This window comes from Methanobacteriaceae archaeon, from assembly GCA_029219465.1.
Taxonomy (GTDB): Archaea; Methanobacteriota; Methanobacteria; order Methanobacteriales; family Methanobacteriaceae; genus Methanocatella.
In genome coordinates, this window is record JAQXTL010000004.1 from 55470 (window position 1) to 113140 (window position 57671).

Genomic DNA, 57671 nt, shown 5'->3' on the forward strand with positions numbered 1-57671 from the left:
TACAAAAGAAGAATTAAGCGAATTATTCAAGAATGCTGATAGTGATGCTGTTAGAACTCTTGCAATGAATGGACTTGGAAGTTTATATGCTGAAGAAATTATTCAAAGAGCAAATAACACTGTTGAGATTGATAAAAATACACCTACTTCACAATTAAGCGATAAACAAATAGCTGAAATTCACAACAGCATGCAGGAGTTATTTGATAACTTAAAAGATGGTTCAATCAAACCTCAAATCGTTAAAAAAGATTCAAAAGAAGATGTTGTTCCATTGGATCTTATCAAATATGATGATTTTGAAAAAACTTTTTACAATGACTTTAACGAAGCATGTGATGAATTTTACTCCAAAAAGGTAAACAGTACCATAAAAAATGTAAAAGAAGCAGCATGGAATAAGAAGGTTAAGAAGTTTGAAAAAAGATTAAACTTACAGCAAGAAACACTGGATAACTTTGAAAAGACCATCAAAGAAAGTAAACATAAAGGAGAGGTTATCTATTCAAATTATCCGACCATTGAAAACATCATCAATGTTGTAAACAATGCATGGAGTAATGATTATTCCTTTAAGGAAATTGGAAAAATATTGAAAAAAGCTAAAAAAGATGGAATGGCTGAAGCTCAAATTTATGAATCAATTGATAAAATGGGAGTTTTAACACTTAACATATCAGATACTTCATTTAATATTAATCCAAAATTAACAATTCCTGAAAATGCTGAAATTTATTATGAAAAAGCTAAAAAGGCAAAAAGAAAAACAAAAGGTGCACTAATAGCTATTGAAAATACCAAAAAACAACTTGAAGACATTAAGTCCAAAAAAAACATAGCTATGGAAAATGTTTCAGTACCTAAAAAGAGAATCAAAAAGAATCTCAAATGGTATGAAAAACACAGATGGTTTATTAGCTCTGATAACACATTGGTTGTTGGTGGAAGAGATGCAAACAGTAATGAACTGATTGTTAAGAAATATTTGGACCCAAATGACATATATTTGCATGCAGATATACATGGTGCAAGTTCAGTTTCTATAAAATTAAATGGTGAAGAATTAAATGAAAATATCATTAAAGAATCTGGAGAGTTTGCAGCATCCTTTTCATCTGCTTGGTCAATGGGTTTCACAACACAGGACGTATACTGGGTCCATCCCGACCAAGTTACAAAAACACCTGAATCAGGTGAATTTTTGAAGAAAGGGTCATTTGTAATAAGAGGGCATAGAAATTACATAAGAAGTGCAAGAGTAAGACTTGGAATTGGAATTGTTGATTATGAAGGAAAAAGAATAATGGCAGGACCAGTTGATGCTCTTGAAGCACACTGTGATAATTTTGTTGTATTAAAACCAGGATTTACAAAAAAAGAAGCAATAGCTAAAAAAATATTGCACAAAATAAACGAAGATGACTTAATAACCCTTGACGATATTATAAGAGTATTGCCATCAGGAAAATGTGATATCGATGAGGAATATCATCTAAGAAAAAAATATGAAAAAAATTAATCCTGATAATCTTCAGGATTATATTCAAAGTATTCTTCAGGATTCATAACCACAACATCAATGTTAGGGTTAAACTGACTTACAAAATTAGCAAAAATTGCAGGATCTTGTTCAATTGGTGGGAATGTATTGTAATGCATTGGAATAACTACCTTTGGATTCATCCACATAGAAGCTAATGCTGCTTCAAAAGGACCCATAGTAAATTTATCACCAATTGGAACTAACACCACATCAGGTTTATAAATAGATCCAACAATATCTTTCATATCACCAAATAAACCAGTATCACCACAGTGATATATTGAAGTTCCATCTTCAAAGGTTATTAAAAATCCTGCTGCTTCTCCACCAGGAACAATTTCTTCAACCATATCAATAGCTGAAGAGTGTTTTGCTTCAAGCATAGTAAATTTAATATTGTGGTATACAAATGAACCACCAATATTAACTCCAATATTTCTAATTCCTTGTTTAGCTAAGAATAAGGAGATTTCGTGAATACATGCAATAGGTGCATTAGTACGATTAGAAATTTCTAAAGCATCACCAACATGATCAGAATGACCATGAGTGAGTAAAATAATATCCGGATTTATTTCTTCAACAGGAATTTGACATGCCGGATTATTACTAATAAACGGATCAATTAAAATTTTAACATCATCATCACTAATAATTTCAAAAGCTGAGTGACCTAACCATCTTATTTCCATTAAGCAGAACCCCCTGCATATTGTACTAAAATAGATTCATCTAAATTAGATGCAATACTCCAAGTTTTTTCGAAACTGGAGCGAATAGTTGAAATAGAATCTCTATCATCATATATAGCACCGTATTCGAAATCATTATTACCTGCAGAGATAATCATTGCATAAGAATCATCTGCAATCAAGTTAACTGTATGAACTTTAGGAACTGTTTTGATATGTACTCCCTGTTTTAATAAAGATGAAATCAAGAACATGTAAGACATATCAGACGGATCAAATTCATCAATAATAATTCTTGAATAGGATGAAGGCACATGAGATAAAAATCTATCAGATAAATTGTTTAAAGAAGGAATTTCTAACATGACTTCTTTGTTAATATGAACAGCCAATTTATCAAATGCTTCTTGTGAAGTTAAAACTTCTTCATCAGAAATGATATGACTATTAAGGGATTTAGGTACAGGCAATTTTTCAGGATCATTAATGTCAATCTTGATATCTCTAGGTTCAGTTACTTCAGATGCAACATATTTTGGGGAAGGGAGATCATCTTCAGTTGGTTCTTCTAATGCACGTTTGATTTCCTCAGATTTATCAGTTTCAATAACAATTGGTTCAACGCTTTCGCTACCTTGTTCAAAATAATCTGCTTGACGTTTTTTAGGAACTCTAGTTACTTTTAATGGTCTTCCATATTGAGGAGTGAAAACTAATGGTTTATCTAAATCCACTTCTTTTTCTTCTCTTGGAACTCCCCTCAATACTAATTTGGAATCATCTGAATTGCCATAGTACTCACCAGGAGTTGAATCTGAAAATTCTTCAACAACTAAATCATCATACCCTATTTCATCATAATCATCATATTCACGGCGAACTCTTAAAGGTCCCTGTGAAGTGTTTTGTCTGTTAAATCCAGAATTAACTTCTTTTGAATCTAAAAACTCTTTAATTTTATTAGCAGTTTTATCAACATTGGATTCAACGATATAACTAGCTATTAGAACCATTCCAATAACTATAATCAACAAACCAACTATTAATAAAATATCTACTAAATTATATGTATATGTCTCATAAGAAATGAGGACACCAATTACAAATAAAATAAAACCTGAAACTAATTTTATCGCATTTCCCACGTTTTCACCCTTATAAATTTTTAATCACTCTATTAAACTACTATATATTATCTAAATAACTATTTATAAACCTAATGGAAAAAAACGCCAAAATTTAAAAAGAACAAAACTACAATAAGTATTACTTTTTTATAAAATAGTAATATTAATATAGTAAAAAATCCAATTAAAAATTGGTGAAAAACATGCAAAATATCAACTCACTCATAAATGAAAATTCAGGTCAAGGCGCTGCAGAATATATTTTACTATTCGGAGGAGTGCTTGTAATAGCATTACTTGCCCTAACAATTTATAGATCATATATGGAAACAAGTGATGTTAGCCTCAAGGCAAAAGACGATATAATTGATGTAAGGAATACAATTCTTGACAACAGAACACATGTTTAGACAAAAAATAGACAATAAAGGACAGGGAAGTGCAGAACTAATTTTAATAATAGGAGGAATAATTGTTGTTGTACTCTTAATATCCACATATATTACGAATATAACAGAAAAAACACAAAAAAATATGGAAAATTTATTAAAAAAAGAAAGAGATTTTTTGATAAACAAAATATAAAATAGAGAGCTCATCTCTCTATTTTCCCATAAATGTTGAATTTAAAATTTCATCCCAAGATTCGGAATTGATATTTTCTAATTTGAAACTAGATCTAGTTAAGATTCTAATGTTTTGAGGACATGCTTTTACACAGGCACCACATAAATTACAAAATGTCAAATCAGTAACGGATTTTCCATCAACGATTGTAACAGCCCTACATGGACAAACATCAAGACATGCGTGGCAGGAATCACCTTTACAGATTTTTTCTTCCTCTTCAACTAACTCCAATTTACCTTCAAATGGTTTAATTATATCAACCGCATCAACTGGACAGACTTCACTACACCATGAGCAGTACACACATGAGTTTTCCAAGATGATAGTTTCTCCAGTGATTTTAGGAACTTTAATTTCATCTCCATACATACAGGTTGAACATATTTGTTTAATTGCATCTTCTGGACATACTCTTTTACAAACACCACAGAAAATACATTTTGAAGTATCAACTTCGATAGAATTGTTTAATTTATCAACAGATGATGTTGGAATATTTTTAATTGTAATTGCTCCAACAGGACACATATCGCTACAAAAAGAACAATATATACAATCATCCCCATTAATTTCGATTTCTCCCCTTACTAAATCAACAGCATTAGGAAGATTTCTTTTGAAAATAATGGAATCTCTTGGACATGCCCTATAACATTTTCCACAATACATACAATCTTCATCATCGATTTTAGAATCTTTGTTCCAGGAAGGATAAGAATCAACTTCTTTAATATTCTCCCCGTCAACAGTCAATGATAATGCATCAAAAGGACAAGCTATTGAACATAATCCACAAAATACACAGGAATCTTTGTTAACAGAAATTAAATCCATTTCTATTAATCCACGTGCAATAGGAACAATTGGCCCTAACCTTAAAGAGGAAGTAGGACAAACGTCAGCACAAATTCCACAGCCAACACAATTTTTATCATCATATGACAAATTACGGAATTCTTCACCGTTTCTTTTAATATCAAACATAAAATTCCTCATGCTTTAGAAATAGCTTGATTTGGACAGTTTTGTATGCATAAGTCACAATCATCACAGTTTTCAGGTACGATAAATACATCACCATCTTTTTCTATGATTGCTCCTTGCTCACAAAGTTTAATACATAATCCTTGTACTGGACAATCTTGGATGTGTCCGCATACATTAGCATCAATGTTTACTGGCATATTTTCACCCCATAAAATAATTAAGATTGTTATCGGTTAAAACCGATTTTTTAAACTATTTAATGACATTCCCGTTTTGATTAATCTCCCCACTTCTAATACGTGTGGAAGAAATTGGATTGCCATCATATGCTAGCACAAAACTTACTACAACAATATCAAGAGGCTTCATGCCTTTAGAAACTCTAATTTCATTAATTTTAACTGCAGTAGGCTCAGTTTCCTCACTAACAACAATTGCATCGAAATCTTCATCATGAATTGTAGTTCCATAAGGATCATTTAATGGAATCACAACAAAATTGGATTTATCAGAAAAAAATGCATTTAAATTACTCATCCTTGTTTTACAAGAATCAATGTCGCCTTTTAATCCTCCAAAAGCATCAGAGGTAACACCAATCTCAATTTGATTACCTAATTCAAAAGCAGTTGATAATAATTTTTTGTGACCATCATGAAATTTGTCAAAAGTTCCACCAACAGCTACTTTATTATATTTCTTAGAGTTCATAATATTGTCCTAATAATTTGCTATAATAACTATTTATCAAAACTATTATAAAAATTGTTAGATAAAAAAAGAAAAAATAAAAAATAGTTAAAATGGAAGGCTTGCATAATATCCATGTAATGAATAAGAGCCAGTATTCCAGTTAACTATTGTTCCTAAGGAGTTTCTAGAACTTGTAGCATCTGCAACAGTCCAAACACCATCAATTAAAACCTGATTCCAAACATGTCCATAAGTACTTCCACTGGAAAACGTACATGTTCCATGGACATATTTAGTTGCAAGTCCTGCTGTTCTAAACATTGCCGCAAGCAAGTGAGCATGATCAACACAGTTTCCATTTCCAGACTCTAAAGTACCAACAGCACCATATTTAGTGTCATAATAAAAACTATATGAGATATGATCTCTTACATAGTTAAATATTGCTTTTGCCTTAGATTTCTCACTAGTTAAGTCTTTAGTTAATTTATCAACTAATAGCTTAATTTTAGTACTGTTCACTTGACAGTTAGCAGTTGCTGCTAAATATGCCATTAAGCTGCTGTCCTTAGTAGGAAGCGGTTTAATTTCTACATATGCTGGCATTACATTTTCATCATCATAAAATGAAATTACACGTGAAAATGCATAAACAAGACTTTTATAACCTATAGATCCAACATCTGAACTTACAACATTCGGAACTTTACCCTCTGCATCAGCAGTCTTTATAAGATTTTTTGCAACACTAAGATAGTCTTTTAAGTTACCTGAAGAGTAAGTTGAAGACGGACTACTTGGACCTCCAACATGTTTAATTGAAATTGGTGATTTATTATTAGCTTTTAAATTTACAATAGATTTAGAAGCTAAATACAAATATTCATTGGTTGTGTAAGTTATACTTCCAATTTTGACTGTAGCTGGCAATTTATAATTCTTATTGATGTAAGATTTCACATTTTGAGATGCAGCAATAATCTGATTAATAGTTACTGAACTAACGACAGTTATTGTAGAAGATTCTGTATAAACACCCTGAGAGTATTTAATAACATGATTTCCACCGGATAAAACACCTAAACTCACTTTAGCTATACCATTTAAGTCAGATGTGGCTGAATATTTATTACCGTTAATGTTGAATGTAATTTTAACATTTTTAACAGGTTTTTTATTTGCATCAGTTACTTTAACAGAATATGAAACTTTACTTCCAATTGAAACATATATATTTTCACCAGTCATTTTGGTTCCTTTAACAATTATATGTTTCTTAACAGTGCTAGATTTATAATAGTCATTACTTACAACTGCACTAATCGGATAATCTCCAAATGTAAGGCCTATTTTTAACTTAGCTTCACCTTTTAAGTCAGTGTATTTTGTGTAGCTAACACCTTTAACTGTGAATTTAACTCCTATATTTTTGAGAGGAGTTCCAGATTTGGTTTTAACAACAACTTTGAAATAAGACCCATCCCTGTATTTCATCACTAAATCATTAGCAGATATTGTAACAGTTTGTTTTGCGATTATAACCTTATCTGAACCATAGCAGTAATCAGCATAACCATTTGTTAAATAATAAAATTTAATGGAAGATGTTCCGGGTTTTAAATCAGGAATCTTCAAATATGCATTACCATATGCTGTGGTTTTTACAGTGTATGTTTTTCCATTGAATACAAACTTAACATACTTATTAGCTAGTGCCTTACCATTTTTTGTAAGTTTAACTTTGAATTTTGGTCCATCTTTATAAACCATATTCAATGTTGAAGATGTAAATTTTGTAGTTGGAGTTCTAACAGTTATTTTCCCAGATCCTGAAGATGCACTAAAGTGTTTATCTCCAGCGAAGGTAAAATTAATCGAATATTTTCCAATATCCATTCCAGGAATAGTTAAAGTAGCAACCCCTTTAGAATCTGTGTTAACAGTATACTCTTTATCATTAATATTGAATACAACAGTCCTGTTGCTGAGTAAAAAACCATGATTAGATTTTAAAGTTACCTTATATGAGTATTTTTTATTAGGCTCAATGTAAGTAGTGGACAAACTAGGCTTTATAGTTGTATTATCCTTTAGAGAAATGTATTCAACATCTACAGTTTCACCAGAAGCTGGATTTGATATTGAAATAATATGTTTTCCAGGATATAAATTAATAGATAAATATACAATACCTTTTTCATCTGTTGTCTTGGTGTATGTTACACTACCAATTTTAATGGAAACTTTTGTTTTTGCTAAAACATTATTATTTTTCCAGAATTTTATAGTGTGTTTAGAAACATATCCATAGCATGAAGAAGTAATATTTGGGCTAATGGATGACAATACTTTAACTTTTTTAGTGGTTGTGAGACTATTATACTTTGAACTACCTGCATATTTAACATAAATGCTATATGAACCAACAGGTAACGCTGCAGTCTTAACTGTTGCTATACCGTTTATACTGGTAGTTGCTGTATAAGTAACACCATTAATTTTAAGAGAAACCTTTTGACTAGCTATTACTTTTCCATTAACATCCTTTAAAGTCACTCTGAAATATGTAGCAGATTTTGAGTAATGAGTATCACTCATAGTTACCTTAACAGATATTTTAGAAGAAGCACTAATCAAATTATCTGATAGAGAAACAGATAATAAATTAGATTTTTTTGAATTATCAATTTCTATAAAATCAGAAGCATGAATATCCTCATAATTATTCTCATAACTGCTTAAATTAGAATTATCAGAATAATTACTAAAATTCTCATGAGAATCAACCATATTATTTTGTGAGATAGAATCCCCCATAGGAACTTCTAAATTATCTCTGACAGATATTGAATCAACATCATCTGCCATTAAATTTAAATTTTCCGTATTTGAAACATTATTTAAATCAACTGCACTAGTTGCACCTACAATAAAAAAGAACAATAGCACAAATGATACAAATAATGATTTTGTTTTAATTGAAATTTTTCCACCTCGATTTCCCATTACGAAAATTTTATAAATATGATTGTACTAAAATTAATATTTCATAATGAGTATGATAAACATATAATTTCAATATTATATAAATGTTTAACTTTAAATGGCTAAAAACAGCCCTAAATTATGTAAATTATTAGAAATGGACATAAAATTAAAATAAAAGAACAAATAGATTAAAATAAGAAAATATAAGCCAACTACGTTAAATCTATTTTAAACTTTTAACAAATTATGAACAATTAAATTAGCATTTATACAAAAAACAAAAGTGAGAAACACTATTTATTAAAAATTAATAGATGATTTCATGTTATATGAAAAAAACATATTTCAAAAAAATATAAAAAATGTTGATATTCATATTGGACTTGCTTATCCAAATGTTTACAAAACCGCAATGTCATCATTAGGATATAATATTTTATACAATCAAATCAATGAGCTTGATGATACTTGGTGTGAACGTGTTATTTTTCCAGACACTAACTCATTAGAAGCAGGAACTCCTCTTAAATATTTTGATATTATTAGTTTTACAATCCAATTTGAAGAGGATTATTTTAATGTATTAAATATGCTAAATAGTGCAGGAATACCTCTTAAAAGAAAAGACAGAACAGAAAATGATCCTTTGATAATTGCAGGAGGACCTTGTGCAACAGCAAATCCTATGCCTTTAGATGATTATATTGACCTTTTTGTAATTGGGGAAGGTGAGATAGTCATTAATGACATAATAAACACGTATAAAAGTGATAAAAAGGATTTAGATAAATATTTAAAGTTGCCTGGAGTGTATATTCCTGAATTTAAAAATAAAACAAAAATAAATATCATACAAGATATGAATGATGCATATCATATCACACAACCCATTATAAGTAAAAGTGATGATGATGAGTATCAGACAATTTTTAATAATTCCATTATGTTAAATGTCTCAAGAGGTTGTACAAGAGGATGTAGATTCTGCATGTCAGGATATCTCTACAGACCAATGAGACAGACTGATTATAAAAAATTAATTGATATAGCTATTAAAACACACAAAAATACTCAATTAAATAAAATTACATTAATAGGTGCAGCAGTTTCAGATTATGCTGACTTAGAAAAGTTAATTACTGGTCTTGAAGATGAAGGATTTCAAATTTCAACACCTTCACTAAGAATTGAATCCATAACAAGAAACACGTTGGAATCTCTTAAAAGAAGTGGATTAAAAACAATTACTCTTGCACCGGAATCAATTGAGAAATTAAGAAAATCAATTAACAAAGACATCCCTGAAGAAAAAATACTTAATGTGATAAAAGATGCTGTTGAACTTGATTTTAAAATCAAATTGTATTTCTTAATTGGACTTCCAGATGAAACAATGGAAGACATCAAAACACTTTGCGAATATATGAAAAAAATTGCAGATATGCACACTAGCATTAAAAATGTGAAATTTAGTGTAAATCCAATCATTCCAAAACCACACACTCCTCTTCAATGGGAAGGCTATGATTTTAAAGACATTAAGAAGAAAACTCGTTATATTACCAAAGAAATGAAAAAATATAACATTAAGTGTGAAAGTCCTAAAAAAGGATTAATCCAATATATATTGTCTTGTGGAAATAGGGAAGTTGGTGCAATTATTGAAAAATCAATAATAAAACAGCCTACCCTAAAAGAGTGGAGAGACATAACACCACAATATGATATTGATGATGAACTTCCTTGGGACAATATTGATGTTGGTGTAACTAAAAGATTTTTAAAAATTGAAAATAAACGATTGAGAAATTTAAAACAAACCCCGTGGTGTGAAACCGGCAGATGTTACAACTGTGGATCATGTTAGAAAAAAATTAATTTACTATAAATAATATAATCTAAACAAAGAGAGGTATAATTATGATAAATCCTGCAAGCAGATTAAATTCAATTGAATTATCATTAATAAGAAAAATGTTTGAAGTGACAAATCCTAATGCAATAAACTTAGGAATTGGAGAACCTGATTTTAATGTTCCTGAAAACATTAAAGAAGCAATGAAAAGATCAATTGATGAAAATGATACTCATTACACTCCAAATAAAGGATATTTAGATTTAAGAGAAGAAATAACTAAAAAATTCAAAAAAGAAAATGGAATAACTACCACACCTGAAGATGTTATCGTTACCGTTGGTGCCAGTGAAGGATTATACATGTGTACACAGGCATTCGTTGACAAAGGTGATGAAGTATTACTTCCAAATCCTAGTTTTCTTTCTTATGAAGCTTGTGTCAATTTAGCAGGCGGAACACCAGTATCTGTTGATTGTAAAATGGAAAATGAATTTAAATTAAAAGCTGAAGATGTTCAGGAAAAAATAACTAATAAAACAAAAGCAATTATTTTAAATTCCCCATCAAACCCTACTGGTGCAGTAATGGACAAAGAAGACATAAAAGCTATTGCAGATTTATCCATAGATAAAAATTTCTTAATAATTTCCGATGAGATTTATGAAAAAATCATTTATGGTAAAAAGAACTATTCTCCAGCAAAATATAGTGATAATGTAATTACATTAAACGGATTTTCAAAAACATATGCTATGACTGGACTTAGAATAGGATATTTAGCTACTACAAATGAAGATTATACCGAACAATTGCTTAAAATCCATCAATACAACATCGCATGTGCTAATACAACTGCACAAAGAGGAGCATACGAAGCATTAACAGGACCTCAAGACGAAGTTAAAAAAATGGTTTGTGAATTCCAAAAAAGACGTGACTTAATTGTTAGCCGTTTAAATGATATGGGATATGAAACTGTAAATGCTGAAGGAGCATTCTATGTGTTCCCAAAAATTGAGGATGAAAACTTTGTCCAGGATGCTGCTAAAGCAGGAGTTATAACTGTTCCAGGAGTTGCATTTGGATCAAATGGTGAAAACCACGTTCGTATGTCTTATGCGAATTCCTATGAAAACATTGAAAAAGCAATGGACATTTTAGAAGAGATGATAAATAATGGATGATTTTAGAGAAAAAGGTGGTAAAAAAGCAGCAAGAATAGGAATTATTGCTAATACATTTTTAACTATCTTAAACATTAGTGTAGGATTAATGTCTGGAAGTTATGCATTAATTTCCAAAGGAGGACACACATTATCCGATATTGCAACAACAATTATTGCATATATTGGATTTAAGATTGGGCAAAAACCTGCAGACCCAGAACATCCCTTTGGATACGGTCGTGCTGAAGCAATATGTGGATTAGTAATCATGTTATTTTTAACAATGGTTGCATATGAAGTAATGAGTGGAGCAGTAATAAAATTAGTAAATCACTCTACAATTACAACACCAGATATTTACGCAGCAGGAATGGCATTTTTCGGAATATTTATCAATTATGTAATCAGTAAATACATTATTAAAATTGGAAAAGACATTAACAGTCCAGCAATTATTGCAGACGGACAACACCAAAAAACTGATATTTTCTCATCAGTTGCAATCTTAATTGGAATTATTGTATCAAACTTAGGTTTCCCTATTTTAGACCCAATTATTGGATTAGTTATTGGATTTTTCATTATAAGAACTGCATTCAAGTTAGGTAAAGAAAACATTGACCACATTATGGGAAAAGTACCTTCTGAAGAATTCATTGATGAAATCAGAGATATAGCAAATAACAGTAGTAAATATGCAGATAATGCTCATAATATTAAAGTAGACTATTTAGGATCTTATGCTATTGTAGCATTGCATGTTGAAGTTGATGGTAATATGACTGTTGATGAATCACATAAAATTGTTCATATTATCCAAGATAACATTACAGATAAAATAGATAATGTAAAATACGTTAATGTTCATGCATGTCCTAAAGGATTAGAATATAATCATGACCAAGAAGTAGATTTATAATAAAAAACGAAAAACGCCGGGACCGGGATTTGAACCCGGGTGGTCATATGACCATCGGATTAGCAGTCCGACGCCGTACCAGGCTGGGCCATCCCGACAGTTAAAACAAAATAAGTATAGTTAACTATATGTCATAACTTACTTATAAACTTAATTATTTTTTTATAAATGGCATGTCCAGAAGTGGACTAATCTCAAAAATATAAGTGATCTAAAAAATTCAACTCCACCCCGGGATTCTACAAGCATTGAATGTTAACAGTAAAGCTGCTCCCTTCCGGGCCTGACCCATTTCCATATTGAAGATGACTAATTTTTACCCTCCAGTAAAAATCTCACCACCACCAATCCTGTAGGACGAGGATTCTACGTTGTTTTTAATAGGCTTATATTCTCTTAAAAAGCCGCCTTCTAGACTTCAACTGCACCTAAGGGGGTATGTGCTTACAGAGGACCCCTAACCCTCCAGTCTAGCCAGTAATAATATATGATATTAATATTATATAAAGGTTATTAAAAAAAGATTTCCAAGAAAAAAATAAATTTATAGTAACTAAAAATAAATGAGCAATATTTAAAAAAAAATAAAAATTAGTGAGTTAAATTAGAATAACTCTTGAATAATATCCCCATCAGAGATAATACCAACTAATTTTCCATCTTCAACAACAGGAAGTTGATTTAAAATTCCTGAAGAAACATTGTCTTTCATTACTTTAATTGCATCTTCAAGAGTGTTTTCAGGAGAAATGGTAATTACAGGAGTTATCATGATTTTTTCAACGTTAGTACCTAATTCATATTTGTCTAAAATTAAATTATGACCAACATCTGTTGCAGTGATAATTCCAATTAATTTATCATCTTCGACAACAGGAAGAGAACTAATTTTATTTTCCATTAATTTTTCAAATGCAAATACGACATCAACATCTGAAGTAGTAGTAACAACATCAGATGTCATAATTTCCTTAACCTTTTTACTTAACATCATTAACACCTACAAATTCTAAGATATCATTAACCATGAAATCAATTGTTTCATTAATTTCAACATTGTCAATTATATAAGAATCATGAATCTTTGCTTGTTCAACTAGAAAGTCCTGAGTTGTTCTTATTGAATCAAAGTTATCCATATACGTTTCAATAGACCTTTTTACCCAAGGTTGACTACATCTTGAATAAAAATGTTGCTTATGTAACTCTTCATCCTCAACTGTCAATATTAACATAACAATATTATTGTTATCTATCAACTCTTTATTGATAAATCCAGGAACAATATGGACCCCTTCAATAATAGTACTTATCCCTTCCTTTATGGATCTCTCAATTATTGCTTCAATTCCAACCTTAACGGCATTAACATGAGCAATGAAACCTCCAGTAATCAAATCATCATCAATAGAGTGTGATTCTATAGTCTCATAAGCATTATAACTAGATTTATGAATAATTGGACTTAATTCTTTAGACACACACTTACGCATGACTTCACGAATCATATCAGTACTTATAATATTTTTCAATCTAAGCCTATTAGCCAATTCCAGTGCCATTGAAGATGTACCAACACCAGAAGCACCACCAATCAATATAATCAGCGGTTTTTTAGAATTTCTTATAATGCTTAAATTTTTATATTTTTCTGCAATTTTTGGATCAACGGATGTTAAATGGTCCAAAACCATATTGGATAACTCATCACGAGAAACCATAGAAACATTATTTCTGATTAATTCCTCTTCAATTTCACTAGCCAATTCGTAAGCCATTTTAGACCCAATATATGGAACATTAAGCGATTTAGCCATAATCCCTTTCGAGAATGGTTCCACATATTCCTTACCATCAACAATAGTGTTAACCTTAATCATTAAAATCACATTAAATATGATTAAATCTATAAAATTAATGTTAAATAAAACTTGTTATTTGAATTTCTAGAAAAAAATAAAATTCAAGTAACTAACTTAAAATAAATTAAAAATAAAAAGAGAGAAGATGAATAAGTTATTCATCTAAAGAGATAATGCTTATGTCGTAATTGGAACCATCTTTAATATCTACTAAGACAGCACCATTATCTTTAAGCATTCCAGGATTTGCAACATCAGTTGTAAATCCAATTTTACTAAGAGATTTAGCTTCATGAATATGTCCACAAAGATTGATTTCAGGTTCAAATTCATGAATAGATTTTAAAATTCCTTGACTTCCTACATGTTCACCATTAGAAACTCTGTCAGCTTCAGTGTTAAATGGTGGAGCATGAGTAGCTAAGATTCTGACTTTAGGAACTTGATTATTGTATACATAATCGTAATTTGCTAATAAATCATATACAGAACTGTAGATATGATCATCATCGGTTTCACCAGGAGTGTCAAATGGAGTTGGGTTAGATCCACCATAACCGAATAAGATTGCATCACCATATGCAACAATATTATTGTGAAGACAGAATGCAACATCGTTAATTGCATTACAAATTCCATTTGGATCACAATTACCTGGAATAGCAATTACATCTACATCATATTCATATAATTTATTAATGAAAGTTTCAACAAAATCTAAAGGTCCAAAGTCAGTAATATCACCAAGGATTAAAACTAAATCAATATCATTATTTTCCAAATAATCATATAACTTTGGATTTTCTTCACCGTGAACATCACTAATTGCTAAAATTTTTGTCATTAAAATCACCTATCTTCTAAAAAGAAAGATCCCATTTCTTTTAAACCTAATTTAAGATCGTCTTGATCTCCATGCAATTGAACAGTAACATCATCATCAAATTCGATGATTAAACCATTCCATTCTGCAATTTCCTGAACTCTTTCTTCAGCTAATGGAACTTTAAGATTAATCCTACCAGTAGTTAAACCTGGAGGAGTATTAACTAAGAACTTTGATCTGGATTTAGCAAATTCAAATACTTCTTTACCTTGCATAGCCTGTTTTAATAAATCAAGCCATGAATCAACATATTCTTCTCCTTCTTGTTCTGCAATAGTAAGGAGATTTCCTTGAATATTGTTTAAAGCCATTTCAGCTTTAGCTAAACCATTAATCAAATCTGGATGGGAAGGATCTCTTTTATATGAACTGATTGAAGATCTGATTAATCCCATCTCTGGGTTAATTCCACTAGGTATCTCATATCCTTTTTTTGTTAAGTCTATAATAAGATGTTGAAGAACTAACCAATTTTGTTCAGAAGGTAAACTCATAAATGGCCACCTATAATTTTTAAAGTGGTGTGATTAATTTCTGCATCTGCTTCTTTTAACTCAGCTTCAATTTCAGCTACACTGGAATAAGAATCTAAGAATAAAACATGATGAGTAGAAGTACCAGCAATGTTTAAAATAGCCATTTCATCACTAGGTTTAAGTTCTCTTTTATCAATAGTTGCTTTAAATTGAACATAAGGTTCGTATTCTTCTGGAAGGTCTGAATATTTAAATATTCCATCTAAAGTTGCTACAAACATGTTTTTTCACCTCATTTATTAACAGTTATTCATATCTATAAACTCATATATAAACATAATTACGAATTATTCGTATGTCTACAAACAGAAAAATTTTAGATAAAAAAAAGTTACCATCACTGATAACATAATATATCCAAAATGTGTTTTTAATGTCTAAAAAAAAGATAAAAGGATAAAAATCCTTATATCTATTCACCTAATGCTTTTTTGATAGCAGGAGTTGCATCAATTTGTTGAGCATCGAAGGTTAATTCTTCTGCAGATAATCCCATAGCTAATCCGTATAATTGAGCTAAGTGGAATACAGGAAGTGCAAAGTCAGTTCCGTATTTTTCGTTTACTTCAACTTGACCTACGTCAAATTGCATGTGACAGAAAGGACATACGTTAACAATTGCATCTACACCAGCAGCAGTCATGTGGTCGAGTTTTTCTTTGGTGTAACTGGTAGTTACATCTTTATCTCTAGCTCTTAAACCTCCACCTGCACCACAGCACATCATTTTGTCTTTGTAGTCTACAGATTTAGCACCAGTAATTTCTACAAGGTCATCTAAGATAGATGGGTTTTCAGCTTGATCTTCGATACCGATAGTTGCGGTAGGTTTTAAGAAGTGGCAACCGTAGTGAACAGCAACATTTAAGTCTAAAGGTTTTTCGATGAGGGAAGCTAATTTTTCGAATCCAACGTCGTCTCTTAAAATTTGAGCGAAGTGTTTTACGTTTACAGTACCTTTGAATTCTCTACCAATTTCAGCTAAGTTTTCGTTGATTTTAGCTTTTTTAGCTTCGTCTTCGTGTAACATGTGGTTACATTCGAATAATGAACCGAAACATCCGTTACATTCGGTCATAATGTCTGCACCCATATCTTCAGCAATAGTTAAGTTACGAGCAGCGACAGTAGCCCAAGTTTCTTCATCAAAAGAACCGAATACACCAGGAGCAGGACAACAAGAAGCTCCTTCCATGTCTTTTAATTCAATATCTAATGCTTCAAATAATTTTCTGGTAGCTTTTTCAACACCAGGATAACGGTTGTTCATAATACAACCTAAGAAGTATGCGATTTCCATATTATAACTCTCCTCATAAATCTATTCTTTTAATCCGCCGGTTGCTTCATCGTAACCGATTAATTCATCGAAAGCGGTAATTTTACATAATTTTTGTACTTCAGTTAATGCTTCAGGGAAAGCATGAGTTGTTGGTGGTACTTCAGGAAGACCGATTTTTGCTCTTAAAACTTTAACTTCATCGTTGATAGGTACAGCGTGACCAGTATTTAATACAAATACACCAGTCATTTTGTGAGCTTTAGCCATGTATCCTGCGTGAGCAGCAACGTTACGTGCTTTTTTGATAATTTCAACGATTTTTACGCTTCTGAGACATCTTTCTTGACAGGTGTAACAGGTAGTACACATCCATAAAGCGTCATCGGTGATAACTTCTTCTTTTAAACCTAATAAACATTTTCTGACGATTTGTCTTACTTTATAAGGAGTTCTTCTTCCAGATGGGCATCCTCCACTACAGGTACCACATTGGAAACAGTGTTTTACAGTTTCAATTCCAGCATCAATAAACTCAGCGGTGAAATCTGGATCACGATTACTATCATTTAATAATTCTTTATCAGTTAATAAAGTCATAGTATCTCTCTTTATATTTTTATTTGAGTTTTCTTCAACTTCCTCAACAACATCTTCAACAGTTGTTTCTTCATCTTCAACTTCTTCAACTTCTTCAGCAACTTCTTCTGCCACTTCTTCAGCAACTTCTTCTTCAACTGCTTCTTCAGTTGTTTCAGCTTCTTCTTCAGATGAATCTTCTACAATTTCGATGTCTTTTTTGAAAGTTAAATCTTTTTCACTGTCTTCCTTTACAGGAGCAACAGTTTCTTCCATTTTTGAAGATGTAACTTCGACATCATTAGATGTGTTTGATACATCATTGTTGATGTCTGATTCTTCTTTATCCATATCTCCTTTGAACAAGGATTTAAGACGATTTATTATAGACATTAAAAACACACCTCGGATAATCATTGGACAATATTCCTCAAATCCTTATCTAATATTCTTTAGAAGACCATATATAAAGGTTACTAAAATTTTTAGTAGTGTAATCAAAAAGGTTACAGATAATGGAAAAATTTTTATAAACCTAAAGGAACAATAGTAAAATAAAAAGCAAATAGGAAAGAAATAATGATAAAAAAATTCGAAATTAAATCACATGATGGACCTGGAAGAGTTGGAAAAGTTGATGATGAACTTACACCTAGAATATTTTTTAGCGATGAGTTAAAAATAGCTCCTAGTGAAGGATCAGCACATAATATTGACCGTGAAATTGCAGAGTTTAATGTAAAAGAAACATTAAGACTTGCAAAAGAAAATGTAGATAACTGCGATATTGCTGTAATACAAGGTTCCAAATACATTGATTTAAGAATTGAATGTTTAAAACAATTAGAAGAAATTGGATATAATGGATTTATAATAGCTAATGGTGATGCATTATTAACCAATTCAAGAGAACTTGTTGATGTTATTGTATCTCTTAAAAAAGAAGCTAAAAAAACAAGTTATTTCATTTTCCCTTTTGCAGAATTATCATTTATGCCAATTTTAACATATATGGGAATTGACGGATTTTTAGCAGATGCTGCAAACTATTACAGTCATTTAAATGTTTTACAAACTCCAACAAAAGCATATGACTTAAATAGCTATCCAATTTACGAAGAAATATCTCAAAAAGATTTGGAAAAAAAGAATCTTGAGAATATGGAATTTGTTATAAAAGAAATTCATGCCCATATGAAAAACAGATCATTGAGAAATCTTGTTGAAGAACGTTCAGGAACAACTCCACAAAATATCTCAACTTTAAAAATACTCGATAAAACCCATATGGACTATTTATTAGAGTATACACAATTATTCTAAAATTTTAATGATGAAATAATATTTTTGAACTCGCGTTCGGATTCACCAGTGACGTCCAATGTTCTTAGTTCAAAAATATAAATCTCCTTATTTTCTATAAAAACATATGTATGGATGTCAAAGTTAATTTCAGGAGTATCCATATTTGCATGAACTTTAATTGCATCCTTATCAGCAATTTGAACAAAATCAGAAGATAAAATAACCCCACCATCATCAGAGATTACATCTTCCATGAATATTTTATAATCATCAAGGTTTGTAGCAGTTGGAAATGAAACTGCATTAAGTAAATTGTCCTGGCCTTTAGAAAGAGTTGCAATGCAGTCAGGGTTAGATAACACATCTGCTTTTTCAACTTCCCAGGTTACAGGATATTCGAATGTAATTTTTCCAGTGTTAAATGTTCTCATTGATTATTCCTCTTTTGGTACAATATCAATAGTTTCAAGTTCTTCTTCATCAATAGTGTCAATGTATTTGGAAAATGGTTCTGGAAGCTTTGGCATTACTTCTTTTAATATTTCAGCAGCATCAAGTTCTAAAGCCTGACCAGAAAGTAGCTGTTCAACATCAAAGTCAAAGTTAAACGGTTTAAGCAAGTCATCAGTTGGAACTCTTAAATTAATGTTCTTTTTATTTAAAACCATCTTAAGAGTGCTTGTATTTCTAATTTGCTCATTCATGTCTTCAACAGTGCTTCTTATTTCATATGCAATAGCTTTATTTTTCTCATTTACTTCCATTTTAGATTTTTCAATGGATTTTTCCAAATCTTCAACAAGCTGAGCATTTCTACGGTTAATATTGTCTCTTGCTTCATCAATAACAACATTAATTGCATTTAAAATAGCTTTATTTAGCTCGACATTATAAGCTAAAATCATCTTATTTTTGTAATCCAACTCTTTAAAAATAGCTACTCTTTCATCATCAATTCTTGTAATTTTTTTATTTAACTCATGAATTTCATCTTTAGCTTTAAGGAGTTCATCTCTGTCTTGGATTTGTTGTTTAAGAGAACCAACATCATCAAAAAATGAACTTTTAAGAGTTTGAATCTGATTTTTTAATTCTTCAATCTCAGCATCTTTTGCTTCAAGTGTATGGTAAAATTCATCAAGTTTTGAATCAGAAAATTGATTGTCGAGCAAGTCTTCATATTCACTTTGAGTTAATACTTTTACAAGATCATTATCTTCAAAAGGATCTTCTTTTTTAAGACTTACCTGTTTTTGTTTTGATTCTTTTTCAACTGTATTTCCTTGTTTATCCTTACTAGTATACTTTTTTGTATAAACTCTAACAGTTCTAAGTTCATCAGTTTCCATTTTTGACACCCACTCTATAATAATAAATAGATTGGATTAATTTAAATAGTTAATGATAAAAAAAAGAAAAAAAGAAAAAAATTAGTTTATCTTTTCTTTTTCAATCCATAATAACATTGCTTCTTCAATAGCTTTTGAATACCATCCTGTTTGAAATAACATCTTACTGGAGGCAATTTTGCGAAAATTCAAATCAACATCATTATTGACACTAATAGTAACACGTCTGTTTTGTGACATAAAAATAGATAGTTCTTACAAGTTAATAAATGTTTTAGTACAGTTTTAGGTCATTTTGGTACTCAATACCATATATTGAACCAATAATCAAATTAAATAACAACATTTAAATAAGATTAAGATATAAGTATTATACGATGTGAAAAGAATTTCATATCTTTTAACAAAACATCAATCATTTTATAATCTCAAAAAATGTTAAAATATAATTCATTTTAAGGAGTAGATTCAAACTACTCCACTCCCCCCTCGTTTTTAAGAAAATAAGCAAAATTCTTTATTTTAAAAAATATTGATATAACTAATAATACACAACGTATACAATTTTTAAAAAAAAAAGAAAAAATACCTTGAAGATTAGATATCATCAAGGATTTGAGGATCAGCACCTGCAATTTCAACAAGGTATTCTGCCTCAACAATATGAAGCTTAGATGGAATCACAATACAGTGAAGTGGCCCACCAAAGTCATAGTCAATCAATTCTGAAATTTTACCTGCTTTAACACAGACATCTTTTGAACCTACACGGGCAATACCCATAGCAAGTGTATTTTCATCAACCAAACCTTCACGTTCTAAAGAATCATGAATATTCATTAAATATTCAAGACCCTGATTAACAGTCATATATCTGTCCTTGTGAGCCTGAATATCAAGTAAAACCAAAGTATGTAAGTCCATTTTTAAGTTTTCTTCAATAGCTTCATAAGGAGATTTTGGATAAAAATTATAATCTGGGAAAGGAATAGTAGTCACTTTACCAAATTTGTATCCCTGAAGACCAGAAATAGCCGGTGCAGAAGATAAAATTGAGGAACCATGAATAACTTCATAATCAATTCCCAATTTAGAGCAGCGAACTAAAAAATCACTGTGAGTAGTTGCAATTAACGGGTCTCCACCAGTAATAAGGGCAACATCACTAGTTTTAGCTTCCTGAATAAATTTACTTTCCTCTTCAACTTCTCCCCTAACCAATACTTCGATTTTTTGACCAATCAACTCTTCAATTGCATCAAAACTAGAACCAAATAATCTTGAAGTGAAAAATTCAGCATAAATTTTATCAACATTCCTTAAACATTCCAAACCTTTTAAGGATATATCTTTTTCATCAAATAATCCTAAACCCACTAAATAAAACATATATATTATATAATAATTTAAACATAAAAAACTTTATGAAATGTGTAAAAGTTCCATTAAAACAATTAAATGACACCCGTATAAAATTAATGGAAAATGGTTTAATGAATATGGAATATAGAATAAAAGCCCAGGATGATTTTGGCTATATTCCTATTAATGATGATGTTGGAGAGTATGAAATTGTTGATATTGAGTTAGAACCTCTAAAAAGAGTTCCACACAATTTTGCAGAATTACTCAAAGATGAATTATCACTAGAAGAAATTGAGAATTTAAGAACCTCCTTTGATACAATCGGAGATATTGTGATTTTAGAAATTCCAAGAGATTTGCAGGACAAAAAACAAATCATTGGAGATGCTGCATTTAAATTTACAAAAAGAAGATCCATTTTTATGAAAAAAAGTGCAGTTAAAGGAACAATACGTATCCGTGATTTGGAATTCTTATCTGGAGTAGATGATTCTGTTACAATCCATAAAGAGCATGGAGCAAGATTAAAACTTGATGTTCGTGAAGTATATTTCTCACCAAGACTTGCAACAGAAAGAAAACGTGTAATGGAAAGTGTTAATGAGGGTGAAAAAATATTGGACATGTTTTGTGGAATCGGACCATTTCCTATTGTAATTGCACGTGAAAAGGATGTTGAGATTACTGCAGTTGACATCAATGAATCTGCAATTAAATATTTAGATGAAAATATTCGCCTAAACAAATTGAAAGGTCAAATCAAAACATACTGCGGTGATGCCAGAAAAGTTAGTGATGAGTTTAAAACAAAGTATGATAGAATTATTATGAACTTACCTGGTCTTGCATATACTTTCCTTGACGTTGCAGTTAATTTAATTGAAGATAATGGAATAATTAATTATTATGAGTTTTCTAATTCATATGAACAAGGAATAAAACGCATAACTGATGCTGCAAACGAGGTTGGAAAAAAAGTAGAAATCATCAACTGCAGAAAAGTCAAATCAACATCACCTGGCGAATGGCATGTAGCTATTGATGCAAAAATAAGTGAAATTTAGATGAAAAAAACATCATCTAAATTCTTCATTAAGCCGACCAGGCAGAATATACTTCTTCTCTTATAAATTCAACATCTTCAATTAATAAAACATCTTTTTTAAACTGAGTATCAAGTGAACGATTCTCCAATACATTACAGGAGATTATTTCCTGAAGATAAGCATCACACACTTCAAACTCGGATGGAATTTTATCTGCTTCCCATTTATCCATGATTACGATTTCATCAGAAGACATATATACGTACTTATCTGCTAATGATTCCATCCATTTTAATGTTGTTTTGTTGTATCCTTTATAAAATGAGTTGTTTTTTATATCTTCTGTAATTTTATAAAGCTCAATAGGTCCTTCAGAAGATACATTCAATATTGTTTTATCACAGTCATCTATTGAAGTTCCATTTAACTCATGAGCACCAATTAATGAAATGGAAAAAATAACTAAAACAGATAACATTATGCCCAAAATAAATATTAAATCCCAATCCATCTTAATCACCAAGATATATGTTATTATGGACTAACTATTATAAAAATACATTTAAAAAAAAAAGTAATAGAATTATTGATTAAATTGGGTCAATAATTCCTTTTTCAGTAATAATACCAGTAATTAATTCTTTTGGAGTTATATCAAAAGCAGGGTTAATTACATCAGTTCCTTCAGGACAGATTCTAGCCCCACCATAATATCTGACTTCATCACCATCTCTTTCTTCGATGACTGTGTCAAATATTGAAATTTCATTATCGAAAGTTGAATATGGAGCAGCTACGTAAAATGGAATATTATGATGTTTAGCAGCAAGTGCAACCATAAATGAACCTACTTTATTTACAACACCACCACGTGCAATTCTGTCTGCACCTATAACGACTTTATCGATTTTACCCTGAGACATTAAAAATCCGGATGCTACATCAGGAATTAATTTAACTGGAATGTTTTCCTGTTGCATTTCCCAGACACTTAAGCTTGCACCTTGTCCACGAGGACGGGTTTCATCACAAATTACATTAATATTCTTTCCCTGTTCGTGAGCAGCTCTGATTACACCAAGTGCAGTTCCATAATCTACACAAGCAAGAGCACCAGCATTACAGTGAGTTAAAATAGTGTCTCCTTCATCAATTACTTCAGCACCAAATTTTCCAATAGCTCTATTTGTTGCCATGTCTTCTTCATACATTTTTAATGCTTCACCAAGAGCATCACTGCTGTTTAATACTCTATCAACTGCCCAGAATAAATTAACTGCAGTTGGTCTTGCAGCTTTAATTTCAACAGCTGCTTTGTTTAAATCAACACCCTCAATATCTGCAAGTGCCATTCCAAAAGCTGCTGAAACTCCAATAGCTGGAGCACCACGAACAATCATATCTCTAATTGCTACAATAACATCCTGATAATTTTCACAATAAACATAAGTCAATTCATCAGGAAGTTTTGTTTGATCAATAAGCTTTAATTTATTATCTTCCCATTCAAGTGTTTTCATATTAACACCTTATTTTAAAAAAAGTCTAAATTAAAAAGAAAGCATAATTATATAGTTAGTTTCTAATTTATTAATTGTTTAATAATTATGCTCTTTTTAATATCCAAAAATGGATTTGATTAGAAATGTATTATATAATACACTAAATATTATTTTTTAATGTAATCATATATAAATTTTATAAAAAATCCATCAAAAATCCATTTTTTTCATGAAAATAAAAAAAATTATGCATTTTCAGTCATGATTGGAACAACTTGTTTTTTACGTGAAACAACGCCTTCAAGTAAAACCATGTTATCCACTAATTCAACACCATATGCTTTTTCAACTAATTTTGCATCTTTTCCAAGAGCAATAACTTGTGAGTTACTGTTAACAATATCAGTAATCAAGAGCATGAATAAGTCTAATCCTTCATCATCAATGATTTTATTCATACCTGCTTCCAATTCATCTTTCATTTCTAAGACATCAGGAATACTAGCAGTGTTTACTTGATTAACAATAGATTTAACATCTTTAAAGTCAATTTGTTTTGCATCTAATGCTAAGATTTCTTCAATTGAAAAACTGCTTAAATCAGTTCCAGCTTTGAGCATTTCTAAACCATATTCTTCTGCATCGATTTCTGCAATTTCTGCGAGTTTTTCAACTGCTTTTACATCATCCTCAGTAGTGGTTGGAGATTTTAAAAGTAAAGTATCGGAAATAATGGCAGATACCATTAATGTTGCCATTTCTTTTGTAATTTCAACACCATTTTCTTCATATAATTTGCATAAAATAGTTTCAGTACAACCAACAGGTTCAAATCTTAAGAATAATGGGTAAGAAGTTTCTAAAGCTAATTTGTGGTGGTCAACAACTTTTAAGATGTTTGCATTTTCTAAATTTTCAACAGATTCAGCAGGAGAGTTGTGATCTACTAAAATAACATTAGCACCATCTTCAACACTTTCCAAAAGTTCTGGTGCATCAATTCCCAAGTAATCTAAAATAAATTCAGTTTCTTTATTGATATTTCCTAATCTGTATGCTTGAGCTTCACTGTTGCCTAATTCTTTTTCTAAGTTAGCCATTACTAAACTTGAAGTAATTGAATCACTATCCGGACTTTTGTGTCCAAAAACAAATGTTTTAACCATATTATCTTTCCCCAATAATTAATAAAATAAAAATTATATCAGTTAATAATATTTCTTGTTCATCCATATTTAATATTACTATAAAATATGAAAAAAATAATAAAATAAAAAAAGTATTTAGTAATGACTTTGTGGAGTCATTCCTAAATGATGGTCTTCGCTTTTCTTACCAGGAATACCATATGCATCTGCTCTACATTGAGTACATGCTCTAAATACAGGAATAATTTCTTCAACTTCTTCTCTGACTTTTTCCATCATTGAACAGTCAGGTCTTTGTAAGTCTTTCATTTTTCCTAATGGAATTAATGGTAAGACGTTCATTAAGTTAGCACCACGTTTTTCAACTTCACGTGCAATCTCAACGATGTGTTCATCATTAACTGTAGGTATTAATACAGAGTTAACTTTAACAACTAAACCATTAGCAGCTGCTTTTTCAACACCTTCTAATTGATTTTTGATTAAAATTTCTACAGCTTCACGACCTTTGTAGACTTTTCCTTCGTATTTGATAAATGAATAAATTTTTTCTGCAATTTCAGGATCAATTGCATTTATTGTTACGGTAACAGAGTTTACTCCAAGCTCAGCAAGTCTGTCTGCGTATTTTGGAAGTAAAAGTCCGTTAGTACTCATACATTTTATCAAATCAGGTTGTTCTTTTGCTAATTTTTCAAAGAATTCAAATGTTTCTTCGTTAGCAAGTGAATCACCAGGTCCTGCTACTCCAACAACAGCAATTGGACCATCTGCGGTAACATCATTAATATGAGTAATTGCATCATCAGGATTCATGATACAACTTGTTACACCAGGCCTATCTTCTTCATTGTTGATGTCTCTTGTACAGAAGTTACAAAAGATATTACATTTTGGTGCAACAGGCACGTGTGCTCTTCCTACTTTATCGTGCATTTTTTCATTGAAACAAGGGTGTGCTCTTGTAATGTGTGCAAATCTTGAACCTTTATGTTCTTTCATAATCACATCCTCCTTAAAATATAACCATTGTTATGGTACAGTCGAGTATATAAACTTTTCTACATGCCTTTGTTAAGTTCACCAATATACTCATGTGCTTTCTCAATCCAAGCATCCATAATTAACTCATCAGTAGCAACAACAGCTATAATATCTTCAGTGGACAAATCCTTAATGATTTTGAATCCTTCAGGTAAAATCCTGAATATTGCGTCGTAGATACGTCTTTGTAAGTTTGAATGAGGGTCATCAACTACAAGAGTGTTTAAATCTGTGTGATCTCCACTAATTTCAAGTTGGTATCTATTTGGCTGATAGATTTCATCTCTTGAAAACCTTTTCCATAACTCTTTGAGAATATTTGGAAGGTAGTTTTCGTTATCTACCAAGATAGTTGTAACATCTTTTTGTTTGTTGTACATTAAATTAGCAACATCTTCAAATAGAATAACACTTGAGGTTTTCCTCATTTTAATAGCTAAAACAAATACAGGGTCATCAGGATTAACATAAGCTTTTAAATCCTCAACAGAAGAACCAAGCACCAAATCCTGGAAAATCTGTTTAATGATGATTTCATAAACTTCTGCTCCCTTTTTGTCATAACATTCAACTAACATCAAATCAACCCATTATTTAAATTATTTATTTGTCTTGTCTGTGTCCCATTCCAGATACTAAAAGAGCGCATCCTACAGCACCGATATGTTGAGAGTATTCAGGTACAATAACTTCAATTCCACCTAAAGTTTCACTTACAGCTTCAACAAGTCCGGAAATTAAACTTGTTCCACCTACTTGGATTAAAGGTTCACGGATGTCAATTTCTTGAAGTTGTTGTTCATAAACTTGTTCAGCTACAGAGTGACATGCTGCTGCAGCAACATCTGCTTTTGAACCACCAGCTGCTAATGTAGTAACAAGGTCTTGAATACCAAATACAATACAGTATGAGTTCAAGATAGCGTTTCTCCAGTCTCCTTGTACCGCAAGAGGACCTAATTCAGTAATATCAACATCTAACCTACGGGAAGTCATATCCAAGAATCTTCCGGATGCTCCTGCACAGATACCACCCATGGTAAAGTTATCAGGAATACCATTGTTTACGGTAATTACCTTGTTATCCATACCACCAATATCTAATACAGTAGCTTCGCCTTTTTGACGGTCAGCCAAGTATACTGCACCTTTTGCGTTAACAGACAATTCTTCCTGAACAAGTTCTGCACCGAATTTTTCACCCATTGTGAATCTACCATAACCAGTAGTTCCAAGACCGTCAATATCTTTCCAGTCATATCCTGTGCCCTCAAATGCTTCAGCAGCTGCAATTTTTGCAGATTCAATGATATCTTTGGTAGAAGTCCAACCAGTTCCGATAACTTCATTGTTTTCCATAAGAACTGCTTTTGTAGTTGTTGAACCTGAATCTAAACCAAGAGTAAGTCCTTCTTGTTTTTCACGAGCAAGAATGTTTCTACGAGTAACAGTAGTAGTTAATGCTTCCATACGGATGAACAATTCATCAGCTTTTGTTCTTTCAGTAAATGAATAGGTAACTACAGGAATACGTGTGTTGTTTTGAATAAATCTTCTTACTTCATTTCTAACTAATGCTGCTTCTGCACATCTAAAACAGGTTGCAATAAATACTGCATCAGGTTTACATCTTCCTTCAACAATAGCCATTGCTCTTGCAATCATTAATTTTAAACTTGAACTTTGAGCTGAAAATCCGAATTTTTCATAGGATTCATCAATGTAATCTAAATCAATTTCTGGAAGAATAATTTCAGAACCAAATTTGTTTGCTGCTTTTTCAATTTCCTTTTGAATTCCACTATATTCTGTTCCACATGAAACTAAAGCAATTTTTACCATTATTTATTCCTCCTCAGTAGTTTTATCAAGGGAATCAATAAACTCGTTAATTGAATTCACCATAACATAAGTTTCATCTTGATTATCAGGGTATTTTAATTCTAAAACTGGAATACCTTTGTTTCTAAGTAAAAATATTGATAATTCGTTAGTTCTTGCACAACCAACACAACCGAAACCATATGGAGCACCGTCAACAACAATAGCTGCTTCAGCTTCGTCTATGAGTGGTCCAATAATAGACATTCTTCCACGTACACCAGAAGGCACTTCAATAGCTGCGTATTTAAGTCCTATAAGTGGGTCTTCTTCGGTAATATTCATTGGTGGAGAATCAATTTCCGGGTCTTTAATTTTTTGTCTAATTTGTTTTTGAAGAACTAAAGGAGTGTGACCTTTTCTTTCAATTAAGTCTGCTAAAATTAATGAATTTGGAGGATATACAGCGATTTTAACCATAATTTCACCTATTCTTTTTTATCTAAACATTCATCTAATATTTTTTTAAATTCGTCAACAGCAAGTGGTTTTTTCTCTTCGATTTCAACTTCTTTAGGATTTTCTAAAGCTTCTGAGACAAAACCAAGTATTTGAAATTCTTTTTCCATTTGATGGAAACCTTCTCTTGGACCAAACCTATGACCTCTGCATCTTCTAGGGTCTCCAGGTGCAAATCCTCTTTCTTTTGTGAAAATGTGATTTGGATCAAGTTTTCTAATCTCTTCAATAGCTTTGTAGACATCTTCACTTTTTCCACTAATCATTGATCCATAACAGGTATTTTTAATTGTGAGTGGTAAATCAAGCATGTGAAACTCATTTACAACTTGTTGTTCGCTTACATGAGCTCCAGGACCGATAAAAATCATACGAGTAATTACGTCAGGATCCCAGTCTTCACTACCTAACTCAGGACTCATTGTTAGATTCTGCAACATAAACTACAACTCCTTCTTTTAGTTTTTCAAGATGATCATAATCTGATGTGATATCACCAATTATATTTGTTGATTCAAAGTTTTCTGCAGTAGGTCCGAATTCTACGTTATCTTCAAATCTAACACCGATTAAACCAACACTTTTAGATGCCATGTTGGTAATTCCGATTTGACCTCTGATAACTTTGTCAACAGGATTGTTTTCAGGAATTAAACCTTTAGCAGCTTTTTTGTCTCCTTCAAATATTACAATATGCATTCCAGGAACAGCAAAGTGGATTTTGATTTGACCCACAGGATTTTCCAAAAGTCCAGATAATAACTTGAAGTATCTTACAGACCTTGGTGCATTATCTACAAATTTAATTGTACATAAGTCTTCTTTCTTAATAGCTTTAGTTGTAACTTTTCCTTCTTTTAAAATGTCAATTGTATGTTTAGGAGTCTGCTCGACAATTACTGCATCATCATCTTCAAGTCCATCGATTATATGTTCAACACCAGCTTCACTTAAGATATTTTTAACTTCAGCCTGGGTTTTATTTAATAACATTAATCTTTCTTGTTCAGATTTAACAGTGACAAATTCTCCTTCTTTTGCAATGTCAATAAGTTCCATACCATTTACTATATGTCCAACAGTAGTATGGTTTGGAGACAATACTCTATTTTCACGGTAAATGAAAAGTTTTCCAACACCTACACCATCATTTCTAATAGTGAGTGTACCTCTATTTCTTTTTGTGATGTGTTCTTTTGGTTTTTCAAGACCTGCAAGTTCATAAAAACCTAAGAATGATTCACTGTCGTATGAAACTTTAATTTTACCATCTTTAACAAGTGCAAATAAATGTTCCACACAAATTGGAGATTCCTCATCAAATTCAAATGAGATATAAGTGTACAATTCATTATTTTCTTCTAAAACAGTATTTAAGTCAGAAATTGCCGCACTATCAGTGGTTACACTTCTTTCAATAATAGGTTCGATACCTGTAATTACATCATCCTCAGTTAAATTGTCCAAAGTCTTTTTACCACCAATGACATGAGCGAAAATACCTTTGTTGTGCTCAGGTACACTGTAGACATTGGTTGTATTTTCTTTAAGCAATATTAAATGAGTAGATTCATTACTAAAACCTGATAAACTTAAAACAACATCTCCCTCATAATATTTATGTTCATCTGAAGTAGGTTCAAGATCAGTTACAACAGGACCAATAGCAACTTCAGTTGTAGTGGACCATCTAATACTTAAATCAACAAATTCATCATATTGATTCTTCCATAAATCAACAAGAGGTTTTGCTTCTTCAGATTCGTCTAATTGGATAACAATGAACCCTTTAGTAGTTTTAATTTTATATTTACTAATATTTTTTTCAAGTTCTTTTTTACCTTTAATTAGACAGACAATACTACCAGGAGTATATGGAGCATTAGTTTCTTCAATTACATCTTGAATTGTAGAACCTTCTGCTACATTAAATTCTTCACCATTAATTTTAATTAACATATAATCTCCCAATTAAAAATTTCAATAATAGTTTATATTTATAATCTTTTTATATATTAAATTTATTTGACAACACCAAAATTATATTAACACATAATGATAACAATATCTTAAAGGAGGAAAAATAAATGGAGATAAAAAGGAAGCATATTTTTTCTTTAATGATAATTTTGATTATTGCAGTTTCCACCATTTCCATGGCAAACGCTTATGTCGGAACAGGATTTTCACATGATATTCCGTCTTCAAAATATGATGGTCTTTCCGCATCAGATATTTTAAATAGCTTCAATAATACTGAATGTCATGTTGAAGAAAGTGCAATATGTACCAAAGTTGTTGATGGGGACACAATATACTTGGATAATGGTAAAAAAATACGTTTTGTTGGAGTAAATACTCCTGAAAGAGGTGTTGAAGGTTATATTACATCAAAAAACTTTGTTCAGAAGTTATGTCTAAACAAAGAGGTTGGAATTGACATTGATGATTCAAAACACAATGACAAATATGGCAGAACATTAGCTGTTGTTATTGTTGATGGTAAAAATCTCAATGAAATGCTTTTAAAAGAAGGCCTTGCCGAAATTATGTATATGCCACCTAGTGAGTTTAATCCATACAACTGGGGAACTGGAGACACTCATGTAGATACAACACACAGCTCTTCTCAAAGTGCACCTACAAGTGCACAGTCAACAAGTTCATCTGACGCTGCAAAATACATCGGCAATGCTAACTCTGGAAAATTCCACGTTCAGGATTGTACTGCAGCTAAAAAAATGTCTGAAGCAAATAAAGTATTTTTTGAAAGCAGAGACGATGCAACTAATCAAGGATACACACCATGTAAAATGTGCAATCCTTAACTTTTTTTCTTTTTTAATATTGATTTTTGATTCAAATCCAAATCACTGCTTAAAATCATGATAAATAGCACTTCAATGGAAGCTATTAATGCCACCATACAAATAAAGTATAACACATTGCCTGATGAGAATAAAAGCATTAAAAATGGAAGTAATACAAGCACTAATCCAGCTAACTTGTTTAAATAGGTATGGTGCATTGCAAACTTATTAAATTTTACAAATCCGATAAGAATTGAGCTTATTCTAATTATAAAAATAACTGCAATAAATAATAAAATTCCATAGTCAATATTTAAAACTGGCCATAAAACAAAAAGGAATGCTAAGAAAAATATAACATCTGCAATTGAATCTAATTTAGAGCCAAAAACAGTTTCATTTTCACAAATTCTTGCAATATATCCGTCAAGAATATCGCTTAGGCCACATAAAATAAAAATTATAAAAAATGAAACAGACAATGGCTTTGAAAACAAAAGTAAAAAGGATAGAAAAATCCTTGAAACTGAAATATAATTAGCCAAATGTCTCATAGATAATCATCTAAAAATAAATACTGGATTTTCTTCTTGGTTGAAAACTTCAGCCTGTTCATCTTTATAGTTTAAAAACAAACTGTTTGAATCAGTTACTTCACCAACAACTGCTGCTTCAATTGAATAATCGGCCAAGTATTCTTTGATGAATTCACATTTATCTTCAGATGCAGTAAAAACAAATCCAGAACCAGGATATGATCTAAGCCAGTCAGCCCAGCTTAAAGTTTCGTTTCTTGGAATGTCTTCTAAATTAACAACAGCTCCTTTTTTAGAGGTTTCAAGAAGCATTTCTAATGTTCCTAAAATTCCAGGATTTGAAATGTCTTTTCCGGATTTGATGTAATCATGTTCTGCAAGATATTGAACTGCAGTAATTTGGTCCCTTACAATTTGTGCATCTTTGTCATAGGTAGTGTCCCAGTTTAAGTTAAACATTTCATGAGGTTTGCCGTCCAAATCAATTGCTACAATTACTTTATCTCCAACTTCTGCTCCAAAACTTGTTATAATTTTATCTTTTTGAGCAATTCCAACAATAGCTACACCTAATGAGTCAACTTCACCGTCAGGATGTAAATGACCTCCAACCATCGGAACTCCAAATTTTAAACATCCATCCTTGATTCCTTTTAATAAATCTTCATAAATATCATCATTGCTAATAGACATTATGTTAACCATAGCTAACGGTTTTCCACCCATTGCTGCAATATCATTTACATTTACTAAAACAGAACAGTATCCTGCCCAGTAGGGATTTACATTCATGATATCTCCCCAAATACCATCAGCAGCAATAAGCATTACCTGATTATTTCCAATATCTATAGCTGAAGCATCATCACCAATATCAATAACAACATCACCAGAAACGTTATATGACTCTTCTAAAAGAGAAATTACATTATTGATTGAACTTTTACGAGATACTCCTTTAAATTCTTGAATTTCTTTAACAAGGTTTTTAAAATCCAAAGATTACACTTCCTTTAATTAATATAATTAATTTTATATTTGCAATTAATATCTTTTATTATTTCAATTATTTTATCGCGAACTTCACCAATATCAGAATAGTCCAAAGATTGCTTGGAGCCGTCAAACATTATTCTTTTAATATTTTGACCAACAATATCATCAAAACCACTTTCAACCTCAAAGATGATAGAATTTTTAACCTTAAATCCATCTTCCACAACCTTGTCCAAATCTCCATCAGTTATACCAATTATAGGTATATCAAATCTGTATAGAATATCAGAAGAAATCAAAGTAGTGTCATCACCAACAGTAATAACCACAGATGAATCTCTAAACTGATAGACATCTTCACCAGCATGGTCTAAAAATGTAATTTTAAAATCTTCAGACTTATCTGATGAAATAACGCGAGGATTAACTTTTGCATGTCTTAAAAGTCCAGTTTTTATAATAGCTGATTCAAGGTCAACTTCGCCCAATTTTTCAAGACCGTGCTGTTTAAGCTCACCACCAACAATATCTACAATATGATTATCCTTAGCAATTAATGTAAGCTTATCTGAGTTTGTTTTACCTATAACAACACTGTTAACCATTATGTTTTCACCAGGACTTACTCCATGAACAATTCTTTGATTAACACTAGCATCATCCTGTTTTATATGTTTTTCATATACTTCCTCAGGACTTACAACTGACAAATTAAGTTTTTTGGAAAGCTCATCAACAATTTCCAAATCATTGTTCCATGGTATAATACTACCATCAGCCTCACCAGGCCTTTCGATTTGAATAACTGGAATATTATTATCAGCAATTTTATCTGCATAATGATTATAAACTTTATATCCAAAAACCTGTCCTGTAACATCAGATTTTCCATAGTTAAGTAAGAAAATCAAATCAACATTATCATCATAAAAGATTTTTAAAGAATCACTTGGAACTAGTTTGCGAGTAATATCAATAACATCTTCCAAACTTGCATCAATAACAGCAGTACGGCCCATTGTACCACCAAGTCTTACTGAAACATCCCCATAATTTTTAATTAAGTTGATTAACTTTATAGCATACCCAGAATCAATAATATTTGGACCATGAACAACAATACCTATTTTCATTTGTTCACCTTAATTCTTTTTTTATAGATTTTTGATCCACAAATTTCACAGTCATCAAAAGGATAATCATCACCATATTCCTTTTTACAGCCTTCACAAACCTTTTTCCAGTTGTAAATTCCTTTAATACCCTGTGTCATAACACCAGAATAAGGAATATTCATTATTTTTAAGGTATTTTGAATGGAATAATCATCACTGATAAGTTTAACACTGCGCCCTTCTTTTTGAAGCGTATATGCAAGCGCAATCAATTTTTTATCCGGAAATGATAACCTTAAAATATCACCAGATTCAGATATAATTTTATTAACACAATTTATATACTCATCTGGCACATCTTGTATAGTTAATTTACACTCATCAATAGCCATGTCTAGTGCAAGTCTAGATTGAAAATCCTTAATTTCAGCAGTGATTTCAGGAATGGTAAAATTGTTGTTTGTATTTAATTTAAAACCATTGATAAAAGCAGAAGCATCTAATATATAACAAATTTCCATGTAATTATATTAAATTTTATGAATTAATAAAGGTTAGTGATTGAAAATAAACTTGAAAATTAAGAATAAATCTTTAAAGCAATATTAAATCATTTGGAAGAGTTTTGGGATAAATTTGGGATAGAATTGGAAAAATCTATTTAAATTTCAATTGAAAAATTTGATACTATCCAAAAAATTGGAGGAAAATAAAAATGAATATTCAAAATGAAATTAATACTGATATCAAATTTCTTGCAAAATCAGAAATTCGATTGAAAATATTAAGTGAACTACAAAATAGCCCAAATAGCGTCCATGAACTTGTTAAAAAGACAAAAATAACTTATAGTTCTGTTTCAAGCAATATATCAAAGTTGGAGCAGAATAACTACATAAAAAAGATAAAATCTAAGTATTATCTAAATCCAATGACTGAAATATATTTTACAACACTTATGGATTTTAAAAAAAGTGTTGAAGTCATAAACGATTATACTGAATTTTGGGATAAACACGATTTGGATCAAATAAACATTGATTCATTGAAAAATATCACAGACTTGAAAGATTCAAAATTGATTGAAACAACACCACTCGACATCTACAAAACCCACAACACCATCAAAGACCAAATAACCAATTCAACCTCACTAAAAGCTGTATTTCCATACCTTCACCCAGAATATCCGAAATTAATTGAAAATATTCTAAAAGAAAATGGAAATATTGAATTGATAATACCTAAATCAATTTATAATGCTATTACATCAAGCATTAATTCAAAAATAAAACAGCAAGCATCAGCACAGGAAAGATTAACAATATATCCTGTTGATGAGGATTTAAAAGTATATTTAACAATATGTGATGAATCAATTAGTTTTGGATTATTTAAAAATGACAAAAGCTTTGATCAAAACAGGATTCTTATTTGCAATAGCGATAAATCAAAAAACTGGGCTGGAGAACTATTTAAAAATATTAAGCATGATGTGATAAAATGACCAATATTAAAACCAAAAAAGAACTAAATGACGAATATCAAAATGTGAAATACATTTTAACCTCTGGAATGAGAACCAAACTGCTATTATCACTTTATGAACATTCCAAGAAACTTGAAGAAATAAGAAATGACTTGAAAAAACCATCAGCAACCATATTACATGGACTTAAAGAGCTGGAAAATAAGAATTTAATTAGAAAAATTCAAAAAAACTATGAATTAACATCAAACGGATATATTCTTACTACAAATATGATAAAGTTAATTGAAAACTGGAATTCAATAAATAAAAATAAGCAGTTCTGGAATAACCATGATTTGTCAGATATTCCTGAAGAAATGTTAAAAGACATCTATTTATTAAAAAACGCAGAATATGAAACTTCAACAACCAGTGATTTATCAAATGCATTTAATCAATACATAAATCATCTATCAAACTCAAAAGAAGTAAAAATTATTCTTCCAATTTACTCAGAAAATCATTTTAGACATATTTTAGATTTTTTAAATGATGATAAGTTATCTAAATTAGAGTTAATTGTTGGTAAAAAGATTCAAGAATCCATCGAGCAAAATGATGATTTGAAAAAATCATTACTTGGAAATGAAAAGGTATGTGTAAAATGCATCGAAAAAGATTTGAAATTATTTTTAAGTAGCTGTGACAATTTTATGTCCCTTACACTATTTTTAAAAGATGGACATTATGATGATTCACAGATATTAATTGGAAAAGATGAAAATGCCAGAAAATGGGCTTCAAGTTTAATTCAATATATTTTAGACAAAAATGGAGTTGATCATAGTTAATACAGAAGTACTTTTAAAACTAAGCGAAATCAAAAACAAAGAACTTTCAACATTACTGATTGGAAGAAAAGGTGGGATAACTACAATCAAAATAACAGACATGATTTTACATAAACCCAGTAATGCAAATCAATTATCAAAAATACTCGACTTAGACTATAAAACAATAACATACCACCTAAATCTGATGATAGAACATAACTATGTCGAAAAAGAAAAAGTCACACATAGCTATGTATACTATCCTAGCAAAAAATTATATAATTGCATAGAAGAATATAGTTTAATAAAGAATTTTCTTAAACTAACTATGAAAGGTATGAAAAATGAAAAGTAAAACAGCAAGTGAACATCAAAAAATGTCTTCAAAAGACATTACTTGTGGAATAATTACTCTAAGTGACAGTAGAAAATCAAAAAAAGCAGATTTGTCCGGACAGTACATGGCTGAGGAAATTGAAGCTAGATATACTTTAAAATCCAGAAGCTTAATTCCAGATGAAAAAGAAGACTTGATTAATTCTATTGAAGATATGATTGCTGATAATACTGACGTTATTTTAACAACTGGAGGAACAGGGCTTGACCCTCGTGACATCACAGTTGAAACAGTAGAATCCCTTTTTGAAAAAAAACTTGATGGCTTTGGGGAAATGTTTAGAAAAAAATCTTATGATGAAATTGGTGCTGCAGCACTTCTTTCAAGAGCAACAGCTGGAATTTACAAAAAAACAATTATTTTTTCCATGCCTGGCTCTCCGAATGCAGTTAAAACTGCATTTAGCATAATTATTGATGAACTTCCCCATTTTGTCCATCATGTAAAAAAATGATGAAATTTAATTTCATCATTAATTATTTATTTTAAAAAAAATCTTTAACACTGATTAAAGGTTCTAATGTAATACCTTCTTTTTCAAATGTTTCAATAGCTCCTTCTTCACGGTCCACTACAACAAAAGCTCTTTTTACATTACCACCATTATCATTAATAGCACGAATAGCTTTTAGAAGTGATCCACCAGTAGTTGAAACATCCTCTACAACAATAACATTGTCTCCTTCATTTAATTCGCCTTCAATAAGTTTGGAAGTACCATAACCTTTCTTTTCTTTACGAATCATTAATAAAGGAAGTTTGGATTCAAGAGAAACAGCAGTAGCTATTGGAACTGCACCTAATGCTGGACCTGCAACCTTATCAATATCATCTAAATCAATTTTTTGTGTAATTAATTTTGAGATTGTAGAAAGAATTTCAGGTTCAGTAATAGCTTTTTTCATGTTGATATAATAATTACTCTTTTTTCCAGAAGATAATGTGAAATCACCTTCAAGAAATACACCGTTTTCTTTTAATAAGTCAATTAAATATTCTTTAGAAGTCATATGAATCAGAAAATGTCATCTTCGCCTTTGAGTAAAACTTTATCTCCCATTGCTTTTACCAATTCAATAGGAACAATGTTTTCACTAGATTTAATTTGTTCTGAAAATCCTGTTTTTTTAATTACCAAATCAGTAATTTCAAAAGTATCTTTATCAAAAATTACATCTGAAACTTTACCTATGATTTGAATTTCAGAATCGAGAACTTCTTTACCAAATACTTCGTCTTTAATTCTCATAAAAAACACCTTATTAGTAACTATTAAATTTTCAATTTAAATATATTTCTAATATTTGGAAAAATAACATGCTAAAAAGTATTTATCATAATCAATATAATAACAATATTGATTTAAAGGTGAACTTATGCAGGAAAAAACATTCACTGTAACTGAAATTAATAATTACATCAATAAAAAATTGAAGATGGATCCTAAATTGAAAAATATTTATGTAAAAGGTGAAATTTCCAATTACAAATCATATCCCCGTGGACATGACTATTTTACACTAAAAGATGAAAAAACCCAAATTTCAGCAGTGATGTATAAACTCAATAAAAAGAGATTTCTTAAATTCAAACCTGAAAATGGAATGAAAGTAATTATTAAAGGAAAAATTGAAGTTTATCCTCAAAATGGTAATTATCAGTTATATGCAACAACAATGACTGAAGATGGAGTTGGAGATTTACATATTGCATATGAACAATTAAGAAAAAAGCTTGAAAAAGAAGGAGTATTTGACAAATCCCACAAAAAAGAAATTCCAAAATATCCAAAACGAATTGGAGTTGTAACTGCAAAAACAGGTGCTGCAATCAAGGACATTATCACAACAATCAAAAGAAGATATCCAATTTGTGAAATCTATATTTTTTCAACACTTGTTCAAGGTCAAGACGCACCAAATCAAATAACCTCCCAAATAAAACGTGCACAAAATTATGATTTGGATACACTTATTGTAGGTAGAGGTGGAGGAAGTTTTGAGGATTTAAATGCATTTAATGATGAAAATGTTGTACGTGAAATTTATAACTCAAAAATACCTGTAATTAGTGCTGTTGGACATGAAACTGACTTTACACTAGTTGATTTTGTTTCAGATAAAAGGGCTCCAACACCAACTGCAGCAGCAGAACTTGCTGTTCCAAAACTTAGTGAAATCCAGTATAAAGTTGATCAGCTTGCATATACGGTTAACAACAATGTTAAAAATAGATTAAAACAACATAAATCCAAATTAAATCATATTGTGGAAAAACAAATCTTTAAAAACCCAGAATCAATTTATCAAATAAAACAAATGCATTTGGATAATCTGATTAGTAAGCTTGATTACTCATCAAAATCAATTATTTCAAAAAATAAAACAAAGCTATTGGAATTAGAGCATTCTGTGATTTTTAAAAACCCACAAACATTATACGAATCAAAACATATTAGACTTGACCAGTTAACCAATAAATTGAACTATGTTTCAAGACAATTATTATCAGATAACAAAAACAGGTTAGAAAGAGTTGAAAACTCACCAATATTCAAAAACCCTCAATCAATGTATCAAACAAAAGAAATAAAACTGGATAACATTGTAAATAAATTAAACTACACATCAAAAGAGATAATTTCAAAAAATAAGAATAAATTAAGTCAATTGGAAAATAGTCCTGTTTTAAGAAATCCTAAAATGATAATCAAATCAAAAGAAGAGCAGTATTCAAAAAATATTGCTAAACTAGAAATTTTAAATCCACTTTTAACATTAAAAAGAGGATATACAGTTACAAGAGTTAATGATAAAGTAATTTCCTCATCAAAAGATGTGAAAAGTGGTGACGAATTAGATATTGAATTTAAAGATGGAAAAATTAATACAAAGGTGATATGATGGAAAATTTAAGTTTTGAAGAAAGTTTAGAAAAATTAGAAGAAATCGTTAACAAATTAGAAAATGGGGACGTTCCATTAGATGATGCAATTGAAGAATTCAACAATGCAATGCAATTAGTTAATGTATGTAATAAGAAATTAAGTGCTGCAGAAGAATCCATTGCAAAAATTGTAAAAGAAAACGGAGAAATTGTAAACTTTGAAATTAACGAATAAAATAGTTAATCCAGTAATTTAATAATTCCTTTATTGGATAACTATTACAATTTTCATCCACTATTTTTTTAGCAAGACCGAATGCTTCTTTTTTGTTAATCAAACCACAGTCAACTTCATCAAATAAGTTTAAAACAGAAGTTGCAATAGCTACATTTTCAGGTTTTTTCATATCTTTTTGTAATTTACTTATGAATTGAAACTTGTCATAGTCTAAATCATTATAAAAATCATTAATATCCAGACTATAGCGATTTAACCTGACAAGAACATTAGCCTGTGATTTATTTGTAATCCACACCTGTTTACCAATAGCTTTTGTTACTGATTCAATTACTGCTTTTGCAATAAGCTCACCCATTTTTGAGTGCTTTCCTGCGTTTGTTATAACATCGTCTGAATCAGTATTTGAAAAAATACATAAACCATCAGTTCCAGTTCCTGTTGCATAACCATTAGAGTATTGTGATGGTATTTTTAAGTTGTTCATAGCTACTGTTTTTGCTTCAGTTGCACACATAAATGCTTCTACAAGAGTAGATTTTGATAAATTAACATTGGTTAGCAATATTGTATTGATAGTTCCAAAATGAAATTCACCATTTTCCTGCCAGTATGATGCTGGATCACCTGCTTTTGAAGAATTTGTCCTAACTCCTGCAGTTGATATAGCTGTGACTTCAACATTCTTATATTTTTTTGATACAATACTCAAATTATTCATTTCAGCTAACGTAATTAGTCCAGTTGAAAAATTTGAATCAATATCCATTAACTTACATTCATTTATTAGATAGTCACAAACATCATGGTTTTCAAGATAATCTATTCTATCCTGAGACAGATGTTGGTTAAAAACAGATTTGTACAAATCACAAGTTCCCCCATTAAGCTGTGAGGAAGATATTCCATTGCGATTATGTTTAAAAGTAACTAAAACAGTATCTTTTAAATAAAAGACCTTATCATCAATAGATGTTTTAAAAATAAGTCTATTTGAATACATAAAAAAAATAAAAAAAGAAAAGAAATTATAAAAATTTCTTTAAACTTACATCATTGGAGGCATTCCGCCCATTGCGGAAGGGTCCATACCCATGTCTTCTGGGCCTTTAGTAGATGCAATTACGTCATCGATTCTTAAAATCATTTCAGCTGCTTCAGATGCAGATTGGATAGCTTGTTTTTTGACACGTTTAGGTTCAATTACACCAGCTTCTTTCATATCTGATACTTCACCAGTGAATACATCTAATCCCATGTAGAAGGAATCTTCTTGAGCAGCTCTTAAGTCTACTAAAGAGTCGATGCTGTCTAAACCTGCGTTTTCAGCTAAGGTTTTAGGTACAACTTCTAAAGCTTCTGCAAATGCGTTGATAGCTAATTGTTCTCTTCCAGAGATAGATTCTGCGTAATCTTTGAGTTTTTTAGCCATTGCGATTTCTGGAGCTCCTCCACCAGCAACAACTTTGTCGTCTTCTACGGTAGCAGCAACTACACCAATTGCGTCTTCGATAGCTCTTACGATTTCGTCAACGATGTGTTTGGTACTTCCTCTTACGAATAAGGTTACGGATTTAGCACTGCTGCATTCTTCTACAAAGATCATTTCTTCGCCAGAAACTTTTCTTTCTTCAACGATACCAGCTTTACCTAAGTCATCAGCGGTTAAGTCATCTAAGTTGGTGATAACGTTAGCGCCAGTAGCTTTGGATAATTTTTCGATATCAGATTTTTTAACTCTTCTTACAGCTAAAATACCTGCTTTGGATAAGTAGTGTTGTGCTAAGTCGTCAATACCTTTTTGTGCGAATAAAACATTTGCACCAGCATCAGCGATTTGGTCAACCATATCTTTAACCATTTTTTCTTCTTGTTCAATGAATGCTTGCATTTGAGCAGGGTCAGTGATTCTGATTTCAGCGTCAACTTCAGTTTCTTTAACTTCTAAAGGAGCGTTGACTAATGCGATTTTAGCATCTTTGATTTCGCCAGGCATACCAGGGTGTACTCTTTCTTTGTCTACAATTACACCTTCAACTAAGCTGGATTCTTCAACAACAGCTCCATCTTTTTTCTCGATTTTAATGTTGTCGATGTCAACTTCGTCACCGTCAGCAACAGCTTCTACAGCACTTACGATTAATTTTGCTAATGGTTCACGTGCAGCTTCAGTTCCTTTACCAGTCATAGCAGTCATAGCTACTTTCATTAAGGTTTCAGAGTCAACGTCATCAATTGCGATTTCATCTAAGATAGCTTGTGCTTTTTCAGCAGCTTTTCTGTATCCCATAGCAATGATAGTTGGATGAATGTCTGAATCGAGTAAAGTTTCGGATTTTTTTAATAATTCTCCAGCAATGATAACTGCAGTAGTAGTTCCGTCTCCAACTTCGTCTTCTTGGGTTTTTGCTACTTCTACGAGCATTTTTGCTGCAGGGTGTTCAATATCCATTTCTTTTAAGATGGTAACACCATCGTTGGTTACAACAATATCTCCAAGTCCGTCAACTAACATTTTGTCCATTCCTTTTGGACCTAATGTGGTTCTTACAGTTTCAGCTAATACTTTACCAGCTAAAATGTTATTTCTTTGTGCATCTCTACCGACAGACCTGTTAGTACCTTCAGGTAAAATAAAAATTGGTTGTCCTTGTGCCATTAATAATCACCTTTTAGTTTTTTAAATAAATTATTAGATCAGTTTAAAAATCAACAAGAAAAAATGAGTTATAGTGTTGAATAAACCTTTCTACATATATACTGAGTTTAAGGTTATATAAATACTTTATGGTATAAAATAAATTAAGGTAAGAAAAAGATTTACAAGTTAAAATTAATAAAAAAAGTATGAAAAAGTAGAATTATCTACTTTGTTTTTTCTCAAATCTGAATGGAGGAGTAGTTTCTTGAGTTTCATAAGCTTCTTGTTCTTCTTGAAGCTCATTGAAGAAAGCATTGATTTCCTCTAATCTTTTGATTTTACCTTCTTTTTTAGACAATTCATTTTGAAGTCTCATGTAATCTTCACGAGGAACCATCTGTTCTTTAAGGTATTTAAGCTCACTATCCCTGGATGTGATTTCACTTTGTAATTGGTTTTTAAGATTCAAGTAATCTTCTTTAGGAATTGATCTTTCTCTTAAGTATTCCAATTCACTGTTACGAGCAGAAAGCTCATTTTCAAATCTTGTTTGAATTGCAACATATTCATCTTTAGGAACAGTGTTTTCTTTTAAATTGTTAATTTGATTATCTAAGCTTTTAATCTCAACGCTGAATTTGGATTGAAGCTCATCATAAACTTTTTTAGGAATAGATTCTTTTTTCAAGTTAGTTATTTCACTATCCATTGCACTAATTTCGGATTCAAATTTGGATTGAAGGGAAACATATTCGTCTTTAGGAATATACTGTTGTTTTAAATCATTTAACTCTTCTATTTTTCTGTTGATTTCGTCATCTTTTATGAGAATCTCTTTGTCTTTGAGCTCTAACTGTTTTTCAAGCTCCATAATTTGGGTTTGAGATTCAACATTATTTTCAAGTTTAATGACTTTAATTTTATATTCATCAATAGTTCTTGATAGAGAGTTAATAGTAGCATCTTTCTCAGCAATGCTTTTGAAAGAATCAGTCAATCTTTCATTTACTTCAGCTAATTCTTTTTTCTTGTAGTCCATTAACTGTTCTGCAAAATATTCTTTAATTTCTTCAAGAGAATTGTTGACGTAATCTAACTCATAGATTCTGTCTTCCTGGTTTTTAATAAGAATATCTTTTTCTTCAATTTGTTTTTTCAAAAGATTGATTTCATCTTCTGCTTTGAATTTAATAACAGATACTTCTTTTTCCTTATCAATAATGTCTTTTTCCAATTCTTTAATTCTGTGTGGAGTGTTATCCTTTGCCCTTTCCACTTCAAACTCAGTTATATCATATTTTAACTGATTGATTTCTAATAGACAAGAACGAATTAAAGATTGTAAAGTACTTTTTTCTACATCCATTCCTAATTCCATTTTATCCCTTAGTTTAAACTTTATCCTAATATCGGCTTCAAATCATTAACCCTTTACTAATTTGAGAATTCCGATATATAGTACAATATAATTCCCTAACATAAATTATAAATTTTATACTATTTAAATTAAACCCTTAAATTAACTTAAAAATCAAAATAAAACCTATGGGAAAATTAAAAGGGAAAATAGAAAATTTAAAAAAAAATAAATAAGAAAAAGTGATAAAATTAAAGTATTTTATCATTAATTAATTCTGCATTCAATATGGATGCTCCAGCAGCACCACGGATGGTATTATGTCCAACAAGAACATATTTGAAACTGTTATCAAATGCTTGGTCTTTTCTTAATCTACCAACAGTAACAGCCATACCATTACCTGCATTTCTATCCATACGAGGTTGTGGTCTGTTGTCTTCTTCTTTGACAATTACTGGGTTTTCAGGAGCAGAGAATAAATTTAATTTTTGAGGCAATGCTTTGAAGTTTGCCATTTTGTCTTTAACATCAGCAATGTCAAAGTCATCATCCAACTCTACGAAAACTGCTTCTGTATGACCATCAATAACAGGTACTCTGTGACATGATGCGCTTAATTTGAAATCAGCATTGGATACAGTATTACCATCATATGAACCTAACAAATGAAGGGTTTCGCTTTCCATCTTTTCTTCTTCGTTTCCAATGTAAGGAACAAGGTTGTCGACAATAGCCATAGATGGAACACCATTGTATCCTGCACCAGATACTGCCTGCATAGTTGATACTCTGATTGATTTTACATTGAAGTTATCAACAATAGGTTTTAATGTTAAAGTTAATGCAATAGTGGAACAGTTTGGATTGGTTACAATAAATCCGTCCCAGTCATTTTCTTTTTGTTGAGCATCAATCATATCTAAGTATTCAGGATTGACTTCAGGAATTACCAATGGAATGTTTTTCTTCATCCGGTGTGCACTAGCATTACTTGCAACAACATAATCTTTAGCAAAGTCTTTTTCAACTTTTGCTGCAAATTCGGTTGGAAGAGATGAAAATACAATATCTACATCATTATCCATAGCTTCAGGATTAGTTTCACAAACTACAATGTCTTTTACAGATTCAGGCATTTCACTGTCTAAATACCAAGTGGTAGCATCTTCGTATCTTTTTCCAGCAGAACGGGAAGAAGCTGCCAATGCAGTAATTTCAAAGTCAGGGTGATTTTCCAAAAGTTGAATGAACCTTTGACCTACCATCCCAGTTGCACCGAGTACACCTACGTTTACCATAAAATTCACCTATTCTAAACCTAAAACATCGTTCATACTACTTACTACACCTTTTTGTGCATCAGGAACGTATCTAATAGCTCTGATTACACCTGCAATAAATACTTCTCTAGTATGAGCTTGGTGTTTTACTTCAATTCTTTCACCATCACCGACAAACATTACAGTGTGGTCTCCAACAATATCTCCACCACGAACAGCGTGAACACCTATTTCTTCAGGAGTTCTTTTACCAACCATTCCTTTTCTTCCAAATACCCCAACTTCTTCAGGATCTCTTTCGAGTGCATCTGCAATTACTTCAAATGCAGTCATAGCAGTTCCGGAAGGAGAGTCTTTTTTCTGGTTGTGGTGTGCTTCAATAATTTCAATATCAAAATCATATAATAAAGGAGCTAATTTTTTTAATGTGTTGAAAAATACATTTACTCCAATGGACATGTTAGATGAAATAACTGCTCCAACTTTGTTTTCTTCTACGTTTTTAATGTTTGAAGCCATTTGTTCATCAGTAAAACCAGTAGTACCAACAACAACGTTTACTCCACATGCAGTAGCTGTTTTAATTGTTTCTACAGCTGCATGAGCGATAGTGAAGTCAACTAATACATCTGCACCAGATTCTTTTAAGGTTTCTTCTAATTTTTCTGATCCAACGATTTTAACACCAAGTTCTCCAATACCTGCTTGAATACCAGCATCATTACCTGCAAGAGGAGTATTAGGTATCTCAATAGCTGCTACTACTTCCATGTCTTCTTGTTCTGTTATTTTTTTAATAATACCGGAGCCCATTCTTCCAGCAGCTCCAGTTACTGCTACTTTAATCATAATATTACCAACTTAAATTAAATTAGAATCTTTTAATGCTTTTTTAAGAATTTCTAAAGTATCATCATTCATATCACATAATGGTTCTCTTAAAGGTCCGGAAGGAAGGCCCATTAAGTTCATTGCGGTTTTTACAGGCACAGGATTAGTTTCTACGAAAAGTGCTCTTATTAAGTCTAACATTTCATAGTGAAGTTCCAATGCTCTTGTATAATCATCATTTAATATGCTGTCAACCATTAAAACCATTCTTTTTGCATCAATATTTGCAGATGCACTGATTACACCGGTTCCTCCAACAGCCATAATAGGTAATGTCAATGAATCTTCACCGGAGAGAATATTGAAGTCATCTTCTAAGCCTTCGCGGGAAAGTGCTTTGTAAATATCAGATATTTTATCTACACTACCACTTGCTTCTTTAATAGCATCAATACCATCGATTTTAGCTAATTCGACAGCAGTTTCTACGCTAATATCGCATCCAGTACGTGACGGAACATTATAAGCAATGATTGGAAGATCGCAAGCTTCTGCAATAGAACCATAATGCTTTACTAAAGCATGTTGTTGTGGTTTATTGTAGTATGGAGTAATTAATAAAGCTGCATCAGCACCAGCATCATAAGCAAATTTGGTAAGAGATAATGCTTCTGATGTTGAGTTACTTCCAGTTCCAGCAATGGTTTCAACTCTACCATCAACTTCATCTACTAAAACATCAATAACCTTGTGATGTTCTTCATGATCCATTGTAGCGGATTCACCAGTAGTTCCTGCACCAACTAAACCATTTACACCTTGATCAATCAAATAATTAATATTGGATCTGAAACCTTCTTCATCAAAAGTCCCTTCTTTTGTAAATGGAGTGACCATAGCAACATATGTTCCTTCAAAATTCATTCTAAAACCTCTGTAATTAATTTATGTGCTTTTTCACCATCTTCCCAGTCAACAAACAATACAACAGCAGTTTGTGAGGAAGTGATTTCTAGAATATTAATATTATTTTTCCTGAGTGGTTCTGTAATATCAGATATAATACCTGGAGTTTCAATAATATCTGGACTGACAAAAGTTATCATTGCAGTATCTCTTCCAAGAGATAAAGAACTTAAGACGTCAGTTTCAATAACTAATTGATGTAATAAAAGATATGCTTTATTGGAGTCAGCTTTGTTTACAAATACTGTAATTGAATTTTGACCAGCAGACATACCTAAAATGTTAATACCATCATTAGCAAGAGCTGTGGTTAATTTAGCCATTAAACCTACTTTTTTAAGCATGGCTTCTCCAACAATAGCGATAAGTGAAATAGGATCTTTATAAAGGGTGACACATTTTAGCATTTCTCCTTCAAAAGGTCCTAAAATTGAAGTACCCTTTGAAGTTAAGTCCCCATTAGCGAAATTGATAATTTTAGCGCTGATTAATGGGTCTTTATATTTTAATGCATGAGGATGTAAGACCTGTGCTCCATGAGTAGCTAAATCTCTTAATTCCTCAACAGAAATTGCATCTAAAAGTTCAGCACCTTCTATTTTGTTAGGGTCAGTTGACATTACACCATCAACATCAGTAACAATTATAACTTCATTTGCATCTAAGCAGTGTCCCATTAAAAATGCTGTAACATCACTTCCACCTCTTCCTAAGGTGGTGATTTCACCAGCAGGTCCTTTTCCTAAAAATCCACAAATAACTGGAATAACACCCTGATTTACAAGTTCTTTAATACCTTCAGCATTTTTATTAGTTGCATTTAAATCTATTTTAGCTTCTAAAGAGTTAGAATCAGTTATAATTGGCCATAATTCATTATATGGATCAATGAATTCAGACTTCACACCTAAAGATTCAATAGTTGCTGAGAATAATCTAGCACTAGTTAATTCACCCATAGCCATGATTTCTGCCTTTTGCTTGTTAGTTAAACTAGAACCAATAGCATCATTAGATAATCCAATGAGCTCATCAGTAGTCTTGTTAACAGCAGAAACTACAACTACTACCTGACTGCCTTTCATATACTCATTTACAACGGACTGCGCCGCTTTTTTAATTCTGGAACCATCTCCAACCGATGTTCCTCCAAATTTTACTACCATTAAATCCATTAAGTTCACCTATTTCTTAAAAATTCATTGAAATCTTGTTAGTCAATTAAACAAAATATTCATATATATTTTTATCTGACCATATTAATAAACTTTATAAAAACCGTCAAATAAGACTTTAAAAGTTAAATATCAATATACTAAAAAAAGTTTAAAATTAAAAATAATTAAATAAAAAAAGAGTAATAGAAAATATGAAAAAAAGCTTATTCTCTGGTTTGTTCTAACCTTACAAGCCTAGTTACATATCCTGCAATTTTATTTCTTAAATGTTTAGTACTTACTGTAGAGTATTCTTGTACTAATTTTTTGTTTTGTTCAAAATCAGTAGTAAAAACACCTTTGTGAGTTTCAATAAGTTCTTTTGCTAAACGTTTAACAAATGAAGTTCTAATATTTCCCATCAACATTCCTCCTTATAATTTCATTTTGCGCATTTTTATTTAAAATAGTCAACATATCTACTATTTGATTAATAATATCAACATCAAGACCTTTTTCTTCAGCCAAACCTCTAACTTTTGTATGGACAACCTTTTCTCTAGATTCATCAAAGATTGGCATTTCCAAATATTCTTTGCAACTAGCTATGTCCCTAGCAAAAGCGGTTCTCTGAGAGATTAAATCAAATATTTGATTATCGATTTCATCAATAGATTTCCTTGACTTAGTTAGAAGTTCTTCGGCTTCTTTCTTATCATTAAAAGATTTAATTTCATAACTCCCATTCAAAAAAATCACCAAATTGATAATAATGATAATAATATAATTTATTATTATCATAGTATATAAACTATATGATTAAACCATGAAAATAGTCATCTATAAATATTATTTTAATATATTACAGCCCACATTATCAACTTTGGTTTCAATTACTCTACCTTCGTATTTATCCCATACAGATTTAATATCATCAATTGAATCATCACTGGCAACAGCAACAAAAGAAGAACCTGTTCCAGATAACCCTGAAGCAATAGCTCCTGCTTCAAGAGCATCAATAGCTATTGATGAGTTAAATCCTAAAGTTGCAGAGTAAATTAATCCATTTAAATTCAATGCTTTGAAATAATCCTTGTTTTTAGCAAAATCAAAAGCAGTTTCAACCAATGGTGCAAGTAATTTCATTCTATCAGGATTTGAATCACCAGATTTTGAATAGAAATTAGGCATATATACCAATACAGGATAATCATCCATTTTTTCTTTAATAATAAACTCTCTGTTTTTATTGTCTGTTACAACAACACCTCCAAAGTATGAAGCTGTTGCATCATCAAATGAACCTGTAATTGTAACTCCGGCTTCCAGAGAGGCATCAATCGCCATATTAATTATCTGCATATCATCAAGAGGTTTTAAGTCAAATTCCTCCGATACAATTGATGAGACTGCTTTAACAATTGCATTGGATGAAGCACTGCTGCTTGATAATCCTGAAGCCATTGGTAAGTTTGATTCTGTTTTTAAATCAACGCCAAAATCAACACTACCAATATCATAGTGATTGAAAACCTTTTGAACACATAATTGCATTAGTCCAACATCAGCACCAACATCATTTGCGCAAGAAATACCTTCACTTGTTGTTTTTGCCCTGCATTTTATATCTAAACCAATACCGAATGCAGAACCAAAACCAGTTGCAATAGCATTGATTATTGTTGCAGAACCAGGTGATCTAACTGTTTGTTTCATTTTTTAACCTCATCATATGGAATTTCCACTTCAGAAAAGTCCATTGCTCTAGCACGTGCATTAAGTGCCAATGAAGATCTTAACTCCTCATCATCAATAACAGTATCAATTGCTTTAGCTATTGAAGCCACTTTATTTGGATCTACAAGTAAACCAACATTTTCGTTGATAATTTCAGTAATTCCACCTACATTACTTCCAATAACTGGTTTTCCACATGCTAATGCTTCAATTAAAACCAAACCGAAACTTTCTGAAAATGATGGTAAAATCAAAACATCACAGCTTGGAATAATATCTGCAACATCATTTCTAGAACCTGTAAATATTACATCATGAATATTTTCATCTTCAACTTTCTTTTTTAATTTCTTGAATAGTGGTCCATCTCCAACAACTACCAAATAATAGTCGCTTTTGGATACTTTTTTAGCTTCCAAAAGAGAATCTACATTTTTCCTTTTGATTAAATTACCTACAAAAAGAACAATTGGTTTGTCTTCAAGATTATTGTCCTTTTTAAAGGTTGAATTTGTTTTAGATGAAAATTTATTAACATCAACGGAATTCCAGGAGAGTTTGGTTTTATCTGAAATTCCTTTAACTCCAGTTGCAATGATTTCATGTTTTAGTGCATTACTAACAACAAAAACACCATCAGCATCATTTAATACCTTTTTAACTGGTGATCTCATAACTGGCTGTTTTTTATATAATTCAAACATGTCAGAACCATGTGCAGTAACATATGTTTTAATTCCATGTTTTTTTCCAACTTCAACTGCAGCTGCACCTGCTGGGAATAAATAATGTCCATGAATAATATCAATGTCTTCTTTTTCTATAAGCTCTTCTAATGCCTTTTTTGCATTCATTTTAAACATTAAACCTCTAACACCAGGAATATTAAGTCCTTTGGTTCCAATAACATGAATTCCATCAATATCCTCAATATCTTTATGAGGATAAGTAATCACATAGACTTCATGACCCTCTTCAACCAATTTTTTTGATAAACTGTGAATATGAACGCCCACACCCCCAACATGAGGTGGAAACTGGCCTACCATAGCTATTTTCATAAAAATAAAACTCCATTAATTAGTAATTAATATTATATAATGATATTATCACTTAAATAAATATCATCAAAGATTAAATTTAAAAATTTAAAAAAAATAAAAATAGATGTTGTATTAACAACAATACAACAATTAATCCATTTCTTCAAGTTCTTTTTGCAAATCTGCAATTTGTATTTCCTTAAAAAACCTTTTGAATTTTCCAGTTTCAATAAGGAAAGCTGAAACTTCAAGAGCATCACGATAAGTATACTCTGAATTCTTAATAACATTCTTTTTATATTCATCCATATAGGATGAAGTATTATTTTTATTTACCATAGTTAATACCAACTAAATTAATAATTAATCTAATATCCCTATTAATTTAATCATATATAATTTTTTGGTATTCCAAAATAATACTTAAATATTAATCAGATAATGGGAATCTTATTTTGAAGTGCATTCCATTATCACTATAAACTTCATAAGACCCATTAAGTTGACTTACCAATGAACGAATGATAACCCATCCCAATCCAGTGGATTTTTCAGGATCAAAATTACTAGCCAAACCAGTACCATTATCAAAGTAATGGAATTCAGCATAATCATCCTTACGAGTAACAGTTAACCCAATATTTTTAGAATAATCCTTACTAAAGCCTGCAAATGCATATTTTAATGTATTAATGACCAGTTCATTTATGATTAATGTCAACGGTACAAGTTCATCATTTGACAATTTGAAATCATCATAACATATGAATTTTAAATTAAAGCTTTCATAGTCATGTTTATAGAAACTTTCAGAAGCTTTTGCAAACTTGTCAAAGTATTCTGAAATATTCATTTCCTTAAAGTTACTTATTTTATACAGGTTTTCATGGAAAACAACAAATGATGAAATTCTCTTTTTAGTTACATTAAGAATTTCTTCATAATCATCAGAGAACTTTTCTTCCAAGGATATGAATCTAAGTAAAAGATTAAGGTTGTTTTTGATTCTGTGGTGAGAATCTTTCATAAGAATTGTTTTTTCTTCATTTGCCTTAATCAAAGATTCACGCATCAAATACTCTTCAGTTATATCTCTTGCATAACAGCTTTTTTGAACAAGTTCACCTTTACTGTTGTGAACGTTCTTTATATTAATTAAAAGATACTTTATCTTTCCATTTTCAGTAGTGATTTCAATTTCATGATTTCCAAGTAATTCATTAGGACCTAACCTATTCACCTTACTCATAATCAGTTCAACAGTTTCATCATCACATGCATCCATTACAATATTATTATATTCATCATCATCACGAGGTTCCCTTTCAAGAATATCATAAATACTAGAAGACCAATAATATCTGCCCTCATTATCAACATACTGAACAGAAAACTTATTTGAATTTTCAACATCATTTAGAGTATCATGAAGTATTTTTAATTCCTCGTTTTGATCTAGGATTTTTTGCTTTATTCTTACATCTTCAGTAACATCTTTAATGCCTGCAACCCATAGGTTTCTATCACCCACAACTAATCGCTGATAGATTACCCTTAATTTTTGAATATGCCTGTTTGAGGATTTATGTATTCCATAATTCATCAATATTTCTAATCATTAATGAAGAACATTCTTTATAAAAGCAGATATCAAAACTCAAATTATCTCCTCCCAATCTAATTTAATCATTTATAATTATGTTTAGTATAATTAATAAACATTGCATATACACAAAATAAATGATTATAATAACAAAGAAAAAATGAATATTTTAAAAATAAAATAAAAAATAGGATTTAAAAAAAGTATTATTCACCTTGAGGAAGGCTCTGCATAAGAATGAAAAACTGTTCAGCATCGCCAGTTGAGAAATAATTAAACCAAGCCTCAAGAGTTTCAGTTTTGAAAACACCAAGTTTTTCAATTATTTGTTTTGCCCATAAAAGACTTGCAGTTGGTGCTGCAGTAATCAAGTTACCATCACAAACTGAAGGTTCATCAACATAGAAATCTTTTCCTTTGTATGTTGGACAAAACATTTCAAGAAATCCTTCACCATTACTTGTATGAGGCCTGTTGTCTAAAATTCCTGCATGAGCAAGAGCAACTGTTGCACCGCAGATTGCACATACACTACCTTCACAAGAAATCAGTTCATAAGCAGTATTTATAATTTCCAAGTGTTCAGGTTCACTCCACACATCACTACCTGGAAGTAAAAGAACAGAATTCTCATCAATTACACAATCAGGAACAATTGTTAAACCACCCATTGATTTAACAGCTTCTTTTGAAATACCTACTGTTTTAAATGATACTTCAGGAGCATCTTTTTTAAAAAATCTTTTTGAATTAAGCTCAGTAGTAATATGTCCAACTTCCCAGTCTGCCATAGTATCCATTACATAAAGATAAACATTAAACATTATTTTTCCATTTCCATATTGTCATTTAAGTAATTTCCTTGCATATCAACCAAAATAACATCTAAATCCAATTCAAAACGTTGCATACATCTGTCTTTAATTGCCTGGGCGATACTGTTTGATACTTCAACTGAAACTTCAAGTTCGTCTAAAATAGACATCATATCATCAGTTGTTTTTGAATCAAATAACATTTGAAGATGCTTTATATCAACACCACATAATGCTGCATGAGCAACCATTATTTCACGTCTTCCATCTGCAACAGCATGTTTAGTATCAAAAATGCCCCCTGCAACTTTGATTACTTTTCCCATATGGCCAAAGAATGTGAATTCTTTAATTCCTCTTTTTGCTGCTTCTTCAAACATAAATCCTACAAAATTACCTGTTTGAATAATCTGTTCTTTTTTAACATTTAATTTATTTAATGCTAATTTTTCACCAATGTTTCCTGGAACAAAAACCAGATTATCAATATTTGAAGCTATTGCAACATCAATCTGTTTTACTATTGAATTTTTATATGCATCACTTGACATTGATCTTGCTATTCCCGTAGTTCCCAAAATTGAAATTCCATCAATAATGCCTAATTTTGGATTCATGGTTTTTTTAGCTATATTTTTGCCTTCAGGAATAGAAATAGTAACCTTAGCAACTTTACCCTCAGGAATTTTACTAGACAGGTTTTTAATAATCATCTGTCTAGGAATTGGATTAATTGCATAATCTCCAACAGGTATTTGAAGACCTGGTTTTGTAATTAAACCAACACCTTCTCCTCCAGTTATGATTACATTAGATGTTTCATCAGTTTTATCAAATAATTCAACTGTAGAAACAATATCCAAACCTACAGTAACATCAGGATCATTATATGGATTTTTATGAGCCACAGCACATGCACTTTCATCAGAAATTGACTCACATTTATCAATTAGAATATCAAGAGTATTTTTTGGAGTTTCAACTTCAACACATGCAATATCTGAAGTTCCTAAAATTGTATCCAATGCGGCAAGAGAGCATGCAGTTGCAATTGTTCCTGTTGTTATGCCAGTATAATTATCATTTGTCATTTTGATTAAAAAAAAGAATAAAAAAAGAGAGAAATCTATAACATAGATTCTAATTTTTCAATAAGTTCAGATTCCATAGGTGCGCCGATAAAAGCAACTTCACCATCAATTACAACAGTAGGTACTGCCATGATTTGATAATCCATAGCTCTTTGTCTGTTTTCTTCACTTTCATCGATTTTAATGGATTCTACATCAATAGCGTCACCTAATTTGTCTTTTGCACTTTGAGCAGCTTCAATAGCTGCTGGGCAGTGAGGGCAAGAATTAGTTGAAAATACTTCTACTTTAATTACCATAATAAATTCTCCAATATAATCTATAGTCATTCTAACATTAATAATTAGTAATATATAATTGTTACCAATTTTCAATAGATTTCACATGCTCTCTACAAATGTTTAATATAAATAAAAAAAATAGAAATAAATGATTAAAATGGAAAATTTAGATACTGATATTAAAAAAATAATTAATGGCGCATATCCATACATTGAAGACTTCAATCCTGCACAAAAAGCAGTGATTGAATCAGGATATTTAGAGGACAAATCAAACTACATAGTTTCAATACCTACTGCAAGTGGTAAGACTGTTTTAGGAGTATTACCTGCTTTAAAAACCATATTAGATGGTGGAAAAGCAGTTTATGCAGCACCACTTCTTTCAATTCAAAATGAAAAGGTAAAAGAATTCAAAGCATTTGAAGAATATGGAATCAATGTAGGAAAACATCCATCTAGCGCAGATTTATCAGTTATGGTTTTCGAGTCATTTGACGCACTTACTAGATTTTCCTGGAATGTATTGCGCGATGTAGATACTTTAATTATTGATGAATTCCATATGATTGGAGAATATTCAAGAGGACCAACACTTGAAGCAGCTATTACAAGAGCTAAAATAATAAATCCAAGTATGAGAATCATTGCACTTTCTGCTACTCTAAAAAATATTGGAGAAATCGAAGGTTGGCTTGAAGGAACCTGTATAGAGCATGATTACAGACCAGTACCATTGCACAAGGAAGTATTGGATTGTGAAATGTTTAATACAAAAAACAAAAACGATGTAATCGTTAAAGTTGTTGAAAAAGCAATGGCTGAAGAAACACAGGCATTAGCATTTGTTTCAACCAGAAGATTTACAGAAAGCCTAGCTACATATGTTGCTAAAAAGATCAACAAGAAACTTTCAAAAGAACAAAAAGAAAGATTTAAAGAAGTTTCTGAAAAATTATTGGACGTTCCTAAAAAGAAAGGATCTCTTCCAACAACTACCTGTTTAAAATTGGCAGAATCTGTTGAAAAAGGTGTTGCATTCCACCACGCAGGTCTTTTCAATGAACAAAAAGAAATTATTGAAGATGAATTTAGAAATGGTAACATCTTAATGATTACTGCAACACCAAGTTTAATGTATGGTGTTAATTTGCCTTCAAAAACTGTTGTAATCAGAGACCACACCCGTTGGACAAGCAATGGACCTCAGCCAATACCTGTTTTTGATTATGAACAGATGTCTGGAAGAGCAGGTAGACCACAGTATGATGATGTAGGTTATTCATATTTAATTGCTAAATCTATGGATGAGTCTCAAAACCTTGAAGAATATTACATTGAAGGTGAAATCGAACAAACTAATTCTAAATTAGTTGACAACAAAGATGCAATCTACAAACAGATTATTGCACAAATTGCTTCATCACTTTCAAAAAATCTTGATGAACTTACTGACTTTTTTGGAAAAACACTCTACGGATATCAGATGAGCAACAATCCGTCAATGGCATTTTTTGCAGCAGACAGCTTAGCATATGAACTTGAAACTGCATTAAGCTTCCTTCTTCAAAACGGAATTATAAGAGCAACTCCAGAAGGACTTAAAACTACTGATTTTGGTAACTTAATTGCTAAATCCAATTATGCAGTTGAAACTGCTGTTAAAATCAAGGAATATGTATCAGATATGAAGGAAATTAATGTTGAAGAGTTTATTTATGCATTATCTGAAACTCCTGATTTACCATTGATTAGCTTTAAAGGCAGAAAATCAAAAGATCCAGTTCATGAAAAATTATCTGAATGCGGACTGTTTGCAGTAGATATTGGAAATCCTGAAGCTACAACCGTTTCTTTAATTGAATGGATTGATGAGAGAAACGAATATGAAATTGAAAACAAATACAATGTATACTCTGCTTCAACCAGAAGATCAGCATACGAGGCATCACGTCTTGTTAAATTTGCAAAAAATACCTGTGAAGTTTTAGGTGATTATTCTAACTTAAAAGAATTCGATATTTTATCTGCAAGATTATACTATGGAGTTAAAGAAGATATTATTCCATTAGTAATCGGAGTCAAAAGACTTGGAAGAAAAAGAGCTAGAAATCTTGTAAATATATTTGGAAATGATTTAAGTAATATTTCTGAAAATGAGTTGCAAAAAGTTGACGGAATTGGTCCTAAACTTGCACAAAAAATAAGTATGTTTACAAAAAATTAAAATGATGGAGTTAACCTCCACCATTACCAGCATCACTGGACAATTCAAGTTCTTCGAAGCTTGCAGCTTGTTCTTTTAGATCATCAACATCTAATTCTTTTCCAGCGCCCCAAGAACTTTTTTTAATGTCTTTTTCATCCAATAATTCTGTATGATTTGACAAATACCATAAGCCAGTTTTGTCTATTCTGACCCAACCGACATCATCAATTGTCTTTTTATCAACAACTTGGCCAATGGTTCCAGTGTCAACATATCTGACATGTTCATTTAAGGAAATTTCAATTCCTCTTGCGTCTAAAACCATTTTAAAACCCTATGATACCTATTCATCGTCGATTTCAACTTCAACAGTTTCAGCATCGACTTCTTCAACTTCTTCTTTTGGAATCTCTTTGTTTAAGATAACGTAAGCACCAATAGTTGCAATGTCATCAAAACTGATAACAAGTTCATCTTTGGAGAAGAGGTTTTTTTGTAAGGTTAAAGTAATTTCGTCCATTTTACCAG

65 protein-coding genes, 1 tRNA gene and 1 other RNA gene (2 of these 67 cut by a window edge) are annotated in these 57671 nt (G+C 31.0%); 15 read left to right on the plus strand and 52 right to left on the minus strand.

Annotated elements, in window-relative coordinates:
- Positions 1-1519: the 3' portion of a ribosome rescue protein RqcH gene (gene rqcH / locus PUD86_01870; protein MDD6776033.1), read on the plus strand. Its footprint begins 488 nt before the window's first position; the window shows 1519 of its 2007 coding nt (coding positions 489-2007); its start codon lies beyond the left edge, outside the window; the stop codon is at positions 1517-1519.
- Here rqcH and PUD86_01875 read toward each other — a convergent pair.
- Together PUD86_01875 and PUD86_01880 are read right to left on the minus strand one after the other, a co-directional pair.
- Positions 1516-2235: a metal-dependent hydrolase gene (locus tag PUD86_01875; protein MDD6776034.1), complete on the minus strand. Its 720-nt coding sequence runs from the start codon at positions 2233-2235 to the stop codon at positions 1516-1518. The genes rqcH and PUD86_01875 overlap by 4 nt on opposite strands.
- The gene (locus tag PUD86_01880) at positions 2235-3380 is read right to left on the minus strand and encodes a hypothetical protein (protein ID MDD6776035.1); all 1146 of its coding nucleotides are present in this window, start codon (positions 3378-3380) and stop codon (positions 2235-2237) included. Before PUD86_01880 ends, PUD86_01875 begins: the two co-directional genes overlap by 1 nt.
- A 185-nt stretch (positions 3381-3565) precedes the next feature.
- Between PUD86_01880 and PUD86_01885 the strand changes: the two genes are divergently transcribed.
- Together PUD86_01885 and PUD86_01890 are read left to right on the plus strand one after the other, a co-directional pair.
- The gene (locus tag PUD86_01885; protein ID MDD6776036.1) at positions 3566-3772 is read left to right on the plus strand and encodes a class III signal peptide-containing protein; all 207 of its coding nucleotides are present in this window, start codon (positions 3566-3568) and stop codon (positions 3770-3772) included.
- Entirely contained in the window at positions 3765-3947 is a 183-nt protein-coding gene (locus PUD86_01890) for a class III signal peptide-containing protein (protein ID MDD6776037.1), read from the plus strand. The genes PUD86_01885 and PUD86_01890 overlap by 8 nt, the downstream gene beginning before the upstream one ends.
- 18 nt (positions 3948-3965) lie before the next feature.
- Here the strand turns inward: PUD86_01890 and PUD86_01895 are convergent, their stop codons facing one another.
- The 4 genes from PUD86_01895 to PUD86_01910 all read right to left on the minus strand — a co-directional run bounded on the left by PUD86_01895 (position 3966) and on the right by PUD86_01910 (position 8678).
- Complete coding sequence (locus PUD86_01895; protein ID MDD6776038.1) at positions 3966-4976, minus strand: 4Fe-4S binding protein; 1011 nt, start codon at positions 4974-4976, stop codon at positions 3966-3968.
- Positions 4977-4984: 8 nt separating this feature from the next.
- Complete coding sequence (locus PUD86_01900) at positions 4985-5176, minus strand: 4Fe-4S binding protein (protein ID MDD6776039.1); 192 nt, start codon at positions 5174-5176, stop codon at positions 4985-4987.
- 55 nt (positions 5177-5231) lie between these two features.
- Positions 5232-5690, minus strand: coding sequence for a phosphopantetheine adenylyltransferase (locus PUD86_01905; protein MDD6776040.1), 459 nt, complete (start codon positions 5688-5690; stop codon positions 5232-5234).
- Between the two features lie 87 nt (positions 5691-5777).
- Positions 5778-8678, minus strand: coding sequence for an Ig-like domain repeat protein (locus PUD86_01910; GenBank protein ID MDD6776041.1), 2901 nt, complete (start codon positions 8676-8678; stop codon positions 5778-5780).
- 304 nt (positions 8679-8982) lie between these two features.
- Here PUD86_01910 and PUD86_01915 point away from each other — a divergent pair, with 304 nt between their 5' ends.
- Genes PUD86_01915 through PUD86_01925 form a run of 3 tightly spaced genes read left to right on the plus strand, consistent with a single transcriptional unit; the run spans position 8983 to position 12603 of the window.
- Complete coding sequence (locus PUD86_01915) at positions 8983-10527, plus strand: radical SAM protein (GenBank protein MDD6776042.1); 1545 nt, start codon at positions 8983-8985, stop codon at positions 10525-10527.
- A gap of 53 nt (positions 10528-10580) precedes the next feature.
- Entirely contained in the window at positions 10581-11702 is a 1122-nt protein-coding gene (locus tag PUD86_01920) for a pyridoxal phosphate-dependent aminotransferase (protein ID MDD6776043.1), read from the plus strand.
- The gene (locus PUD86_01925) at positions 11695-12603 is read left to right on the plus strand and encodes a cation diffusion facilitator family transporter (protein ID MDD6776044.1); all 909 of its coding nucleotides are present in this window, start codon (positions 11695-11697) and stop codon (positions 12601-12603) included. The genes PUD86_01920 and PUD86_01925 overlap by 8 nt, the downstream gene beginning before the upstream one ends.
- A gap of 14 nt (positions 12604-12617) precedes the next feature.
- Here PUD86_01925 and PUD86_01930 read toward each other — a convergent pair.
- The 9 genes from PUD86_01930 to hdrC form a co-directional block, all read right to left on the minus strand.
- Positions 12618-12701 (minus strand) — tRNA-Ser (locus PUD86_01930).
- A gap of 67 nt (positions 12702-12768) precedes the next feature.
- Positions 12769-13084: signal recognition particle sRNA (gene ffs / locus PUD86_01935), an RNA gene on the minus strand.
- 123 nt (positions 13085-13207) lie between these two features.
- Positions 13208-13597: a CBS domain-containing protein gene (locus PUD86_01940; GenBank protein ID MDD6776045.1), complete on the minus strand. Its 390-nt coding sequence runs from the start codon at positions 13595-13597 to the stop codon at positions 13208-13210.
- Entirely contained in the window at positions 13584-14483 is a 900-nt protein-coding gene (locus PUD86_01945; GenBank protein ID MDD6776046.1) for a 2-phosphoglycerate kinase, read from the minus strand. The genes PUD86_01940 and PUD86_01945 overlap by 14 nt, the downstream gene beginning before the upstream one ends.
- Before the next feature lie 136 nt (positions 14484-14619).
- Positions 14620-15309: a metallophosphoesterase gene (locus tag PUD86_01950; GenBank protein ID MDD6776047.1), complete on the minus strand. Its 690-nt coding sequence runs from the start codon at positions 15307-15309 to the stop codon at positions 14620-14622.
- Between the two features lie 5 nt (positions 15310-15314).
- Positions 15315-15845, minus strand: coding sequence for a DUF2096 domain-containing protein (locus PUD86_01955; GenBank protein ID MDD6776048.1), 531 nt, complete (start codon positions 15843-15845; stop codon positions 15315-15317).
- Positions 15842-16108: a DUF749 domain-containing protein gene (locus PUD86_01960; protein ID MDD6776049.1), complete on the minus strand. Its 267-nt coding sequence runs from the start codon at positions 16106-16108 to the stop codon at positions 15842-15844. The genes PUD86_01955 and PUD86_01960 overlap by 4 nt, the downstream gene beginning before the upstream one ends.
- 191 nt (positions 16109-16299) lie before the next feature.
- Complete coding sequence (gene hdrB, locus PUD86_01965) at positions 16300-17187, minus strand: CoB--CoM heterodisulfide reductase subunit B (GenBank protein MDD6776050.1); 888 nt, start codon at positions 17185-17187, stop codon at positions 16300-16302.
- Between the two features lie 21 nt (positions 17188-17208).
- Positions 17209-18138: a CoB--CoM heterodisulfide reductase subunit C gene (gene hdrC, locus PUD86_01970; protein MDD6776051.1), complete on the minus strand. Its 930-nt coding sequence runs from the start codon at positions 18136-18138 to the stop codon at positions 17209-17211.
- Positions 18139-18324: 186 nt separating this feature from the next.
- Between hdrC and PUD86_01975 the strand changes: the two genes are divergently transcribed.
- The gene (locus PUD86_01975; protein ID MDD6776052.1) at positions 18325-19068 is read left to right on the plus strand and encodes an archaeosine tRNA-ribosyltransferase; all 744 of its coding nucleotides are present in this window, start codon (positions 18325-18327) and stop codon (positions 19066-19068) included.
- Here PUD86_01975 and PUD86_01980 read toward each other — a convergent pair.
- The 4 genes from PUD86_01980 to dph5 all read right to left on the minus strand — a co-directional run bounded on the left by PUD86_01980 (position 19065) and on the right by dph5 (position 21788).
- Positions 19065-19481, minus strand: coding sequence for a hypothetical protein (locus PUD86_01980; protein ID MDD6776053.1), 417 nt, complete (start codon positions 19479-19481; stop codon positions 19065-19067). The genes PUD86_01975 and PUD86_01980 overlap by 4 nt on opposite strands.
- Positions 19482-19484: 3 nt before the next feature.
- The gene (locus PUD86_01985) at positions 19485-20399 is read right to left on the minus strand and encodes a hypothetical protein (protein MDD6776054.1); all 915 of its coding nucleotides are present in this window, start codon (positions 20397-20399) and stop codon (positions 19485-19487) included.
- Positions 20400-20480: 81 nt separating this feature from the next.
- Positions 20481-20639 (minus strand): hypothetical protein, encoded by a 159-nt coding sequence (locus PUD86_01990; protein ID MDD6776055.1) that lies wholly within the window; start codon positions 20637-20639, stop codon positions 20481-20483.
- A 357-nt stretch (positions 20640-20996) separates the two neighbouring features.
- A complete protein-coding gene (gene dph5, locus PUD86_01995) occupies positions 20997-21788 on the minus strand; it encodes a diphthine synthase (GenBank protein MDD6776056.1) in 792 nt (263 codons plus the stop codon).
- Positions 21789-21823: 35 nt separating this feature from the next.
- Here dph5 and PUD86_02000 point away from each other — a divergent pair, with 35 nt between their 5' ends.
- Positions 21824-22828, plus strand: coding sequence for a class I SAM-dependent methyltransferase family protein (locus tag PUD86_02000; GenBank protein MDD6776057.1), 1005 nt, complete (start codon positions 21824-21826; stop codon positions 22826-22828).
- A 28-nt stretch (positions 22829-22856) separates the two neighbouring features.
- Here the strand turns inward: PUD86_02000 and PUD86_02005 are convergent, their stop codons facing one another.
- From PUD86_02005 to PUD86_02045, 9 genes are all read right to left on the minus strand, one after another.
- Complete coding sequence (locus tag PUD86_02005; GenBank protein MDD6776058.1) at positions 22857-23321, minus strand: hypothetical protein; 465 nt, start codon at positions 23319-23321, stop codon at positions 22857-22859.
- Between the two features lie 79 nt (positions 23322-23400).
- A complete protein-coding gene (mtnA, locus tag PUD86_02010; protein MDD6776059.1) occupies positions 23401-24330 on the minus strand; it encodes an S-methyl-5-thioribose-1-phosphate isomerase in 930 nt (309 codons plus the stop codon).
- A gap of 227 nt (positions 24331-24557) precedes the next feature.
- Entirely contained in the window at positions 24558-25478 is a 921-nt protein-coding gene (locus PUD86_02015) for a manganese-dependent inorganic pyrophosphatase (GenBank protein MDD6776060.1), read from the minus strand.
- Between the two features lie 117 nt (positions 25479-25595).
- On the minus strand, positions 25596-26462 hold the full coding sequence (locus tag PUD86_02020; GenBank protein MDD6776061.1) for a radical SAM protein: 867 nt from the start codon (positions 26460-26462) through the stop codon (positions 25596-25598).
- A gap of 59 nt (positions 26463-26521) precedes the next feature.
- Entirely contained in the window at positions 26522-27082 is a 561-nt protein-coding gene (locus PUD86_02025; protein ID MDD6776062.1) for a methanogenesis marker 17 protein, read from the minus strand.
- A gap of 25 nt (positions 27083-27107) precedes the next feature.
- On the minus strand, positions 27108-28346 hold the full coding sequence (locus tag PUD86_02030; GenBank protein MDD6776063.1) for a methanogenesis marker 15 protein: 1239 nt from the start codon (positions 28344-28346) through the stop codon (positions 27108-27110).
- 3 nt (positions 28347-28349) lie between these two features.
- Positions 28350-28805, minus strand: coding sequence for a methanogenesis marker 5 protein (locus PUD86_02035; GenBank protein ID MDD6776064.1), 456 nt, complete (start codon positions 28803-28805; stop codon positions 28350-28352).
- Positions 28806-28813: 8 nt separating this feature from the next.
- Positions 28814-29284, minus strand: coding sequence for a methanogenesis marker 6 protein (locus tag PUD86_02040; protein MDD6776065.1), 471 nt, complete (start codon positions 29282-29284; stop codon positions 28814-28816).
- Complete coding sequence (locus tag PUD86_02045) at positions 29256-30803, minus strand: methanogenesis marker 3 protein (protein ID MDD6776066.1); 1548 nt, start codon at positions 30801-30803, stop codon at positions 29256-29258. Before PUD86_02045 ends, PUD86_02040 begins: the two co-directional genes overlap by 29 nt.
- A gap of 170 nt (positions 30804-30973) precedes the next feature.
- Here PUD86_02045 and PUD86_02050 point away from each other — a divergent pair, with 170 nt between their 5' ends.
- Positions 30974-31672 carry a thermonuclease family protein gene (locus PUD86_02050; GenBank protein MDD6776067.1) on the plus strand — a complete coding sequence of 233 codons (699 nt, stop codon included), beginning with the start codon at positions 30974-30976 and terminating at the stop codon, positions 31670-31672.
- Here the strand turns inward: PUD86_02050 and PUD86_02055 are convergent.
- From PUD86_02055 to PUD86_02070, 4 genes are read right to left on the minus strand one after another with little or no spacing between them, the layout of a single operon-like run.
- Complete coding sequence (locus PUD86_02055; protein MDD6776068.1) at positions 31669-32208, minus strand: CDP-alcohol phosphatidyltransferase family protein; 540 nt, start codon at positions 32206-32208, stop codon at positions 31669-31671. The two genes, PUD86_02050 and PUD86_02055, sit on opposite strands and share 4 nt — an antisense overlap.
- Positions 32209-32214: 6 nt before the next feature.
- On the minus strand, positions 32215-33189 hold the full coding sequence (locus PUD86_02060; protein MDD6776069.1) for a methanogenesis marker 2 protein: 975 nt from the start codon (positions 33187-33189) through the stop codon (positions 32215-32217).
- Between the two features lie 14 nt (positions 33190-33203).
- Positions 33204-34319, minus strand: coding sequence for a DUF2117 domain-containing protein (locus PUD86_02065; GenBank protein MDD6776070.1), 1116 nt, complete (start codon positions 34317-34319; stop codon positions 33204-33206).
- Complete coding sequence (locus PUD86_02070; GenBank protein ID MDD6776071.1) at positions 34316-34822, minus strand: ribonuclease VapC; 507 nt, start codon at positions 34820-34822, stop codon at positions 34316-34318. The genes PUD86_02065 and PUD86_02070 overlap by 4 nt, the downstream gene beginning before the upstream one ends.
- 194 nt (positions 34823-35016) lie before the next feature.
- Here PUD86_02070 and PUD86_02075 point away from each other — a divergent pair, with 194 nt between their 5' ends.
- The 3 genes from PUD86_02075 (at position 35017) to PUD86_02085 (ending at position 37456) form a co-directional block, all read left to right on the plus strand.
- Positions 35017-35808, plus strand: a complete 792-nt coding sequence (locus tag PUD86_02075) for a DUF1724 domain-containing protein (protein ID MDD6776072.1) — start codon at positions 35017-35019, stop codon at positions 35806-35808.
- On the plus strand, positions 35805-36623 hold the full coding sequence (locus tag PUD86_02080; protein MDD6776073.1) for a DUF1724 domain-containing protein: 819 nt from the start codon (positions 35805-35807) through the stop codon (positions 36621-36623). Before PUD86_02075 ends, PUD86_02080 begins: the two co-directional genes overlap by 4 nt.
- A gap of 326 nt (positions 36624-36949) precedes the next feature.
- On the plus strand, positions 36950-37456 hold the full coding sequence (locus PUD86_02085) for a MogA/MoaB family molybdenum cofactor biosynthesis protein (GenBank protein ID MDD6776074.1): 507 nt from the start codon (positions 36950-36952) through the stop codon (positions 37454-37456).
- Positions 37457-37487: 31 nt separating this feature from the next.
- Here the strand turns inward: PUD86_02085 and pyrE are convergent, their stop codons facing one another.
- Both pyrE and PUD86_02095 read right to left on the minus strand, forming a co-directional pair.
- Positions 37488-38012 (minus strand): orotate phosphoribosyltransferase, encoded by a 525-nt coding sequence (gene pyrE, locus PUD86_02090; protein ID MDD6776075.1) that lies wholly within the window; start codon positions 38010-38012, stop codon positions 37488-37490.
- Between the two features lie 5 nt (positions 38013-38017).
- Positions 38018-38251: a PRC-barrel domain-containing protein gene (locus PUD86_02095; GenBank protein MDD6776076.1), complete on the minus strand. Its 234-nt coding sequence runs from the start codon at positions 38249-38251 to the stop codon at positions 38018-38020.
- Positions 38252-38378: 127 nt separating this feature from the next.
- Here PUD86_02095 and xseA point away from each other — a divergent pair, with 127 nt between their 5' ends.
- Together xseA and xseB are read left to right on the plus strand one after the other, a co-directional pair.
- Complete coding sequence (xseA, locus tag PUD86_02100) at positions 38379-39905, plus strand: exodeoxyribonuclease VII large subunit (GenBank protein MDD6776077.1); 1527 nt, start codon at positions 38379-38381, stop codon at positions 39903-39905.
- The gene (gene xseB / locus PUD86_02105; GenBank protein ID MDD6776078.1) at positions 39905-40123 is read left to right on the plus strand and encodes an exodeoxyribonuclease VII small subunit; all 219 of its coding nucleotides are present in this window, start codon (positions 39905-39907) and stop codon (positions 40121-40123) included. The genes xseA and xseB overlap by 1 nt, the downstream gene beginning before the upstream one ends.
- Here the strand turns inward: xseB and PUD86_02110 are convergent.
- From PUD86_02110 to PUD86_02185, 16 genes are all read right to left on the minus strand, one after another.
- Positions 40113-41129, minus strand: a complete 1017-nt coding sequence (locus tag PUD86_02110; protein MDD6776079.1) for an adenosylcobinamide amidohydrolase — start codon at positions 41127-41129, stop codon at positions 40113-40115. The two genes, xseB and PUD86_02110, sit on opposite strands and share 11 nt — an antisense overlap.
- Positions 41130-41174: 45 nt before the next feature.
- Positions 41175-42785 carry a thermosome subunit alpha gene (gene thsA, locus PUD86_02115; protein ID MDD6776080.1) on the minus strand — a complete coding sequence of 537 codons (1611 nt, stop codon included), beginning with the start codon at positions 42783-42785 and terminating at the stop codon, positions 41175-41177.
- A gap of 202 nt (positions 42786-42987) precedes the next feature.
- On the minus strand, positions 42988-44145 hold the full coding sequence (locus tag PUD86_02120; protein ID MDD6776081.1) for a hypothetical protein: 1158 nt from the start codon (positions 44143-44145) through the stop codon (positions 42988-42990).
- 230 nt (positions 44146-44375) lie between these two features.
- The gene (gene asd, locus PUD86_02125; protein ID MDD6776082.1) at positions 44376-45425 is read right to left on the minus strand and encodes an aspartate-semialdehyde dehydrogenase; all 1050 of its coding nucleotides are present in this window, start codon (positions 45423-45425) and stop codon (positions 44376-44378) included.
- Positions 45426-45434: 9 nt separating this feature from the next.
- Complete coding sequence (gene dapB / locus PUD86_02130) at positions 45435-46256, minus strand: 4-hydroxy-tetrahydrodipicolinate reductase (protein ID MDD6776083.1); 822 nt, start codon at positions 46254-46256, stop codon at positions 45435-45437.
- Between the two features lie 12 nt (positions 46257-46268).
- A complete protein-coding gene (gene dapA, locus PUD86_02135) occupies positions 46269-47162 on the minus strand; it encodes a 4-hydroxy-tetrahydrodipicolinate synthase (GenBank protein MDD6776084.1) in 894 nt (297 codons plus the stop codon).
- Positions 47159-48379, minus strand: a complete 1221-nt coding sequence (locus PUD86_02140) for an aspartate kinase (GenBank protein ID MDD6776085.1) — start codon at positions 48377-48379, stop codon at positions 47159-47161. Before PUD86_02140 ends, dapA begins: the two co-directional genes overlap by 4 nt.
- Before the next feature lie 206 nt (positions 48380-48585).
- Complete coding sequence (locus PUD86_02145; protein ID MDD6776086.1) at positions 48586-48783, minus strand: 30S ribosomal protein S17e; 198 nt, start codon at positions 48781-48783, stop codon at positions 48586-48588.
- Entirely contained in the window at positions 48770-49111 is a 342-nt protein-coding gene (locus PUD86_02150) for a chorismate mutase (GenBank protein ID MDD6776087.1), read from the minus strand. Before PUD86_02150 ends, PUD86_02145 begins: the two co-directional genes overlap by 14 nt.
- A 99-nt stretch (positions 49112-49210) precedes the next feature.
- Positions 49211-50080, minus strand: coding sequence for a shikimate kinase (locus PUD86_02155; GenBank protein ID MDD6776088.1), 870 nt, complete (start codon positions 50078-50080; stop codon positions 49211-49213).
- A complete protein-coding gene (locus PUD86_02160; protein ID MDD6776089.1) occupies positions 50077-51162 on the minus strand; it encodes a glycosyltransferase family 4 protein in 1086 nt (361 codons plus the stop codon). Before PUD86_02160 ends, PUD86_02155 begins: the two co-directional genes overlap by 4 nt.
- A gap of 132 nt (positions 51163-51294) precedes the next feature.
- The gene (locus PUD86_02165) at positions 51295-51483 is read right to left on the minus strand and encodes a hypothetical protein (GenBank protein MDD6776090.1); all 189 of its coding nucleotides are present in this window, start codon (positions 51481-51483) and stop codon (positions 51295-51297) included.
- 91 nt (positions 51484-51574) lie between these two features.
- The gene (locus PUD86_02170; protein ID MDD6776091.1) at positions 51575-52747 is read right to left on the minus strand and encodes a histidine kinase dimerization/phosphoacceptor domain -containing protein; all 1173 of its coding nucleotides are present in this window, start codon (positions 52745-52747) and stop codon (positions 51575-51577) included.
- Positions 52748-52953: 206 nt separating this feature from the next.
- Positions 52954-53571: a DJ-1/PfpI family protein gene (locus PUD86_02175; GenBank protein ID MDD6776092.1), complete on the minus strand. Its 618-nt coding sequence runs from the start codon at positions 53569-53571 to the stop codon at positions 52954-52956.
- Positions 53571-54653, minus strand: a complete 1083-nt coding sequence (gene cbiD / locus PUD86_02180; GenBank protein MDD6776093.1) for a cobalt-precorrin-5B (C(1))-methyltransferase CbiD — start codon at positions 54651-54653, stop codon at positions 53571-53573. The genes PUD86_02175 and cbiD overlap by 1 nt, the downstream gene beginning before the upstream one ends.
- Before the next feature lie 35 nt (positions 54654-54688).
- Entirely contained in the window at positions 54689-54952 is a 264-nt protein-coding gene (locus PUD86_02185; protein MDD6776094.1) for a thioredoxin family protein, read from the minus strand.
- Between the two features lie 130 nt (positions 54953-55082).
- Here PUD86_02185 and PUD86_02190 point away from each other — a divergent pair, with 130 nt between their 5' ends.
- Positions 55083-57161 (plus strand): DEAD/DEAH box helicase, encoded by a 2079-nt coding sequence (locus PUD86_02190; GenBank protein MDD6776095.1) that lies wholly within the window; start codon positions 55083-55085, stop codon positions 57159-57161.
- 10 nt (positions 57162-57171) lie between these two features.
- Here the strand turns inward: PUD86_02190 and PUD86_02195 are convergent, their stop codons facing one another.
- Both PUD86_02195 and PUD86_02200 read right to left on the minus strand, forming a co-directional pair.
- Positions 57172-57468, minus strand: coding sequence for a DUF2098 family protein (locus PUD86_02195; protein MDD6776096.1), 297 nt, complete (start codon positions 57466-57468; stop codon positions 57172-57174).
- Positions 57469-57486: 18 nt separating this feature from the next.
- Positions 57487-57671, minus strand: the 3' portion of a protein-coding gene (locus PUD86_02200) for a PRC-barrel domain-containing protein (protein ID MDD6776097.1). It continues 91 nt past the right edge of the window; the window shows 185 of its 276 coding nt (coding positions 92-276); the start codon falls outside the window, past its right edge — the gene reads right to left on this strand; its stop codon occupies positions 57487-57489.

Excerpts from the sequence above, each read along its gene's own strand:
- PUD86_01875 (MDD6776034.1), bottom strand. The coding sequence starts at position 2,235 with ATGGAAATAAGATGGTTAGGTCACTCAGCTTTTGAAATTATTAGTGAT.
- PUD86_02170 (MDD6776091.1), bottom strand. The coding sequence starts at position 52,747 with ATGAATTATGGAATACATAAATCCTCAAACAGGCATATTCAAAAATTA.
- PUD86_02165 (MDD6776090.1), bottom strand. The coding sequence starts at position 51,483 with ATGGTAAATAAAAATAATACTTCATCCTATATGGATGAATATAAAAAG.
- PUD86_01985 (MDD6776054.1), bottom strand. The coding sequence starts at position 20,399 with ATGGAAACTGATGAACTTAGAACTGTTAGAGTTTATACAAAAAAGTAT.
- PUD86_01955 (MDD6776048.1), bottom strand. The coding sequence starts at position 15,845 with ATGAGTTTACCTTCTGAACAAAATTGGTTAGTTCTTCAACATCTTATT.
- PUD86_02025 (MDD6776062.1), bottom strand. The coding sequence starts at position 27,082 with ATGTTAGTTGAATGTTATGACAAAAAGGGAGCAGAAGTTTATGAAATC.
- PUD86_02095 (MDD6776076.1), bottom strand. The coding sequence starts at position 38,251 with ATGAGAATTAAAGACGAAGTATTTGGTAAAGAAGTTCTCGATTCTGAA.
- mtnA (MDD6776059.1), bottom strand. The coding sequence starts at position 24,330 with ATGAAAACACTTGAATGGGAAGATAATAAATTAAAGCTTATTGATCAA.
- PUD86_01940 (MDD6776045.1), bottom strand. The coding sequence starts at position 13,597 with ATGATGTTAAGTAAAAAGGTTAAGGAAATTATGACATCTGATGTTGTT.
- PUD86_02110 (MDD6776079.1), bottom strand. The coding sequence starts at position 41,129 with ATGTATTCAAATAGACTTATTTTTAAAACATCTATTGATGATAAGGTC.
- PUD86_01910 (MDD6776041.1), bottom strand. The coding sequence starts at position 8,678 with ATGGGAAATCGAGGTGGAAAAATTTCAATTAAAACAAAATCATTATTT.
- PUD86_01990 (MDD6776055.1), bottom strand. The coding sequence starts at position 20,639 with ATGTCACAAAACAGACGTGTTACTATTAGTGTCAATAATGATGTTGAT.
- PUD86_02185 (MDD6776094.1), bottom strand. The coding sequence starts at position 54,952 with ATGGTAATTAAAGTAGAAGTATTTTCAACTAATTCTTGCCCTCACTGC.
- PUD86_02190 (MDD6776095.1), top strand. The coding sequence starts at position 55,083 with ATGATTAAAATGGAAAATTTAGATACTGATATTAAAAAAATAATTAAT.
- PUD86_01905 (MDD6776040.1), bottom strand. The coding sequence starts at position 5,690 with ATGAACTCTAAGAAATATAATAAAGTAGCTGTTGGTGGAACTTTTGAC.
- PUD86_01900 (MDD6776039.1), bottom strand. The coding sequence starts at position 5,176 with ATGCCAGTAAACATTGATGCTAATGTATGCGGACACATCCAAGATTGT.
- PUD86_02065 (MDD6776070.1), bottom strand. The coding sequence starts at position 34,319 with ATGAAAATAGGTATTGTTGTTCATGGTCCAAATATTATTGATTCTGGG.
- PUD86_01945 (MDD6776046.1), bottom strand. The coding sequence starts at position 14,483 with ATGATTAAGGTTAACACTATTGTTGATGGTAAGGAATATGTGGAACCA.
- PUD86_02175 (MDD6776092.1), bottom strand. The coding sequence starts at position 53,571 with ATGTTTAATGTTTATCTTTATGTAATGGATACTATGGCAGACTGGGAA.
- asd (MDD6776082.1), bottom strand. The coding sequence starts at position 45,425 with ATGGTAAACGTAGGTGTACTCGGTGCAACTGGGATGGTAGGTCAAAGG.
- PUD86_02005 (MDD6776058.1), bottom strand. The coding sequence starts at position 23,321 with ATGGATTGGGATTTAATATTTATTTTGGGCATAATGTTATCTGTTTTA.
- PUD86_02035 (MDD6776064.1), bottom strand. The coding sequence starts at position 28,805 with ATGGTTAAAATCGCTGTATATCCTCCAAATTCATTAATTTTAGCAGAC.
- PUD86_01960 (MDD6776049.1), bottom strand. The coding sequence starts at position 16,108 with ATGTTTGTAGCAACTTTAGATGGAATATTTAAATATTCAGACCTTCCA.
- PUD86_01885 (MDD6776036.1), top strand. The coding sequence starts at position 3,566 with ATGCAAAATATCAACTCACTCATAAATGAAAATTCAGGTCAAGGCGCT.
- pyrE (MDD6776075.1), bottom strand. The coding sequence starts at position 38,012 with ATGACTTCTAAAGAATATTTAATTGACTTATTAAAAGAAAACGGTGTA.
- xseA (MDD6776077.1), top strand. The coding sequence starts at position 38,379 with ATGCAGGAAAAAACATTCACTGTAACTGAAATTAATAATTACATCAAT.
- xseB (MDD6776078.1), top strand. The coding sequence starts at position 39,905 with ATGGAAAATTTAAGTTTTGAAGAAAGTTTAGAAAAATTAGAAGAAATC.
- PUD86_01920 (MDD6776043.1), top strand. The coding sequence starts at position 10,581 with ATGATAAATCCTGCAAGCAGATTAAATTCAATTGAATTATCATTAATA.
- PUD86_02145 (MDD6776086.1), bottom strand. The coding sequence starts at position 48,783 with ATGGGAAATATTAGAACTTCATTTGTTAAACGTTTAGCAAAAGAACTT.
- PUD86_02195 (MDD6776096.1), bottom strand. The coding sequence starts at position 57,468 with ATGGTTTTAGACGCAAGAGGAATTGAAATTTCCTTAAATGAACATGTC.
- hdrB (MDD6776050.1), bottom strand. The coding sequence starts at position 17,187 with ATGGAAATCGCATACTTCTTAGGTTGTATTATGAACAACCGTTATCCT.
- dph5 (MDD6776056.1), bottom strand. The coding sequence starts at position 21,788 with ATGTTTTATTTAGTGGGTTTAGGATTATTTGATGAAAAAGATATATCC.
- cbiD (MDD6776093.1), bottom strand. The coding sequence starts at position 54,653 with ATGACAAATGATAATTATACTGGCATAACAACAGGAACAATTGCAACT.
- PUD86_01925 (MDD6776044.1), top strand. The coding sequence starts at position 11,695 with ATGGATGATTTTAGAGAAAAAGGTGGTAAAAAAGCAGCAAGAATAGGA.
- PUD86_02155 (MDD6776088.1), bottom strand. The coding sequence starts at position 50,080 with ATGAAACAAACAGTTAGATCACCTGGTTCTGCAACAATAATCAATGCT.
- PUD86_01895 (MDD6776038.1), bottom strand. The coding sequence starts at position 4,976 with ATGTTTGATATTAAAAGAAACGGTGAAGAATTCCGTAATTTGTCATAT.
- PUD86_02140 (MDD6776085.1), bottom strand. The coding sequence starts at position 48,379 with ATGGATTTAATGGTAGTAAAATTTGGAGGAACATCGGTTGGAGATGGT.
- PUD86_01890 (MDD6776037.1), top strand. The coding sequence starts at position 3,765 with ATGTTTAGACAAAAAATAGACAATAAAGGACAGGGAAGTGCAGAACTA.
- PUD86_02045 (MDD6776066.1), bottom strand. The coding sequence starts at position 30,803 with ATGTTAATTAAAATTAATGGTGAAGAATTTAATGTAGCAGAAGGTTCT.
- PUD86_02015 (MDD6776060.1), bottom strand. The coding sequence starts at position 25,478 with ATGGTTAAAACATTTGTTTTTGGACACAAAAGTCCGGATAGTGATTCA.
- PUD86_01980 (MDD6776053.1), bottom strand. The coding sequence starts at position 19,481 with ATGAGAACATTTAACACTGGAAAAATTACATTCGAATATCCTGTAACC.
- PUD86_02085 (MDD6776074.1), top strand. The coding sequence starts at position 36,950 with ATGAAAAGTAAAACAGCAAGTGAACATCAAAAAATGTCTTCAAAAGAC.
- PUD86_02000 (MDD6776057.1), top strand. The coding sequence starts at position 21,824 with ATGAAATGTGTAAAAGTTCCATTAAAACAATTAAATGACACCCGTATA.
- PUD86_02020 (MDD6776061.1), bottom strand. The coding sequence starts at position 26,462 with ATGAAAGAACATAAAGGTTCAAGATTTGCACACATTACAAGAGCACAC.
- dapA (MDD6776084.1), bottom strand. The coding sequence starts at position 47,162 with ATGAATTTTGAAGGAACATATGTTGCTATGGTCACTCCATTTACAAAA.
- PUD86_01915 (MDD6776042.1), top strand. The coding sequence starts at position 8,983 with ATGTTATATGAAAAAAACATATTTCAAAAAAATATAAAAAATGTTGAT.
- dapB (MDD6776083.1), bottom strand. The coding sequence starts at position 46,256 with ATGATTAAAGTAGCAGTAACTGGAGCTGCTGGAAGAATGGGCTCCGGT.
- PUD86_02030 (MDD6776063.1), bottom strand. The coding sequence starts at position 28,346 with ATGGTAAAAATTGCTTTAGTTTCATGTGGAACAGAATATAGTGGAATT.
- PUD86_02070 (MDD6776071.1), bottom strand. The coding sequence starts at position 34,822 with ATGGAAATTTGTTATATATTAGATGCTTCTGCTTTTATCAATGGTTTT.
- PUD86_02080 (MDD6776073.1), top strand. The coding sequence starts at position 35,805 with ATGACCAATATTAAAACCAAAAAAGAACTAAATGACGAATATCAAAAT.
- PUD86_02120 (MDD6776081.1), bottom strand. The coding sequence starts at position 44,145 with ATGGAATTAGGAATGGATGTAGAAAAAAGTACTTTACAATCTTTAATT.
- PUD86_01950 (MDD6776047.1), bottom strand. The coding sequence starts at position 15,309 with ATGACAAAAATTTTAGCAATTAGTGATGTTCACGGTGAAGAAAATCCA.
- PUD86_02055 (MDD6776068.1), bottom strand. The coding sequence starts at position 32,208 with ATGAGACATTTGGCTAATTATATTTCAGTTTCAAGGATTTTTCTATCC.
- PUD86_02160 (MDD6776089.1), bottom strand. The coding sequence starts at position 51,162 with ATGAAAATAGCTATGGTAGGCCAGTTTCCACCTCATGTTGGGGGTGTG.
- hdrC (MDD6776051.1), bottom strand. The coding sequence starts at position 18,138 with ATGTCTATAATAAATCGTCTTAAATCCTTGTTCAAAGGAGATATGGAT.
- PUD86_02040 (MDD6776065.1), bottom strand. The coding sequence starts at position 29,284 with ATGTTGCAGAATCTAACAATGAGTCCTGAGTTAGGTAGTGAAGACTGG.
- PUD86_02075 (MDD6776072.1), top strand. The coding sequence starts at position 35,017 with ATGAATATTCAAAATGAAATTAATACTGATATCAAATTTCTTGCAAAA.
- thsA (MDD6776080.1), bottom strand. The coding sequence starts at position 42,785 with ATGGCACAAGGACAACCAATTTTTATTTTACCTGAAGGTACTAACAGG.
- PUD86_01975 (MDD6776052.1), top strand. The coding sequence starts at position 18,325 with ATGATAAAAAAATTCGAAATTAAATCACATGATGGACCTGGAAGAGTT.